Below are 56,059 nucleotides of genomic sequence, written 5' to 3' on the forward strand. Positions count from 1 at the left end.
GGGTCGCTGCGTTCCTGCGTGCGCGGGTCGCCCGGAATCTTGCCGTGGTTGAAGACGATCATCGGGAACGGGCCGGGGCCGTCCGGCTTGTAGATCGTGGTTTCAAGCGTGACCGTGCCGGCGGCGTCGACCGGTACGCGGATGATCCTTTCGTTCAGGTGAGCGGTGGGCAGGTAGACGTCGTCGTCCAGCGCGAGGCGCGGCACGCGGGCGCGCGACAGCGGTCCCTGGATGTCGCTCGACGGCGTCGCGTCGTGTGCGGAAAGGGACGAGTAGGCGAGCGGATCGGCATGCGCGATCGTGACAGCACACGTGGCCGCGGCGCAGATCGCCGCACACTTCGTCAGAACCTTGCTCAACACCATTGACGCACCTGCTTTAAAGACGTGTCCTGAACTCCGTGCTGTCCGGTTGCGCAAAACGCGGCTGACATTCAGCTTTCGTTCGCGATTTCGACACAAACAGACTCACTCGCGAACGTTGCGGGAAGCGCACGCACGCAAATCGAGATCGCACGGGATGAACCCAACGGCCGACGCGACCCCACGCGTCGAGGATGAACGTCACTTGATGCTGTCGGAGTCCGCGCGGCTCGCGTTCGATCAGCGGCCGGTCAGCCTTCCTTTGCATGTTGCGGAGCCGGTATGACCCGCTCTCGCAATGTGACGTCATGAAACTACGGACTCATCCTGGCACGACAATTTTGTTTTGTGCAATCAAGGAGAACCCGTGACGAAAAAATTGCTGCATGTGCGAACGAGGCTTCAAAGCCTTGCCGGGCAAGGGCCGGGGACATGTGGCGGGAAGCGGCGAGCAAAGGTCGTGTCAGTGCTGTGGTGCGAGGCCAACGAAGAAGCCCGCGAGAAAGGAACGAAAAAAGGCCTATGCAAAGGCCCTTATAAAGTTTGTCGAGAGCGGGTGAAAGGCACGAGAAAGCTTCGGCGCGTAATGCAGCGATTACTTAATCGTCGCGTGCTCTTCATTTACTCATTGACGTCGCCATCGACATAACGCCAGCGGCCATCATCGCCGCGCACGAATCGACTCGATTCATGCAACCGATAAGCACGTCCCCCCACTTTGTAGCGGGCGATGAATTCGACGGTCGCGTGATCGGCATCGCTTTCGGCGAAGCCTTTGATCTGCAGTCCGAGCCAACGGGGCGCGTCGGGCGCGGTGGGATCGACGTCGAGATCGGCGGGGCAGGTGCTGGGGTCCCACGTCGCGCGCAGGTAGTCGGGTGCACCGAGCACGTACGCGCTATAGCGCGAGCGCATCAGTTCGAGCGCGCGCGGCGCCGCTTCGCCGCCGTCGATATAGCGGCCGCAGCATTGCACGAAACGCGGGGCTTTGGTCGCGGTGCCCCCGCGTGCGTCGGGCGCGGCGCCGCCGCACGGACAGTCGACAGGTCTTTGCAGTGACAACAATGGCTTGTTCATTGAAATTTCAGTTGAGCGCGCGAGCGATCAGGATCTTCTGGATGTCGCTCGTGCCTTCGTAGATCTGGCACACGCGCACGTCGCGGTAAATCCGCTCGACCGGGAAGTCGCTCAGATAACCGTAGCCGCCGTGAATCTGCAAGGCGGCCGAGCAGATGCGCTCGGCCGCTTCGGAGGCGAACAGTTTTGCCATCGCGGCTTCGGTCAGACACGGCTGGCCCGCGTCCTTCAGCGATGCCGCGTGCCAGATCAATTGACGCGCGGCTTCGAGTTGGGTCGCCATGTCGGCAAGGCGAAACTGCACCGCCTGGTGCGAAAACAGCGGCGCGCCGAAGCTCTCGCGTTCTTTTGCGTAAGTCAGCGCCGCTTCGAACGCGGCGCGTGCCATGCCGACGCTTTGCGCGGCGATACCGATGCGCCCGCCTTCGAGACCCGACAACGCGATCCGGTAGCCTTCGCCTTCCGCGCCGATCAGGTTCGCGGCCGGCACGCGGCACGCCTCGAATACGATTTGCGCGGTATCCGACGAATGCTGGCCGAGCTTGTCTTCGACCCGCGCGACCACGTAGCCCGGCGTGCCGGTGGGCACGATGAACGCACTGATGCCGCGCTTGCCAGCGGCCTTGTCGGTGACGGCCATCACGATCGCGACGTCGCCGTTCTTGCCGCTCGTGATGAACTGTTTGACGCCATTCAGCACGTACGCGTCGCCGTCGCGTGTCGCGGTGGTGCGCAGCGCCGACGCATCCGAGCCCGCTTGCGGCTCGGTCAGGCAGAACGCGCCGAGCATCTCGCCGCGCGCGAGCGGCGTCAACCAGTCGCGCTTCTGCGCGTCGTTGCCATAGGTGAGCAGGATGCTGCACACGGGACAGTTGTTCACCGAGATCGCGGTCGACGTGCCGCCGTCGCCGGCCGCGATTTCTTCGAGGATCAACGCGAGCGCGAGCGCGTCCATGCCCGCGCCGCCATACGCTTCGGGCACCAGCACGCCATAAGCACCGAGCTCGGCGAGCTGCCGGTGCACGTCGCGCGGAAAGGTGCGCTCGCGGTCCCATTGCGCCGCGTACGGCGTGATCTCTTCGCGCACGAAGGTGCGCAGCGCGTCGCGCACCATCAGGTGATCCTGATCAAGCACCATGAGCGTGTCTCCGGTCCCATGCAACGTAGTTGTCTACCAGTCGAGCTGCGTGCCGTCGTGCTGAAAGAAGCGGCCGTGGAACGCGTCGCGCGATGCCGCCGCCTGCGCCAGCACCTCGCGCATGCCAGCGACGCTGCGCTCGGGATCGAGCGCGGCCTGCGCGCCGCCCATGTCGGTGCGCACCCAGCCGGGATGCAGCGACACGCAGGTCGCGCGCTGCGCGTCGAGCGACGCGAGCTTCAGCACGGCGTTCAGCGCCGCCTTGCTCGCGCGATACAGCCAGCCGGTCGTGCCGCTTGCATCGGCGATGCTGCCCATGCGACTCGAAATCACCGCGAGCACGCCGTCCGTTTCCTCGACGAGCGGCAGCAGGATTGGCAGCAGCTGCATCGGCCCGCGCACGTTCGTGTGCATTACGTGATCGAAGTCCTCGGCGGTGATCGTTTCGATGCCTTCGGTGCGCGGACCGTACACGCCCGACACCAGGATCGCGGCATCGAGCCGTTCGCCGTCGAGCTTCCAGCCGAGCGCCGCGATGTCTTCGGGCGCGGTGACGTCGAGCGCGAAGGTTTCGGCGCCGAGTTCGTTGAGCGCGTCGAGCGCGGCGCCGTCGCGCGCGGTCGCGAGCACGCGCCAGCCGCTCTTTCTGTACTGCCGGACGAATTCCTGGCCGATGCCACGCGATGCACCGACGATCAACACTGTTTTCATCGTATTCCTCGAAGATTTTGTGGATGCATCAGATCAGTTCGACACCCATCGCGGTCGCCTCGCCGCCGCCGATACACAGCGTCGCGACACCGCGCTTCAGACCGCGATTCTTCAGCGCGCCGATCAGCGTGACGAGAATGCGCGCGCCCGAGGCGCCAATCGGATGGCCTAACGCGCACGCGCCGCCGTTCACGTTGACCTTGTTGTGCGGTAAATCGTGCTCTTTCATCGCGGCCATCGTGACGACCGCGAACGCTTCGTTGATCTCGTACAGATCGACGTCGCCGGCGCGCCAGCCGTTCTTCCCGAGCAGCTTGCGGATCGCGCCGACCGGCGCGGTGGTGAACTTCGCGGGCGCCTGCGCGAACGTCGAATGACCGACGACGCGCGCGAGCGGCGCCACGCCGAGCCGTTTCGCGGTCGACTCGCGCATCATCACGAGCGCGGCCGCGCCGTCCGAGATCGACGACGAGTTCGCCGCCGTCACGGTGCCGGTCTTGCTGAACGCGGGCTTCAGCGTGGGGATCTTGTCGAGGTTGGCCTTGAACGGCTGCTCGTCGCGCGCGATCGTGACGTCACCCTTTCGGCCCGCTACGGTGACCGGCGCGATTTCCCAGTCGAACGAGCCGTCCTCGTTCGCGCGCTTCGCGCGGTTCAGCGACTCGACCGCGAACGCGTCCTGCGCCTCGCGCGTGAAGTCGAACGACGCCGCGCATTCCTCGGCGAACGCGCCCATCAGACGGCCTTTGTCGTAGGCGTCTTCGAGGCCGTCGTAGAACATGTGGTCGAGCACCTGGCCGTGGCCCATGCGCATGCCGCCGCGCGCTTTCGGCAGCAGATACGGCGCGTTCGTCATGCTCTCCATGCCGCCCGCGACGATCACGTCGAGCGAGCCGGCGGCCAGCATGTCGTGCGCGAACATCGCCGCGCGCATGCCGGAGCCGCACATCTTGTTGACCGTCGTGCAGCCGGTGGCCAGCGGCAGACCCGCGCCGAGCGCGGCCTGGCGCGCGGGCGCCTGGCCGAGGCCGGCGGGCAGCACGCAACCGATCACCGCTTCGTCGATCTGCTCGGGCTTCAGACCCGCTCGTTCTACGGCCGCCTTGATCGCGACCGCGCCGAGTTGCGGCGCGCTCAGCGACGCGAAGTCGCCCTGAAAGCCGGCCATCGGCGTGCGCGCCGCGCTGACGATTACGATTGGATCGGCGTTGATACCACTGTGGTTTGCGTCACTCATGTTCGAGCTCCTTGGTCATAGCTTGGATGGCTACCGCCGCGCGTTGCCTGATGCGAACCCTCGTGGGATTCATCAAGCCACGCGCACATTTGGCTCGTTCGCCTGCGCATCGGCTGCTTCGGCGAACCGCTCCGGATAACGCACGCAGAAGCGCACGCTCGGGTCGTACGGGAAAAAATCGGGCAGATCGCCCTTCAACAGAAAATCCTTGTATCGCTGCCACAGCTCGGGCTCGAAGAGATCCGCGTGATGCCGCATGAACGAGCGCCGCACGCGTGGATCGCCGAGCAGGAACGTGCCGTACGTCTCCGGGAAAATATCGTGCGGGCCTACCGCGTACCACGGCTCGTCCGACATTTCGTCTTCCTCGTTGCGCGGCGCCGGCACCGCACGCACGTTGCAGTCGGTCAGGTATTCGATCTCGTCGTAGTCGTAGAACACGACGCGGCCGTGTCGCGTGACGCCGAAGTTCTTGTACAGCAAGTCGCCCGGGAAGATGTTCGCCTGGATCAGCTCCTTCACCGCGTCGCCGTATTCCTTGATGCCGCGCTCGACGTCGTCGTCGTTACCGTTCTGCAGGAACAGATTGAGCGGCACCATGCGTCGCTCGAGGTACAGATGGCGAATCACGAGGTTGTCGCCGTCGTACTCGAGCAGCGACGGCACTTCCTTTTCGAGTTCGCGCAACAGCGTTTCGTCGAGCCGCGCGAGCGGCAGCGCGACGCTCGAATATTCGAGCGTGTCGGCCATCCGGCCGAGCCGGTCATGACGTTTGACGAGCAGATACTTCTGCTGGATCTGCGCGCGCGTGGTTTCCTTCGGCGGCGGAAAGTTGTCCTTGATCAGCTTGAACACGTAGGGGAACGACGGCAACGTGAACACCAGCATCACGAGCCCCTTGATGCCGGGCGCGACGATGAAGCGGTCGCTCGAATGCTTCAGGTGATGCAGCAGATCGCGATAGAACAGATTCTTGCCCTGCTTCTGCAGACCCACCGATGTATAGATTTCCGCCTTCGGCTTGCCCGGCATGATCGTGCGCAGAAACTCGACATACGCGGACGGCACTTCCATATCGACCAGAAAATACGAGTGCGAGAAGCTGAAGATGATCAGCAACTGCTCGCGCTTGAGCAGCACGGTGTCGAGCGCGAGCACGCCCGGTTTCACGTGACGCAGCGGCACCGCGAACGGCAGCAGCGCCTCGCCGTTGATGATGCGCCCGACGATATATGCAGCCTTGTTGCGATAAAACAGCGACGACAACACGTGAATCTGGAAGTTCGGCGCTTCGTCGAACACGCCGAACGCTTCGCGAATCGACTGCATCACGCAGGCGACGTCGCGCGTCAGATCCTCGAACGGCGGATCGAGCTGGAAGTTCGTGACGACCCGTTCGAGCGTTGCGGCAAGTCCATCAGTACCGGGGTAATACGCGCGGTAGGTCGGCTTCGCGGCCGGTTCGTCGTTCTCGATGTATTCAGTCGAGATCGCCGGGCGCACGAAAATGAAATCGTTGTTGAAGTACGAACGGTGCAGGATCTTGCAGGAAACCGAATTAAAGAAGGTTTCCGCGCATTCCGGCTGACGGTGCGTGGTCAGGAGGCCGATGTAGTGCAGCTTGATCTGCTGCCACACTTCGCTGTCGATGTTCTCCGCGTCGTACTCGTCTTCGAGCAACTGCACGCATTCCTGCACGCGATCGTCGTACGATGTGATGCGGTCGCGCGCGAGCTTTTGCAGGCCGTGCCAGTCGCCGGCTTCGAACAGCGTCTTCGCGTGGATCGCCGCGTCGCGAAAGATCCGGTAGTGACGGTCGAACCCATCGAGCATCGTCTGCGCGACGTCGAAACCGATTTGCGACGATAACAGCTTGGGGAAGTGATTCATCACGCGCGCTCCGCAAACGCCGGTCAGAGTCAGGCCGCTTCAGGCAGGCTTCGCGTCGTGCCTCGCGCCATCGAGCAGCGCGCGCGCCTGCGCTTCATACTGCGCGAGATCTTCGAGCGTCGCGTCGAGATCTTCTCGCTGACGTTCGAGCACTTCGCGATGACGCGCGACCGTCGCGAGGAACGCGTGCAACTGCGGTACGGTATCGGTCGGCGATTCGTAGACGTCGAGCAGGTCACGGATCTCCGACAGCGTGAAGCCAAGCCGTTTGCCGCGCAAGGTGAGCTTCAGACGGGTGCGGTCGCGGCCCGAATAGACGCGCCGCAAGCCGCTCGAACCCTCGCGGCTCGGTGAGAGTAAACCCTGGTCTTCGTAGAAACGGATCGCGCGTGGCGTGACGTCGAATTCGCGCGCCAGCTCGGTAATCGTGTATTGCGTATTCATCGGGACATCTCGTGGCCGCTTGGTCGGCACAAAACCGGATTGGACGATAGAATCGACGTTTACGTTATCGTCAACCTGAGCGGAAAGCAACCACAACCCGGCCGACCGGCATCGCACACCTCGCCATGCCGGAGGGTCGTCGGAGGAAGACAGTCCCCATGAATGCACTCGAACACCAGCTCGAATACCCCTTCAACGACACGATGCCCGACGCGGGCCGCACGATGGAAGTCGCGCCCGGCGTGCTTTGGCTGCGCATGCCGCTGCCATTCGCGCTCGACCATATCAACCTGTGGCTGCTGCGCGATGAGATCGATGGCCAGCAAGGCTGGACCGTGGTCGATTGCGGCATCACGTCGGACACGATCAAGGCGAATTGGGAGAGCGTGTTCGAATCGGTGCTCGACGGCCTGCCGGTGCTGCGCGTGATCGTCACGCATTGCCATCCGGATCACATCGGCCTCGCGCATTGGGTGTGCGGCGGTGGCGATAAAAAGCGTTGGGACGCGCGACTGTGGATGACGCTTGGCGAATACATGCAGGCGCGCGTGATGGCGACCGGCGACGGCTCGAACGCGGGTGGCGAGGCCGCGGCGCGGCACTTCGCGCGGCACGGTCTGACCGACGCCGAATCGCTCGAAAAACTGCGCAATCGCAATAGCTACTACGCGAGCCTCGTGCCGGCGATTCCGGGGCAATACCGCCGTTTGCGCGAAGCCGAGGACGTGAGGATTGGCGGTAGGGCGTGGCGCGTGGTGACGGGCTTCGGCCACTCGCCGGAACACTGCGCGCTGTACTGCGCACAAACCGGCACGCTGATTTCCGGCGATATGGTGCTGCCGCGCATTTCGACCAACGTGTCGGTGTTCGATATAGAGCCTGAGGGTTCGCCGCTCGAACTGTATCTGGAGTCGCTCGGCCGCTACGAGACGATGCCTGAAGACACGCTCGTGCTGCCGTCGCATGGCAAGCCGTTTCGCGGCGTGCGCACGCGCATTCAGCAACTGCACGAGCATCACGACGCGCGGCTCGCCGAAGTGCGCGAAGCATGTGCGGAAAAGCCGCGCAGCGCCGCCGATATCGTGCCGCTGATGTTCAAGCGCCAGCTCGATATCCATCAGATGACATTCGCGATGGGTGAGGCGCTCGCGCATTTGCATCTGCTGTGGCGAGCGGGGGATTTGAAGCGGACGCAGGATGCGGATGGGGTGATTCGGTTTGCGGCGGTGTGATCTCGGCCGTTGGCTGCGGCCGTAGAACCGAGGACGCATAGGCCCGCGCTACGCGGAGGCACTGAGCGGCGCAACGATGCCAGGCGTCCTTTCGTGCGAACTACTTCAACGGCAAGCCGGAGGCAGCGTCGCGTAGTTGCTGGGCTCGCCGGTTGTTGAGTTCGGAAATGCAAGCCAAACGGCCCAATTCGTGCGAATTGCCAGCCCCACCACCACTTAGCGAAGCTGCGAATTCGCATTGAGCCTTGCGGTACTCCGCGAATTTCCTGTTTGATGCGACGAGTTTTGCCCTGGCCTGGTTGACGTACTTGTTGTCTTCATCCCATTCGGAGAGGGTGCCAGCCATCTTCTCCTCGGCTCGTTTGAGGGCCTTCAGACTGGCCTCTGCTTTCTCTGCCAGACAGTCCCGCATTCCCGCTTGCGAGAACGCGCTGCATTCCTCGCGCAGAGCCCGTTCGCTTGCAACGGGAGCAGTTGAGGCCGCAAGGACCATCGTTGGCAGGTAGGCGGTCAAACCGAAACAGATCAGCTTCATCGTGCGCATAGGGCTACCTTTCCTTTGCGCACCATTGACAAAGCGTAATCAAGCTTCCTGGCGTAGTTGGGGTCGCCCCCTCCGTTGTAACGCTCCGCTATCACTGGCGCGGACATGGGACGCCAGCTTGTAACAGCGTTTTGAACTGAAGCTTTCCGGTACTTCAACACTTGTCCGGGGCGCAGAACAGTGGCGGTGGGATTCAGTTTTTTTAACGTGTCGATCGTGGTGCCCTGAGCCCTCGCCATCTTGTCGAGGCTATCTCCTGGCCTCACCGCGATTTCGTAAACCTCAGGGTCAGCACCAAGTACGCTTCTGTACTTAAAATGTGCCATGCGCATTAGCAAATAACCAATACCAGCACGAATGTTATACGCCGGTATCGTTCTGACAGAGGCCATTGTCAGCCGTCCTATCCAGGCTGACGGCACAATCAAATCACCGCCTTCTTTGCGTGAAAGCAGCGATGCTAATCCAGGATCGCCTGCAACCCCGATTTGCATCGGCTTGGCGTTCCACTGAGGATCGTGGGCACCTGTTTCGACCCACAACATCGCCTTGATAAGCTGCCAGTCCAAGGGCACGTACCCGGAAGTGCCGTGAAGATAGCGGTTGTACTCATGGACTGCCATCTGGATCTCGCAGTCCCAGGAATTCCATTTGGCATCGCTTACAGCCTTGCTAACGCCATCCTGCCACCGTTCAAAACCTGTCCGCGTTGGAGCTTGCATTGCCATAACCATTCCTTCTGTCAAAGTGTGGGCGGCTACTTTGCAAGCAATTATCAGCTTCTTGACTGAGGAAAATTGCATTAGGAATCGGTCTGGCGGGCGAAGGCCCGAGATCACGTCGAAAAAAGGTTACGCAGTGTCAGATGCAACCAGCCAATTCGCGCGTTGAATAAAAAAACCCGGTTCAAAAACCGGGCTTTCTTGCAGGGCCGCCTGCGCTAACCGCAGTGCAAAATCACTGCACCACCACCACCCCAAAATTCTGCCGTCCAAACGGACTCACGTGATACCCGCTCACGTTCGTGCGCGTGATCGCGGCAGCGGTCGGATAGCCGAGCGGAATCCACAGCGCTTCGTCGTGGATGATCTGCTGCGCGGCTTCATACGCTTTCGTGCGCTTGGCGATATCGGACGTCGCTCTGCCCTCGGCGATCAGCTTGTCGAGGTCCTGATCGCAGAAGCGCGCGAAGTTGATGCCCGACTTCACCGCGTTGCAACTGAAGAGCGGCGACAGATAATTGTCCGGATCGCCGTTGTCGCCGGCCCAGCCCATGAACAGCGTGTCATGCTGACCCTGCTTCGCCTCCTTGATCAGCTCGCCCCATTCGATCACCTTTACGTCCGCCTTCACGCCGATCTTCGCGAAGTCGGCCTGCAGCAGTTCGGCACCGGCCTTCGGATTGGGATTGAGCACGCTGCCATTCGGACGCACCCAGATCGTCGTTTCAAAACCGTTCGGATAGCCCGCGTCGGCGAGCAGCTTCTTCGCCTTCGCCGGGTCGTACGGCCAGCCCTTGATCGAGTGGTTGTAGCTCCACGTATTCGGCGGAAACGGGTTCACGGCCGGTGTCGCGGTGTTGTCGAACACGGTCTTCAGATATGTCGTGCGGTCGAACGCCATGTTCAGCGCGGCGCGCACCTTCTGGTTTTCAAGTGCCTTCTGCTGCGTGTTCAGCGCGACGAAGGCTGTCATGAACGCGGGCGTCTGCACGATCGCGAGCGACTTGTCGTTCTTCGCGTCGGCGAGATCCTGCGGCTTCGGCGACAGCGCGATCTGGCATTCGCCAGCCTTCACCTTCTGCGCGCGCACGGTCGCGTCCGGCGTGATCGCGTAGATCAGGCGCTCGATCTTCGGCTTCGGTCCCCAGTAGGTCGGGTTCGCGTCATAACGGATCACCGCGTCTTTCGTATAGCTTTTCAGCACGAACGGGCCGGTGCCGATCGGCTTCGCATTCAGATCGACCTGCTTGCCGGCCTTCAGCAACTGGTCCGCGTACTCGGCCGAATAGATCGACGCGAAGCCCATCGTCAGGATCGACAGGAACGTCGCGTTCGGCTCGTTCAGCTCGAACTTGACCGTGTTGTCGTCGACCTTGGTAATCGACTTGATCAGCTTCGGCAGCCCCATCGATTGCGCATGCGGGAAGCCGCTCGCGCCCGCCACCTTGTGCCACGGATTGCTGTCGTTGAGCATACGGTCGAACGTGAAGATCACGTCGTCGGCATTGAGCGCGCGGGTGGGCTTGAAGTAGTCGGTGGTTTGGAACTGCACGTTGGGGCGCAGGTGGAACGTGTACGTCAGGCCGTCGGGGCTCACTTCCCACTTGTCGGCGAGCGCGGGCACGACCTTCTTCGCGGCTTCGTCGAACGACACCAGCGAGTTGAAGATCACGTCGGCCGATGCATTCGTCGTGACGAGCGAATTGAACTGCACGACGTCGAAGCCGTCGGGGCTCGATTCGGTACAGACGGTCAACGGTTTGGCGAGCACGAGCGCGGGCGCAGTGAGCAGGATGGCGGCTGCGAGCAGTTTGAAGCGCATAGGATCTCCGGTAACGAGCGCAGTCAGGCAGTGCGTCTGGTTGTGTTTATGGCGGCGATGCGTGAGCGGGCAGGTCAGCGGTCCCGGCGCGCGCGTCGCCACGATTGTGATACGTTCCCGGCGCCGTCGTACAGGTCGGGCGATCCCGGCCCGAGGCCTGGGGGCCGGCCTTCGAGGCCTGGCCGGCGGCGCGCCTTCGCGAAAGCTTATCGAAGCGCCATTTTGGCGACAACAATTTAATCGACATATCCATATGGGGGCGGCGCGACCATGCCGCCGCCTCAGGCTGCGGCGGCCTGACGCAGCAGGTAGCCGATGCCACTTATTGCGCGCACGCCGTACCACGACGTCATTTCCCCATCGATCAGATCGATGCGCTTGCCGGTGAGACGCGGATCGCGCGCGAGCGCATCGCGATGCGCGGCCGTGAAGCGGTACGGCTCGCTCGACAGCAGCACGCGCTCGACCTGCGCGAGCCACGGCGCGTCATCGAAGTCGAGCGTGGGGTAACGCGCGGCGCCCGCGCTGCCGCCGCGCACGTCGGGCAGCGTATGCCAGTTCACGAGGCGCAGCATCGCGGCGATGTAGGTGTCGCGTGCGACGCTCATCCACGGTTCGCGCCAGATCAGGTACAGCACGTTCTGCGCGGCGAAGGCGTGAGCGCCGGCTTCGCGCAGACGCGCTTCGAGCGAGTTGCTCAAGCGCCGCGCTTCTTCTTTACGCCCGAAGATCGCGCCGAGCAGCGCGAACAGCGCGAGGTTGTCGTGCGGCGTCTGCGGATGGGTGACGACGATGTGCGGCACGAACGCGCGCAGTTGCTCGACGGTGTCGCGTTCGTTCTCGTCGACATTGACGATCAGATGGGTGGGGCGCAGCGCGCGGATCGCGTCCAGTTTGACGGCCTTCGTGCCGCCGACCTTCGGCACCGCCCGGACCTTGTCGTGCGGATGCACGCAAAAGCCGGTGCGCCCGACGATCTGCCGTTCGAGGCCGAGCGCGAACAGCGTTTCGGTGAGGCTCGGCACCAGCGACACGATGCGCGCGTCGGTGCCCGCGGATTCGTGCGCGACGCCGGCTGCATCGACCGCACGGGACTGCATGGCTTACTCGGTGGCGGCGCGCGGCTTGCGCGGCGCGCGTTCGAACACGCGGTCGTAGAGCCAGCGCGGCAGCACATGCAGCAGCATCGCGGCCACGCGCATCTGCCACGGAAACACCCCGAACGACGTCTGCCGTTCGACCGCCCGCGCGACCTTCGCCGCGAAACGGTCCGGGTCCATCAGGAACGGCATGTTGTACGGATTGTGCTCGGTCATCGGCGTGCGGATATAGCCGGGCGCGATCGTGACGACCCCGACGCCGAACGGCCGCATCTCGACGCGCAACGCCTCGAGATACTTCAGGGCCGCCGATTTCGACGCGCTGTACGCGCCCGAACCGGGCAAGCCGCGCACGCCCGCGACGCTCGCAATGCCGACCAGCGTGCCGCGCTTCGATGCGGCCATCGCGGCGGCAAATGGCTCGAACGTCGCGACCATGCCGAAGTAATTGATGTCCATCACCTCGCGGAACGTGCGCAGATCGCCGTGACCCGTCAGCGCGCCGCGGCTGATGCCGGCGTTGGCGATCACGACGTCCGGCAGGCCGTGCGCGGCGATGAAGCGCGCGGCCGCATCGGCGAGCGCTTCCGCGTCGCGCACGTCGACTGCATAGATCGAGACGGTGTGCTGGGGATGGGACCGCTGGAACGCGGCGAGCGCGTCGCCGCGGCGGGCGACGAGGCCGAGAATCGCGCCGCGCCGTGCGTATTCGCCGGCGAGCGCAAGGCCGATGCCGCTCGAAGCGCCGGTAATGAAAACCTTCAGCGGAGAGCTCATACCGGCGCCTCGTGATTACATCTTCTTGGCGCGGACTTGCGAGACGAGGTAGTCGAGCACCTGGATCGTGCCCGGCAGGGTGCCGGTCGCGGCCGGGCCGGTTTCATACTTGCCCTGCACGGCGAGCGTCGGCACGCCATCGATCTTGTAGTCGTCGAGCAGCTTCTTGTCCTTCTGCAGCGCGCTTTGCGTCGAGAACGAGTTGTACGCTTCCATGTACTTCTTCGGATCGACGCCGAGCGTCGCGAGGTATTTGCTCTGGTCTTCCGGCGTCAGCAGATAGTTCTTGTTGACATGGATTTCGTTGAACACCTTCGGCGTCAGTTCGTTCGCGACGCCGAGGGCGTCGAGCGCGTGGTACATCTTCGAGTGCGGGATGAAGTCGTCGCGGAAGGCGACCGGCACGCGGCGGAACACGACGTCCGGGCCCTGCTTCTTGACCCAGGCTTCGAGGAACGGGTCGAATTCATTGCAATGCGGGCAGCCATACCAGAAGAATTCGGTGACTTCGATCTTGCCGGCCGGCACGTCGGTCGGTTGCGGCGAGGCCAGCACGGTGTAGTCCTTGCCGGCAACCGGCGCGGTCGGCGACGCATGCGCGCTGGCCCCGATCAGGCCCAGCGAGAGAAACAGGATGCTCAGCAGCTTTTTCATGTTGTGTAGACCCAGATAAGGCGGTAGCGCGGCGACGCCATGCGAAAGGCCCGTCGCCGCTGGTCGGATTCGGTGTGGCCGCCCGCCACAATACAGGTCGAAGCGGCCATCGTGCTTGTGACCCGCGCGCCGCGCGGATAGTTCGACGCACCGTGCGAGCCGACATTACCGTTTATTTATTGTTTGGTGAAGCGGATCACCGCGGTATCGACACCCGCGTCCGACAGACGCTGACGGCTCGAATTCATGTCCTCGAACTTCGAGAACGGCCCGATGCGCACGCGGTAGTACGTGACGCCGCCGGCATCGCGCTGCGTGACCTTCGATTCGAAGCCCTGGAACGCGAGGCGCGCGCGTTGCTGTTCGGCATCGGCGGCGGTCTTGTACGCGCCGACCTGCAGGAAATAGCCGGTGTTCGCCTCGCCCGGCGCCGGAGCGGCGGCCGAGCCCGGCTTGGCGTTGGCGACCGTGGTCGCGCTCTTAGGCGCGGAGCCTGCCGCCGTGGCGGCCGGCGCGCTCGAGGTCTGCGGCTTCTTCGCCGGCGCCGGCGCGACGATGCCGCCGGTGCCGTTCTCCTGCGCGGGATTCGGCGCGACCGCCGTGCCGTTGTTATTCGCGTTGCCGCCCGACGGCGGCACTTCGACGATCTGCGGTTCTTCGAGCATGCCCGACTGGGTCTGGGCGTTGGTCTGGCCCGGCGCGGTGTTCGGCGGAGCCGGTTGCGCGGCCTGCGGCACCGGCTGGCCCGGCGTCTTGCCTTGCAGCGGACGGTTCGGATCGTATTGCGGCTGGCTCGCACCGTTGTCGGTCGCCGCTGGCGGCGCGACCTTCGACACGAACGGCGTAGGTGCACGGGTGATATACAGCGCCACCACTACCGCGATCGCCAGGCCGACGATCAGGCCCAGCACGATGCCGAGAAAAGTGCCCCCGGTTTGCTTCGATTGCTTTGTTGTGCGGCGTGGTTTTGCCATCGTACGAATCACCTGCAAAAAGAATCCAGGAACGGCCGCCGATTATAACGACGGCCGCGCGCATATTACGCTGGAGGAGTTACATCTTGACGGGAGCGGAGACGCCGATCGTCGCGAGACCGTTGGCCAGCACCTGGCGCGTGGCCGCGAGCAGCGCGACGCGAGCGTTGCGTTCGGCCGCATCGTCGACCAGCACGCGCTCGGCACGGTCATTGTAGAACGAGTGAAATTCGCCGGCGAGTTCGCGCAGGTAGAAGGCGACCGCGTGCGGCGCGAGTTCGTCGGCGGCGTGCTGCAGCATGTCCGGGAATTCGGCGAGCTTGTTGAGCAGCGCCATCGAGCGCTCGCTTGTCAGCGGCGCGAGATCCACGCTTGCGAGCGCGTTCTCGTCCAGGCCGTAGCGCGCGTTGCACTCGGCGATCACCGAGCAGATGCGCGCGTGCGCATACTGCACGTAGTGCACCGGATTCTCGTCGTTCTGCTTCAGCGCGAGGTCGATGTCGAACACGAACTCGGTGTCCGCCTTGCGCGAGATCAGGAAAAAGCGCACCGCGTCGCGGCCGCGGCGAATGGTTTCCTCGTCGATCAGATCGACGGCCGCTTCCGAGCCCGGCTTCGCGCCGCCCGACCATTCGATCAGGTCGCGCACCGTCACGTAGCTGCCCGCGCGCTTCGAGATCTTCACCTCTTCGCCGTTGCGCATGACCGTGACCATCTTGTGCAGGATGTAGTCGGGGTAGCCCTTCGGAATGCCGATGCCGAGACCCTGCAGACCTGCGCGCACACGTGCGATCGTGCCGTGGTGATCCGAGCCCTGCACGTTGATGACCTTGGTGAAGCCGCGCTCCCACTTCGCGACGTGATAGGCGACGTCCGGCACGAAGTACGTGTAGGTGCCGTCGGTCTTGCGCATCACGCGGTCTTTGTCGTCGCCGTCGTCGGTGGTGCGCAGCCACAGCGCACCTTCCTGCTCGTAGGTCTTGCCCGCGGCGATCAGCGCGTCGACCGTTTTCTCGACGCGGCCTTCCGTGTACAGCGACGATTCCAGGTAGTACTGGTCGAACTTCACGCCGAACGCCTGCAGGTCCATGTCCTGCTCGCGACGCAGATACGTGACCGCGAAGCGGCGGATCGCCTCGAGGTCCTCGACGTCGCGCGCGCCGGTGACGGGCTCGCCGTCGCTCGCCTCGACCGTGATGCCGTTCAGATAGTCTTTCGCGATGTCGGCGATGTACTCGCCGTTATAGGCCGACGCGGGCCAGCCTTCGTCGCCGGGGGCGAGGCCGCGTGCGCGTGCCTGGGTCGACAGGGCGAGCGTGTGGATCTGCACGCCGGCGTCGTTGTAGTAGAACTCGCGGTGCACGTCCCAGCCCTGCGACGCGAGCACGTTCGCGAGCGCGTCGCCGAGCGCGGCCTGGCGGCCGTGGCCGACGTGCAGCGGGCCGGTGGGGTTGGCCGACACGAACTCGATCAGCACGTGCTTGCCGGCGTCGCGCCGTGAGCGGCCGTACGCGTCCTTCTCGGCGAACACGGCGGCGATCACGCCTTGCTTGGCGGCGGCCGTGAGCCGCAGGTTGATGAAGCCGGGGCCCGCCACTTCGGCGGTGTCGATCAGGCCTTTGGCCTGCGGATTGACGAGCAGCGCATCGACGATCTGTTGCGCGAGCTGGCGCGGATTGGCGCGCAGCGGCTTGGCGAGCTGCATCGCGACGTTGCACGCGACGTCGCCGTGCGCGGCGACTTTCGGGCGCTCCAGCGCGATGGCGGGCGAGACGAAGGCGGCTTCCGTCGCGCCTTGTGTGGCAGTCGCGACCTGCTTCACCGTCTCGGCGAGCAGTGTTTCGAGTGTGTGTTTGTGTGCGGGCAGCATGCTTGTTGCGAGTCCAGTGAGGCAATCCGGTAAGGCGGAAGAGGCGCCGGCCGAGGCCGGTGTCGCAAGCGTTGAACGCGGCAGCGCTTTGCGGCGCCGATGGCTGCGCCGCCGGCAGAGTGTCCCCCAGGCGATGCGACGAGACGCAAGCAGCGCAACCCGGTGGACTCCGCTCGGCGGCCCGCCGGCACGCAGGCTCGCGCGGCATGCGGATCGCGGCCGATGGTTCGACGCCCCCGCTTGGCCCACGTGCGCGATGCTCGTCGAGCCTTGCCATACGTGGCGCTGGGCGGCGCGCTTTTCCGTTCAGACGGATTTTAGCAGGTGCTAATATGTTCAATGAGTTGCCCACGAGGGGCTGGGGCCGCCGCGCCTTGCCGGCGCCACGTCAGGCGCGCGCTGTTGCCGCCCTTGGGACGCTCATGCATTAACCCGACATAACGAAAAAGGGAACAGTCATGCTGATTACTTTCAAGTGCCACGCCTGCCCGGACGTGATGATGCTGGAGAATCTGGCGCAGTATCTGGTTGGCATTGTCGGCAAACGCCTTGGGCAGCGGGGCGTCATTACTCACGACGAACTGGGCCCGGCCATCGAGAAGCTCGAAGCGGCGATCACCTCCGACAAGCAGGAGCGCGCCGAGCACGAGGGCCATTTCCACGAGGGCGAAGACGGCCGCGATCGTCACGAGATTCCGCCCGGTCTCGCGCAGCGCGCGTATCCGTTCCTCGACATGCTGCGCGCGGCGCAGAAGGAAAACGCGGATATCGTCTGGGGGCTTTGATTTCTGCTGGGTCCCGAGCGCCGCGGCCCGGTCTCGGAAGGCCTTCATAAGCGCTTTTGGGGCGCACTCAAAGAAAGGAGCCCGCTTGACGCGGGCTCTTTGTCATTCAGAGGGCTTGTCGGCCTCGCCGCTCACTGGCTCGCGGGGGCCGCCGAGGCTGCCGCGCCTTTCTTCATCTTTTGCTTCTTCGCCTTTTTGACATGCGCCTCGGTGGGGGGCGAGTAGGAGCTGACCGCGCTCGATCCGCCCGGCGCGGCGGGTTGTGCGAGCGCCACGGAAGCGCCCGCGGCCAGCGAAACAGCGGTCAATAACAGTGTCAGCTTCTTCATACGATTTTTCTCCGTTGACGGTTGCAATCTCGGTGAGCCGGCGCGTTGTGCTCGCGCCTGACGGGATGAAAGCCGACTCAGTCTACAAAGCCGAAATTGCGGTGGCGCCAAATATTCTGTCTTTCGGACTCGATATAGTCGCGCATGCGCGGCTCGGGCCGCACGGCCCGGCCACGTATCGCTTCACGCTCAAAGCAACGGCGCCAACGCGCGCTCGGCGTCCGCTTTCGTGAGCGACATCCGCTGCGCGTAGTCGTCGAGCTGATCCGCGCCGATCTTGCCGACCGAGAAATAGGTGCTGTCCGGATGCGCGAGGTAGAAGCCCGACACGCTCGCCGCCGGCAGCATCGCCAGCGATTCGGTCACGCTCATGTTGATTTCGTTCGCCCGCAGCACGTCGAACATGTCGCGCTTGACGAGGTGGTCGGGGCAGGCCGGATAGCCTGGCGCCGGGCGGATGCCTCGGTATTTTTCGGCGATCAGCTCGTCGCTGGAGAGGTTTTCGCTGTTCGCGTAGCCCCACAGGTCGCGCCGCACGCGCGCGTGCAACGCTTCGGCGAATGCTTCGGCGAGCCGGTCCGCGAGCGCCTTCAGCATGATCGCGCTGTAGTCGTCGAGATCCTTCTCGAACTGCCTCTCCTTCACGTCGACGCCAAGACCCGCCGTCACCGCGAACATGCCGATGTAGTCGGCGACGCCCGAGTCCTTCGGCGCGATGAAGTCGGCCAGCGAGCGGTTCGGTCGCATCACCCCGTCGACCACCGGCCGCACGCTCTGTTGACGCAGATTGCGCCACGTCAGCGCGACTTCGGTGCGCGATTCGTCCGTGTAGATTTCGATGTCGTCGTCGTTCACCGTGTTGGCCGGCAACAGCGTGATCACGCCGTTGGCCTGCAGCCAGCGGCCCTGAATCAGGCGCGCGAGCATCGACTTGCCGTCGGAGAACACGCGCCGCGCCGATTCGCCGACGATCTCGTCATTGAGAATCGCCGGATATGGGCCGGCGAGATCCCACGTCTGGAAGAACGGACCCCAGTCGATATAGTTCGCGAGCTCGTTCAGATCGAAGTTCTTGAACACGCGCCGGCCGATGAACTTCGGCTTGACCGGACGATAGCCTGCCCAGTCGATCTTCGTCTTATTGGCGCGCGCTTGCGCGAGCGTGACCATCGGCTGTGCTTTTTTGTTCGCATGCTGATCGCGGATGCGGTTGTAGTCGGCGTTCAGTTCGTCGATGTACTTCGCGGCGCCCTCGTCGGACAGCAGGCTCGAGGCGACCGATACCGAGCGCGACGCGTCCGGGACGTAGACCACCGGCCCGTCGTAGTGCGGAGAGATCTTCACCGCCGTGTGCACACGCGAGGTCGTCGCGCCGCCGATCAGGAGCGGAATCTTCTTGACGCGGAAGTAGTCGTCGCGCTGCATTTCCGATGCGACGTAGGCCATTTCTTCGAGACTCGGCGTAATCAGGCCCGACAGCCCGATGATGTCCGCGCCCTCGACCTTCGCCTTCGCGAGGATCTCGCTGCACGGGACCATCACGCCCATGTTGACCACTTCGAAGTTGTTGCACTGGAGCACGACCGACACGATGTTCTTGCCGATGTCGTGCACGTCGCCCTTCACGGTCGCGATGACGATCTTGCCCTTGGCGCGCACGTCGCCGCCGGCCGCCGCGAGCTGGCGCTTTTCTTCCTCGATGAACGGGATCAGATGCGCGACCGCCTGCTTCATTACGCGCGCCGACTTCACGACCTGCGGGAGGAACATCTTGCCCTGGCCGAACAGGTCGCCGACGATGTTCATGCCGTCCATCAGCGGACCTTCGATCACGTTGATCGGACGGCCGCCTGCAGCGGCGATCTTCGCGCGCACTTCCTCGGTGTCTTCGACGATGAACGTGGTGATGCCGCTCACGAGCGCATGCGCGAGACGCTTCTCGACCGGCTGCTTGCGCCACTCGAGGTTCTCTTCCTTCTTCGCGGCGCCGCTTTTGAACTTGTCGGCGATTTCGAGCAGGCGGTCGGTGCCGTCTTGACGGCGATTCAGCACGACGTCTTCGACGAGCTCGCGCAGTTCGGGATCGAGTTCGGCATACACGCCGAGCTGGCCCGCGTTGACGATGCCCATGTCCATCCCCGCCTGGATCGCGTGATAGAGGAACACGGTGTGAATCGCCTCGCGCACCGGATCGTTGCCGCGGAACGAGAACGACACGTTCGACACGCCGCCGCTCACCTTCGCGTACGGCAGGTTCTGCTTGATCCAGCGGGTCGCCTCGATGAAGTCGACCGCATAGTTGTTGTGTTCCTCGATGCCGGTCGCGATCGCAAAGATGTTCGGATCGAAGATGATGTCCTCGGGCGGAAAGCCGACTTCGTTGACGAGCACGTCGTACGAGCGCCTGCAAATCCCGGTCTTGCGCTGGAACGTATCGGCCTGGCCCTGTTCGTCGAACGCCATCACGACCGCAGCCGCGCCATAGCGGCGAATCAGCTTCGCATGATGAACGAACGCTTCCTTGCCTTCCTTCAGCGAGATCGAGTTGACGATCGCCTTGCCCTGCACGCACTTGAGACCCGCCTCGATCACGTCCCACTTCGACGAGTCGATCATGATCGGCACGCGCGCGATGTCCGGCTCCGACGCGATCAGATTCATGAAGCGGACCATTGCCGCTTTCGAATCGAGCATCGCCTCGTCCATGTTGATGTCGATTACCTGCGCGCCGTTCTCGACCTGGTGGCGCGCGACGGCCAATGCTTCGTCGAACTGATTGTTCAGGATCATTCGCGCGAACGCTTTCGAGCCGGTCACATTGGTGCGTTCGCCAACGTTGATGAAGAGCGTCCCGGACGTGACGTTGAACGGCTCGAGGCCGGCAAGGCGCATGGTGTGATCGGTCATGGCGTGTGTGCGAGTCGGGTGCGTGCGTTAAAGGACGTGCAGGACGTGCAGGGCGTCGGGGCGAAGTGTTTCAGGCGGGCTCAGGCCGCGTCGCGATACTGGCTCGGCCACTTGCGCGGCTTCAGCTCGGCGAGCGCCTTCGCGATCGCCGCGATGTGCTCGGGCGTCGTGCCGCAGCAGCCGCCGGCGATGTTCACGAGCCCCGCTTCGGCGAATTCCTTCAGCAGGCCAGAGGTATCCGCGGGCAATTCGTCGAAGCCGGTGTCGCTCATCGGGTTCGGCAGGCCGGCGTTCGGATAGCACGACACGTAGGTGTCGCACAGCTTCGCGAGCTCGGCGATGTACGGACGCATCAGCGCCGCGCCGAGCGCGCAGTTCAGGCCGAACGTGAGCGGCTTCGCGTGACGCAACGAGTTCCAGAAGGCCTCGACGGTCTGGCCCGACAGAATGCGGCCCGACGCATCGGTGACGGTGCCCGAGATCATGATCGGCAGACGCTCGCCGGTGTTTTCGAACAGCTCGTCGAGCGCGAACAGTGCGGCCTTCGCATTCAGCGTGTCGAAGATCGTTTCGACGAGGAACAGGTCCGCGCCGCCGTCGAGCAGCGCTTTCGCCTGCTCGTAGTACGCGGCGCGCAGTTCGTCGAAGGTCACGTTGCGCGCGCCCGGATCGTTGACGTCCGGCGAAATGCTGGCGGTTTTCGGCGTCGGGCCGATCGCGCCGGCGACGAAGCGCGGCTTGTCCGGCGTTGTGTATTTGTCGCACGCGGCGCGCGCGAGCTTCGCCGATTCGATGTTCATCTCGACGGCGAGCGATTCCATGCCGTAGTCGGCCTGCGCGACCGTGGTCGCGCCGAACGTGTTGGTCTCGATGATGTCCGAGCCCGCCGCGAGATACTGCTCGTGAATCTCGGCGATGATCTGCGGCTGGGTGATCGACAGCAGTTCGTTGTTGCCCTTGATGTCGCGCGCGTAGTCCTTGAAGCGCTCGCCGCGATAGCTGGCTTCGTCGAGCTTGTAGCGCTGGATCATCGTGCCCATCGCGCCGTCCAGAATCAGGATGCGCGAGTTCAGCAGCGCGGGCAGCGCTGCGCCGCGGGTGTAGGCGGGCTCCGAACGGACTGGCGTGATGGATTGAGCAGGCTGGGTCATGGCGGACGAGGGCTTGCGCCGGCGTTGGCGGAAAACCTGTCATTGTAGCCGCAGCCGGGCGGATACGCCCGCCGCGGAGGAGACTGCGAGGCGCGGCCGGCAAAATCGACCGATACGAACGCGCCGCGCCGGGAATTCAGAAACGCGCTAACAAACGATGCAATAAAAAACGGCCCGGCAAGCCAAAGCCTGCCGGGCCGTTTAGTGCCGCCGACCGCTTGATGGAACCCGCCGGCAAAGCCGCGCGGTGCGGTCGATCGATGTCGCCAGAGCGCCAGCTGAACACCTCCGGTCAATGCAGGACCACCGGTTGATGCATCAGACTGTCGAATTGACCGAGGAATTCATCAACCTCGTCGAGCGTCGGCTCGCCTTCGATCAGCTTTTGCACATGCTCGCGAAAACGCGCCGCCATTGCCCCATCGATGTAGATTTCGCGCTGCATGTTCTTGTCGACAATCTCGTAGCCGCCCGACTTCATGGCAAGCAGACCTTCCTGCGGAGGAAACTCGACGACACAGTAGTTAGGGCTGTTATAGATCATTTGCATGGCGACACTCCTTATTTCCGTTGGGCTCCTGCCCTTTTCTGCACCGTAGGTGGAGCATGTGGGATGGAATTCAAGGGGTGGGTCCGGACGACGCAAGTAAAAACTCCGGACCTGACGGTTAGACTCGCCGCTCCAGAAACGATTCAAGCAAGGCGGCGAAACGCTGTGATTGCTCGATTGGCGCGAGATGCGCGGCGTCCAGCAACTCGAAGCGGGCGCCCTCGATCGCCTCCGCTATTGCCTGCGTAGCAGCAGGGGGCGTGCCAGTGTCGTGACGTCCGGCCACCGTCAGCGTCGGCGAGCGGATTGCGCCGTGCTGGCCGCGAAGGTCGAAATCGCGCAGTGCCTCGCAGGCCATCGCAAAACCTTCCGGCGAGGTGCGCGCAAATGTCTCACGGATCGGCTCGACCGCTTCGGGATGGCCGGCCTGAAAGTCGGGCGTGAGCCAACGCGCGATCGTCGACGGTAACAGCGCCTCCATGCCGTCGCTGCGCGCGGTGTGGGCGCGCTGATTCCACAACTCGCGGTTCTCGGGCGGAGTGCCGCCGGTGCTGTCGGCAATCGTCAGCGTGTCGATGCGCGATGGATGGTCGAGCGCGAACTGCTGCGCAATCATGCCGCCGAGCGACAGGCCGACCAGGTGCGTCGTCCGCGCGCCGAGGGCATCGAGCAGTTTGGCGAGATCGTCGGCCAGATCGCGCATGGCGAACGGCTCGCGCGCAACCGCGCTGTGGCCGTGGCCGCGCACGTCGTAGCGCAGCACCGTGTAATCGTCGCGGAAATAGCCTGCCATCTGATCCCAGATGGAGAGATCGCCGCCCAACTGATGGATGAACGTGAGCCACGGGCCGCCGCCTTCGTTGCTCAGCACGTAGCGTGTGTCGATACCGTTGATGTTCACTTGCATGCGGACTCCTTTGAAGGAAACGCAGTGAAAAAGCGCGGTGGGTCGCCTCGTTCGCGCGAACGGGGCTCCATTGACGTGCGAGTCAGCGTTGCAAAGGAAGTTTCGCCGATCTCGTGCGGATTTGCTCGTGACACTCTGTCACGAAACCTGTCACGGTTTGATGATGGTCGGAGCGGTCGAATCGACCGGTGCAGCTGGGGCGGCCTCGGGTGTTACTGCCGATGCGTCGGCCGGAGCCGGCGCCGGCGTTGCAGGGCCCGTGGCAGCGGGGGCTGCGGCTGCAGCAGGCGTGGCCGGCGCGCCACCATTGCCGCGGTCATCCGGCGACTTGCCATCGACATTCAGCTTGCCGCGCCACACCAGTTCGAACTGGGTACCGTTCGGCTCCGTCTGCAGGATGCGCGCCGGCAGCCAGCCAAGGGACGGGGCGAGCCACACGTCGACGCGGCGCTGGTCGCCATCGTGCCGCGGCAGACGTTTGAAGTGACGCGTCTCCAGATAGCCTTGCGCGGCGCGGATCGTTTCGTCGCCGATCGTCTCGATCGGCCAATTCTCGCCGCTATCGGTATCGACGACGAAAAACTGTCGCGTCACGCCAGGCTTATAGGCGTCAGGATCGCCGCGCACGAGGCTCGCGAGCTGCATCACGACACTGAAGCGATCCTGTGCGCCGTCGGGCAACGGCAACGAGGCGGGCGTGCGCGTAAAGCCAACCTTCTTGTCGTTGCGATTGAAGATCGCGATGTCTTCGGCGCGACGGCCACGCTTTTCGCTGTACTGCGCCGGCGCGAGGCCAAAGGCATCGATGCCGCCGTGGCTCGAAAACACGAACGGACCGACGAACGGCAGCGGCACTGACACGACCATTTCGTAGCCCTGCCCGTCGCTCGCCCAATGGATCGTGCCGGGCGCGTTGCGCACGCCGTTGTAGAACGTGTCGTAGTCGAGTTCGGCCGACGGCGGTACCGAAAACTTCACGCCCTGCGACGCTTGCGGCGCGCTGGCCGCGGCAGGGGCGCTCGCGACGGCGCCACTGGCATTCGCATGGGCCGATGGATTCGCGTTCGCGGTGGCGGGTGGCGCGCTAGCCGCCACCTCCGATGCCGGCGTGGCCGCGGGCTCGTTCGGTTTGGCCGGTTGCAACGCGGTCATCACATGCTGCTCGCGCGGCGGCCTCGCCGCGGGCTTGCGTGCTGGCGCGGGCGGATGCGGTGCCGGCACGGCGGGCGGTGGCGCGGGTTGACGCTCGACCCTTTCGGGCGTCAGCAGCACGACCTGCACCGGCACATGCTCGCGATTCGCCGGATTCAGATCCACGCGATTGCGCTCGAACCATTGCGCCGCGATCCAGTGCACAACCGCGACGGCCGCGAGGACGGCGATCCAGCGCCACGCGCGCGCGCCGCGTCCCGGCCCGCTACCAAAAGCGGGCAGGCGATCATGACGGCGGTTGGCGGAAGCAAAATCCATCGGCGTTTGAATCGGTGAGAGCGTGAAAGGATACGGTGCGTATCAACCGTTGTCGCCACGCGGGGTCGCGCTATAGCCGAGTTCGTACGACAGCTTGCGCGCGCATTCGCGCAGCGCGGTATCGATCTCGCCGCCCCAGCGGATATCGAACGCGCCTTCATGGCCGAGCGCGACGAGACCGAGCGCGAGTTCGCCGGTCGAATCGAACACCGGCAACGAAAACGCGTGGATCGTCGGCAGCAGCATGCCTTCGACGCGCGCAGCCTCGTGCTCGCGCACCTCGGCGAGCACCTTGTCGACCTCTTCGCGGGTGCGTGGCGCGCCGCTATACGACGAGCGCCGCGAGTCGGCCAGCTCGCGCTCGAGCATCGCGGCGGTCTTGCCGGACGGCAGGTAGGCGGCGAACAGCAGACCGGTCGCCGAACTGAGCAAGGGCATCACGTCGCCGAGCTTCAGCGACGCCTTGGCCGGATAGCTCGACTCCATCCAGTGCACCATCGTCGGTCCCTGATTGCCCCACACCGCGATGCCGACGGTCAGGTCGAGCCGGTCGCGCAGTTCGGCGAGCGCGATGCGCGCGAGCTTCACACCGTCGACGCGAGCAAGCCGCGCGAGCCCCAGCTGCAAAGCGAAGCCGCCGAGTTCGTAGCGGCCCGACAGCGGGTCCTGCGCGACCACGCCGAGACGCAGAAAGCTGACCAGATAGCGATGCGCCTTCGCCGGACTCATGCCCGCGCGCTGCGCGAGATCGCGCAGCATCATCGCGCACGGCTCGTGGGTCAGCACGTCGAGCAGCCTGAAACCGACCTCGATCGACTGGATGCCCGAGCGCAGTTTTTCTTCGCCGGGTTCGCCGGGTTCGTCATCGGCGCCGGTGGCGTCGGTTGCATGGGCGGGATCGAGCAGATCGTCGGCGGACGCGGGGTCGGTGCGGGTGCGGATCGTGCCGGAGCGGGCGTTGGCGGACATGTGCAAAAGGCGCGTGCAGCGCGTTCGGTGATCGTAATGGAGACGGCTACGGTGACACGACGACGAACACGCAGATATTGGGCCGCGCCGATTCACCATCGTAGAATACATTCCTTCCATCGTCACTAATACACGGTTCACAGCTCTATGAAACTTGCCTCGCTGAAGGACGGCACGCGCGACGGTCAACTGATCGTCGTGTCCCGCGACCTGCACACTGCGGCCATCGCCGACGCGATCGCGCCCACGCTGCAGCGCGTGCTCGACGACTGGGCCTTTTACGCGCCGCAACTGCATGACCTTTACGATGCGCTGAACCAGGGCCGTGCGCGCAACAGCTTTTCATTCGACGCCAAAGAGTGCATGGCGCCGCTGCCGCGTGCGTTCCAGTGGGCCGACGGCTCGTCGTACGTGAACCACGTCGAGCTCGTGCGGCGCGCGCGCGGCGCGCAAATGCCGCCCGAATTCTGGACCGACCCGCTGATGTACCAGGGCGGTAGCGACGACTTCATCGGCCCGCGCGACGACGTGGCGTGCGCATCGGAAGAGTACGGCATCGACTTCGAGGCCGAAGTCGCGGTCGTCACCGGCGATGTGCGGATGGGCGCGACGCCCGAGCAGGCCCTGCGCGGCGTGCGGCTGGTCATGCTCGTCAACGACGTGTCGCTACGCAACCTGATCCCCGCCGAACTCGCGAAGGGCTTCGGCTTTTTCCAGAGCAAGCCGGCCACCTCATTCGCGCCGGTCGCCGTGACGCCCGACGAGCTCGGCGAACACTGGCGCGAAGGCCGCGTGCATCGGCCGATGATCGTCCACTGGAACGGCAGGAAGGTCGGCCAGCCCGACGCGGGCACCGATATGGTGTTTCACTTCGGTCAGCTGATCGCGCATGCCGCGAAAACGCGCAATCTGCGTGCTGGTGCCATCGTCGGTTCGGGCACGGTGTCGAACAAGGACGCGAAACGCGGCTACTGCTGTATCGCCGAGAAGCGCTGCTTCGAAACGATCGAGCACGGCGCGCCGCAAACGGAGTTCATGAAATACGGCGACACCGTGAGGATCGAAATGTTCGACGATGCGGGCAAGTCGATTTTCGGTGCGATCGATCAGAGCATCGCGCCGCTCGAATGAAGCGCGGCGCTCACGCAGCAATGCTGTGACGCGGGCGGCACGCGCGAAAGGGTTTCGCCCGATGCCGCCACTTGCGCGCGCGGCTACACTGCGGCAAACATCACAACCAAAACCCCGATGTGAGGAGGAGATGGTATGGACGCCTCCCTCCCGCGTCGGATAGGAGAGGCAGTAGGAACGGCGGAGCCCTCGCTATACCCGACGGCATCAGAGTGCCAAAGTGGTGGTGTCAAAACGACCAGGAAGGGTAAGGAGGGCTCGAAATGAAGACTACGACATTTGGCGTGGACCTGGCAAAGCGGGTCTTTCAGGTGCACTGGGTAGACATGGACACAGGCGAGATCAACCGTCGTCAGCTCAAGCGCGAACAGCTCGTGACGTTCTTCGCGAAGCAGGCGCCCGCGCTCATCGCGATGGAAGCGTGCGGCAGCGCCCATTACTGGGCACGCCGCTTCGCGAGCTTCGGTCATCAAGTCCGGCTCATTGCGCCGTCATTCGTCCGACCGTTTGTGAAGCGCAACAAGACCGATGTGGCAGACGCGCAGGCGATCTGGGAAGCTGCACAACGGCCGGAGATGCGTTTCGTCGCTGTGAAGAGCGAAGCGCAGCAAGCGGTGCTGACGCTGCACCGCGTGCGCGCACAACTGCTCAAGATGCGTCGCATGCAGATTAACCAGACGCACGGCTTGCTGTACGAGTTTGGCGCGGCAGTGCATCGCGGCTCGCACAGCATGAACGACGCGGCCCGCATGCTTGGCGAGCTGGCCGACGCTTTGCCCGCCATGGTCATCGACACGCTTCGCGAACAACTGCAGCGTATCGAAGCGCTCACGCGCGACATCCGTGCCATTGAACACCGGCTCGCAGCATGGTTGCGCCAGGACGAAGGGGCCACGCGGCTCGCCGCCATTCCGGGTGTGGGCCTGCTCACGGCGACTGCCGCCATTGCCACCATCGGCGAGGCGAGTACGTTTCGCTCCGGGCGCGAGTTCGCCGCGTTCCTCGGTCTGGTGCCACGGCAAAGCGGCACGGGAGGTCGTGTCAAGCTGCTGGGCATCAGCAAAAGAGGCGACGTGTACTTGCGTACCTTGCTGATTCACGGCGCGCGCGCAGTGCTCTCGCATCCGAAGCGCCTGAGCGACGCGCTGCAACGTTTGCTCGCGCGACGACCGTTCAATGTAGTGGTCGTCGCGCTCGCAAACAAAACGGCACGCACGATCTGGGCGCTGCTTGCCCACGCTCGAACGTACCAATCTGGTTACGTGGCTCACGCTGCGTAGAAGATCAACTAACTATGGAGACGTGGTCGCTAATAGGTTGCGCAGGTTGATATACATGTGATGGCGAAACAGGTCGGACCGCGGGGAAGCAAACCTGAATTCTGTCTTGTCCTTCGAGGACTCGCAGGAGATGAGGACTTCCCCGGCAGATTCCATCAGGGCCAGCGGATCACCATCCGCACCACAGGCCGGATATAAGTCTGCAACCTCATCCTGTCCGTCACACACCGAATATCACCTGGCAAACCGGGAGGCGTCCATATAAGACAGCATGCCGCGATTGGACTTCTCCGCAGCTGAACGTCGGCGCGCTTGCGCGTCGCCCGTTGAAGCGCGCACGAGCGCGCGTGGCTTGCGTCAACGTTTCAATCGCACCGATCCGAGCGTGACAGGCCAGGTGCTGAAGATTCTCGCGACCCACCCCGACGCGGTAGTGGTCGGCGCGGCCGGCACGCCTGCCGCGTTGCCGCCGAAAACGCTGCGCGAGCGAGGCTACAAGGGCGTCATCTATCACAACCACGGCGTCGGCAATAACGACTTCCTGCGCGTGTGCGGCGCCGATTGCAACGGCACGTTCCTGCCCGCGAGCCCGGTGCTGGTCGCCGCGCAATTGCCGGTCGATCATCCGGCGAAGGGTCTCGCCCTCGATTACATCGCGCGCTTCGAGGCGCAGCACGGGGCGGGCAGCGTGTCGGCATTCGGTTCGTACACGTCGGACGCGGGCGCGTTGCTCGAGCATGCGATTCCGCTCGCGCTGAAAGCCGGCGCGCCCGGCACGCCGCCGTTTCGCCGCGCGCTGCGCGACGCGCTCGAAGGAACACGCGGTCTCGCGGACACCAATGGCGTCGTCAACATGAGCGCGGCCGATCATCTCGGGCTCGATCAGCGCGCCCGCGTGATGGTCGAAATCACCAATGGCAAGTGGCTTTATCAGCCGCATTGAACGGGGCGCGCCGTTGCGCGCGCGACTGAACGAATCTCCTCCGGACTGCTCACCATGCCTCAGCCATCGCAACCGAACGACGCGTACTACGCGCACTACCAGTCGCTGCGTTTGCAGCGTCATCCGCATGGCGTGCTCGAAGTCGTGATGAGCGGCGAGGGCGCGAATAAAAGCGGCCTCGCGACCGCGAACGCACGCATGCATTACGAGCTCGCGGAAATCTGGCGCGATATCGATCGCGATCCCGATACGCGCGTCGCGATCATTCGCGGCGAGGGTAAAGGCTTTTCGGCCGGCGGCGATCTGCAACTCGTCGAGGACATGGCGAACGATTTCGAGGTGCGCACGCGTGTGTGGCGCGAAGCGCGCGATCTCGTCTACAACGTGATCAACTGCGGCAAGCCGATCGTGTCGGCGATGCACGGGCCGGCGGTCGGCGCGGGGCTCGTCGCGGGGCTGCTCGCCGATATCTCGATCGCGGCGAAGACGGCCCGCATCATCGACGGACACACGCGCCTCGGCGTCGCCGCGGGCGATCATGCGGCGATCGTCTGGCCGCTCCTGTGCGGCATGGCGAAGGCGAAGTACTACCTGCTGCTGTGCGAGCCGGTGAGCGGCGAGGAGGCGGAGCGCATCGGGCTCGTGTCGCTGGCCGTCGACGAAAGCGATCTGCTGCCGAAGGCGTTCGAAGTCGCGCGCAAGCTGGCCGACGGTTCGCAGACCGCCATCCGTTGGACCAAGTACGCGTTGAACAACTGGCTGCGCACGGCGGGGCCGGCGTTCGATACGTCGCTCGCGCTGGAATTCATGGGCTTCGCCGGGCCCGACGTGCGCGAGGGCCTGAGCTCGTTGCGCGAGCGGCGCGCGCCCGATTTTGGCGCGGGCGGTCCACGTAACGACCAACGATCGTGATGTCATACCCCACACGGTATGATCGAATCGACGCGCGCGGCATCGCGCGCTCCACCTATCATCCAGCACCGAGGCGACAACCATGACCGACACCACTGGCTCCGCGCCGCCCTTTCCCGGCTTCCCCGGTTTTCCGCCCGCTGAAATGCTCGATCGCATGTGGAGCATGATTCGGCTGTCGCCGTTCGGCGCCGCCATGACGGGCGCGCAGCCGGGTGGGGGCACGAGTCCGTCGCTGTCGATGATGTCCGACATGATGGCGCCGCTCACGAGCGTCGAGGAACTCGACAAGCGCATCACCGACATGCGCGCGGTCGAGCAATGGCTGAAGCTGAACCTGAGCATGCTGCAGTCGGCGATCCAGGCGCTCGAAGTGCAACGTGCGACGCTCGCGACGCTGCGGGCGTTCGGCGCGTTCGCGCAATCGTCGATGTCGCAGGCGGCGGCTGCTGCGTCGGGTGCCGCCGCGAGTGACGCGCCGAACACCGCCCCGAGCCCCGCCCGTGCGCCGAGTTGGACGAAGCCGGCCGAGCCCACGCCCGAAAGCGCCACGCAGGCCGACAGCGACGAAGAGGAAGCGCACGCGGCGCCCGGCTTCGATGCGTCCGCGTGGTGGAATCTGCTGCAATCGCAGTTCAACCAGATCGCGCAGTTCGCGATGACGCAGCCGTCCGTCGCGGTCGCCGCGGCGGGCGGGGGCACGCAGGGCAAGCCGGAAGCGTCGAAGGCCGCGGATGCGTCGGGCGCCGATGCGTCGGGCGCCGATGCGTCGGGCGCCGCCGCGCAAAACGCGAAGCCCGCCGTCAAACGGCCGGCGGCGAAGCGCGCCGCGCCGTCGGCCAAACGCGCGGCCGGAACGAGCGCGGCAACGCCGAAAAAGTCGACGTGAGCCGGACGGCGCGCCGGGAATCAGTGGCCGTTGATGAAGGCCACTGATCGGCTGCGTTTTTCCCTATTCCAGCGCCGGCGGTTTCCGCCCGCGCGAATCGCCGACTTTATTGAGAGAAGTCAATACCACCGTGCGCTCGCGCCGCTTCTGTCACGGGTTTCGTGGGAGGCGCGTGCTATCATTGTGTAAGCTTGATCTGGCTTTGGGGCGTGCGCCGAAAACAACCAATCCCGCCGCCCTCGCGTCAGTCGCCGCCGGCGCTACCGGTACGGGGCGGGACGGTGCGGTTGCCAGACCCAGACTGGCTCGACCTCAGGCAAAGGGTATCCCTCCCCACGGTTGGCCACGGCGCCTGATTCACGCTTCAGGCGCCAATACAAAAGCCCGGACTTCTTTGCTGCCCGATGCTTCTGGGCGGCTGATTAACGCGTAAAATTGAATGCTTGGCCGATAAACGGCGCGTCCGTTCGTCGTAGGTAAAAACGGCTACACGTAGCAGCAACAGACACACACAGTATGTGCAGAACAGGGGTGGGACTATGAACACCATGCTTTATCCGGAACTTTACAAATCGCTCGAATCCGTTCGATGGGACATGGAGAAGGACATTCCCTGGGACAAATTCGATGCATCGCTGTTGACCGACGAGCAAGCCGCGACGATCAAGATGAACGCGATCACGGAATGGTCGGCGTTGCCCGCCACGGAAATGTTTCTGCGTGACAACCATCACGACAGCGATTTCTCCGCATTCATGAGCGTGTGGTTCTTCGAGGAGCAGAAGCACTCGCTGGTGCTGATGGAATACCTGCGCCGCTTCAAGCCGGAACTGGTCCCGACCGAAGAGGAACTGCACGCAGTGCGTTTCGAGTTCGATCCCGCACCGCCGCTCGAAACGCTGATGTTGCACTTCTGCGGCGAAATCCGCCTGAATCACTGGTATCGCCGCGCCGCCGAATGGCATACCGAGCCAGTCATCAAGCACATCTACGAAACTATCTCGCGCGACGAAGCGCGCCACGGCGGCGCGTATCTGCGCTATATGAAGAAGGCGATGGCGCAAACCGGCGACATCGCGCGTGCCGCGTTCGCGAAGATAGGCGTGCTGATGGCGTCGGCGCGTCGCACCGAAAAGCCGCTGCACCCCACCAACCTGCACGTGAACCAGGCGCTGTTCCCGCGCGACACGATCCAGTCGCGTCTGCCGGATCCGGAATGGCTCGAGCGCTGGCTCGACGAGCAGATCCGTTTCGACGACGGCTGGGAAAAGAAGGTCATCGAGCGCATTCTGCACAACCTGTCGCTGCTGTTCGAACGCACGTTCAACACCGCGCAGGAACTGAACCGTTATCGCAAGGAAGTGGTCGCGCGTCTGCAAGCCGCTGAACAAAACCCGGCGCAGCAGCAGCCGGCGTAACGACTCAGGCGTTTCAGCACCGTATCAAACGGCGGTCCGGCAAGCGCGAGCTTGCCGGACCGTTTTGCTTCGGGCCGTCCACCGTGTATCGTGACGGCACCTGGCATTCCTGTTCCCGTCACGCCCCAACTCCCTAATTCCCCAACTCTGTGACCGTGCGATGACCGCCATCTTTGAACGCAAGATTCTGACGCGCGATGCCCTGGTGAAGCTTCGTCCTTCGCTGCGCGCGCCCGTCGTGTTTACGAACGGCGTGTTCGATATCCTGCATCGTGGTCACGTGACCTATCTGGCCGACGCAAAGGCGCTGGGCGCGTGCCTGATCGTTGGTGTCAATAGCGACGCGTCGGTGCGGATGCTCGGCAAAGGCGACGACCGGCCGATCAACAACGAGGCCGACCGCGTGGCCTTGCTAGCGGCGCTGGAAAGCGTCGATTACGTGGTGGGCTTCGGCGAGAAGACGCCGGTCGAGCTGATTTCCGCGCTGCGCCCGGACGTGCTCGTGAAGGGCGGCGACTATGACATGGACGCGCTGCCCGAATCGGCGCTCGTGCGCGGTTGGGGCGGCAAGGCGCTCGCGATTGCGTTCGAGCACGATCGCTCGACGAGCGCGCTGTTGAAGAAGGTGCGGACGCAGGGTTGATGCCGCCCGTTACCGCAAAACGCGCGGCGCACTGCTGAACTTCTAACCGACCGCGTCGCTCACCTGATTACTGCGGCAACTCCGATGTCGAAATCGGCGCCTGCGGCGCGGGTCCGCCGACCACCGCCTGGTCGGCCGCATCGGCGGCGCTGACCGGCCGCACCTTCAGCCAGTCCGGATGAATCTGGCGATTCAGATGATTCGGCTCGCGTCCGCTGGCGGTGGGTGTGGGGCCGAAGGCGCCAAGCAGCGCGACGAAAGCCAGCACGTTGACAACAATCAGAATGGCGATCGGCCAGCGAAGCATTGTGGGTGTTTCCAATTCAGAAAGAAGTTGAGCCTGGGGCGTGCGGGAAAGACTCGGGTTCGGAAAATGGGCGGCGAATTGCGCGCAACTCGGGCGCACGTTCTACACGTACATCACGCGCGACCCGGTCGCGAATCAAACGTTAGCCACGGCAGGCAATCAGCCGCTTTGCCGCGCCGTATCCTCGGCTGCGATCAGCGCAAGCCCTGACAGCACCAGCGAATCGTGGCGAGTATGCGGCACTTTCAGGGCGCTCGCCACTTCGTCGGCGGCGCCGCCGCTGACCACGAGACGCACCGGCACCTGCCACTCATCCTGCAGGTCCCGCCACATCCGCTCGATCAGTCCGGCCTGCGCCAGCGTGCAGCCCGCCGACAGCGAGCGCGGCGTATCCGTTGCGAAGAACGGCCCGCGACGGACCGCGCCGGTGGTATCGGCGGCGTCGAGCAGACCGCGCGCGCGCGCGGCGTCGAGCGTCGGCAGTTGCGCGGTGTGCTCACCGAGCGAGCGCATCATCAGCGTCCAGCCCGGCGCAATCAATCCGCCGATAAACGCGCCATCGGCGCGCAAGGCCTCGAGCGTCGTCGCGGTGCCGAAGGTCGCGAGCAGCAGATGCTCGCCGGGAAAGGTCGCGTGCGCGCCGATCATGCCGGCCCAGCGGTCGCTGCCGAGCGAGTCCGGTGTCGTGTAGCAATTGGTCACGCCGCATCGACGAGCACTTGCGCGGATCGTCGCGAGCGGCAGTCGCGGCCAGTGCGCGTCGACGAGCGCCGCGATGTGCGTCGCGACCTCCGCGCCCGCGACGTTGGAGAGCCACGCGCCGCATGGCGCCGGCCAGTCAGTCCAAGCGGGTTGCGCACCTGACCGCGCGCGTGGCCCGGCAAGGTCGTCATGCGCGAGCGCGCCGCTCGCCAACTGCGTCCCATCGGGCTGCACCAGCGCCCACTTGATCCGGCTATTGCCCGCGTCGATCAGCAGATATGGCGCGCGCTGCCTCATGCGACACCGTGGGCGAGGCGCAGCGACACGTCGCCGGTCGCGATGCTCTGGCGGCCCTCAGCCGTATCGAGCAGCAACTGGCCACGCTCGTCAACGCCCGCCGCCACGCCGTGCGCGAGCTCCTGGCCTTGTTCGAGCAGCACGACGTCGCGGCCCGCGTAAGCATGCACCGCGTTCCAGCGCGGCTGGAACGGCGCGAAGCCTTCGGCGCCGAAGCGCTGCAGCATCGGCTCGAGCGCGTTCAATTCGGCTGCCAGCGTATCGGTCAGATTCGCGTTCGGCAGCGCGCGTTGCAACGCGGTCGGCACGGTGCCGAGCGCCTGCGGCGGTACCTCGGCGTTCAGCGCGCCCACCTTCGCCGCGAGTTCGTCGGCGCCTTTCACGTTGGTGCCGATGCCGATCACGACCGCGCTCGCGTCGTCAGTGCTCCACGCGGTTTCGATCAGGATGCCGGCGAGCTTGTCGCCTTCGAGCAGCACGTCGTTCGGCCACTTCAGCGCGATCTGTCCGGGACCCGCGACCGGCAGCGAGCGCAGCCCGTCGACGAGCGCGACGCCCACCGCGAGACTCAAGCCCCCGAGCCCTTCGAGCGGTCGCGGCAAGACGCACGCGACCGAAAACAGCAGCGCGTTGCCGGGCTCCGCGTACCACGGCCGCCCACGGCGACCGCGCCCAGCGGTCTGCAGATACGCGACGCGCACGATCGGCCGCGGCAGCGCGCTCGCGCGGCGCGGCAGGGCTTTCACGTGGGTCATCAAGTCGGCGTTGGTCGAGCCGGTTTCTTCGACGATTTCGATCGGCCAGTCATGCGCATGCGCGCCGAACAGCTTGACCGCGCGTTCGCGATCGATGCGCCAGTCGGTCGAAGCCGACGACGAGGCTGGTGCCGCGCTTGTCGCTGCGGACGGGGAGGCGGGATTCTTGGAGGCATTCATGTCCCATATTGTAGCCACAGCGAACCCGCCCGGGACTCGAATGCGCAGCGGTGAACGGCGACGCCGATCGATGTGCATCAGTGCGGACCGGCGGCCGAGCCTTCGTTACAATGGCCGCTAATCCGATAACCAGATTCACGCGATCCTTGAACAACGACACTCCGCCCGGCCTTGAAGTCGCGGCCGGCAGCCAAGGCAAGATCGTCCGTCTCTCGGGCCAGTGGACGGCGCTCGCGCTCGCGCGCGATCGCGACACCGGGCACGTGATTCCGCAACTGCGTTCGCTGACCGGCGCGCAGGGCATCGGCGAGTGGGACCTGTCGCGCGTCGACAGGATGGACCACGTCGGCGGCCAGGCGCTGTGGCGCGTGTGGGGCCGCAAGATGCCGCCGGGCACCGCGCTCACGGACACGCAGCGCGACATCTTCGAGCGCATCGCGCTGCTCGACACGGTGCGCGAGAGCGCCGAGCCGGTCACGCGCCTCGATCCCTTTACGCGTCTCGGCCTCGGGCTCTTCTCGTTCGTCGAGCACCTGCAGGGCGGCGTCGCGATGCTCGGGCGCTTCGTGCTCGATCTGCTCGCGATCGCGCGCAAGCCGAAACTCACGCCGTGGACCGAAATCTCCGCGAACATCTATAACGCCGGCGCTCGCGCGCTGCCGATCACCGCGCTGGTCGCGTTCCTGATCGGCATCGTGTTGAGCTATCTGTCGGCACAGCAATTGCGCATGTTTGGCGCGAACCAGTTCATCGTCAATATTCTCGGCCTCGCGGTGATTCGCGAACTCGGCCCGGTGCTGTCGGCGATTCTGGTGGCGGGCCGCTCGGGCTCGGCGATCACCGCGCAGATCGGCGTGATGCGCGTGACCGAGGAGCTCGACGCGATGCGCGTAATGGGCATCCCGCACGGCCTGCGGCTGATCCTGCCGCGCGTGATCGCACTGGCCGTCGCGATGCCGCTGCTCGTGATGTGGACCAACGTGATCTCGTTGACGGGCGGCGCGCTCGCCGCGAAGCTCGTGCTCGGCATCGACATGAGCTTCTTCGCGCGCCAGCTGCCGAACGTCGTGCCGATCGCGAACCTGTGGATCGGGCTTGGCAAGGGCGCGGTATTCGGCATGCTGATCGCGATCGCCGGCTGTCATTTCGGCTTCCGTATCAAAGCCAATTCGCAGAGTCTCGGCGAAGGCACGACGACCTCGGTGGTCACGTCGATCACCATCGTGATTCTCGCGGACGCGGTGTTCGCGATCCTCTTTCAAAACGTGGGGCTAGGATGATCGCGCCACTCACCGAAGCCGTACGCGGCCAACCCGTACCGTCGATCGCCGAGCCGGTGATCGAGGTGATCGACATCACCAAGCGCTACGGCCGCAACATCGTGCATCAGCATCTGAGCCTCGACGTGCGGCGCGGCGAGATCGTGTCTGTCGTCGGCGGCTCGGGTTCGGGCAAGACCACGCTGGTGCGGCAGATTCTCGGCCTCGAGCGCCCGTCGAGAGGCACGATCAAGCTGTTCGGCGAAGACCTCGCAACGATCTCGCCCGACACCGCGCTGCTGATGCGCAGCCGCTCTGGCATGCTGTTCCAGCGCGGCGCGCTGTTCTCGTCGCTGTCGGTGTTCGACAACGTCGCGCAACCGGTGCGCGAGCTCGGCAAGGTGCCCGAAGACCTGCTGCGCGACATCGTGATGCTGAAGCTCGAAATGGTCGGGCTGCCGTGCAAGCACGCGTCGAAGATGCCATCGGCGCTGTCGGGCGGCATGATCAAGCGGGTTGGCATCGCGCGCGCGATCGCGCTCGAACCCGAACTGCTGTTCCTCGACGAACCGACCGCCGGCCTCGACCCGGAGGCGTCCGACGAATTCGTCGAGCTGATCTCGGGGCTGCATCGCGCGCTCGGTCTGACGGTCGTGATGATCACGCACGATCTCGATACGATGGTCGCACTGTCGACCCGCGTGGCCGTGCTGGCCGATCGCAAAGTGCTCGTCAACGCGCCGGTCGAGGAGGCCGCGGGCGTCGACCATCCGTTCATCCACGAATATTTCCTCGGCCTGCGCGGGCGACGCGCGCTGCAGGCGCTGCCGCCGGAGCGCCGCGCGAAGCTGCCGCAGGCGGCGCTCGAGCCGGCGTCGTCCGAGTTGCCGCTGTGAGGCCGGCCGCCATGAACCAGGCCGCTATGAACCAGGGAAACTGACAATGGAAAATAAAGCGCATGCGTTCTGGGCCGGGCTCTTCACGGTCGTGCTGACGGCGGCGATCGCGCTGGCGGCGTATCTGTTCAACGTCGACCGCACCGTGCGGGTGCCGTACGACCTGATCGCGCGCACCAGCGTGAACGGCCTCTTTGCTGACGCGGCGGTGCGCTTTCGCGGGCTCGACGTCGGCCGTGTGCAGTCGATCAAGTTCGATCCGACACATCCGGGGCAGATCCTGATCCGCATCATGGTCGACGAGCACGCGCCGATCACGCATTCGACGTTCGGCAGCCTCGGCTTGCAGGGCGTGACCGGCATCGCGTTCATCCAGCTCGACGATACCGGGCGCGATCTGACGCCGCTGCCGTCGTCGGCCCAAAAGGTCGCGCAATTGCCGATGCGCCCGGGTCTGTTCGACCAGTTGCAGCGACGCGGCGAGGTGCTGCTGCGCAAGCTCGAAAAAGTCACCGACAACGTGAACGACATGCTGTCGCCGGAAATGGTCGCGCAACTGCACGACACGGCGGCGAGCATCGCGCAGGCGGCCTCGGGCGTCGCGACGCTGACTCGTGAGATGGCGCCGGTCGCCAGCAAGCTGCCCGGCACGGTCGACCAGCTGAACCGCACGCTCGCGTCGACCAACCAGATGATCACCGGCCTGAACCGTCCGGACGGGCCCCTCGAGCGCAATCTGGACAAGGTCGGCACGGCCGCGCAGCAGGCGGGCGATGCGCTCGCGCAGATGAACATGTCGCTGCAGGACCTGTCCGCCCGGGTCGGCTACGAGACGCTGCCGCGCGTCAATTCGCTGACCGAGGACGTGCGCGCGGCGGCGCAATCGATCGACCGCGCCGCCGACACCTTCAACACCAATCCGCGCAGCGTGCTGTTCGGCGCGCCGCGCCCGGCGCCGGGTCCGGGCGAGGCCGGCTTCGCGTGGCCCGCAACCGCCGCGCCCGCAGCTCACTAAATCCGCAGGCTAGAACAGAGGAAGATGCTCATGTCACGCTCGATTCACCGACTGTTGTCCGCGCGCGCCGCGCTCGCGGCGCTGCTTGCGTTCGGCGTGCTGGCGGCGGGCTGCGCGGGCACGTCCGCGGTGGTGTCGGATGTCCGCTACGACTTCGGACCACCGCCGCAGGCCGCCGCGGCGAGCCGGCTGCCGGCCGTCAAGGTGCTGGAGGTCAGCGCGCCGTCCGTGCTCGAATCCGACCGGCTGACATATCGGCTGAGCTACGCCGACGCGCAGCAGACGGCCGCCTACGCCAACAGCCACTGGACGATGATGCCGTCGCAACTGCTGACGCAGCGCCTGCGCAACACGCTGAGCGAGCGCGGCACCGTGCTGACGGGCGCGGACGGCGTGAGCGCGCCGGTGCTGCGGGTCGATCTGACCGAGTTCGAGCAGGTGTTCGACAGCCAGACGGACAGCCACGGCGCGATCACCGCGCGCGCGACGCTGATGCAGGGCGGCAAGGTGATCGGCCAGCAGACCTTCGTCGCGCACGCGCCCGCGCATTCGGCGGATGCGGCCGGCGGCGCGCGGGCGCTCGCCGCGGCCAGCGACGACCTCGTCGCGCAGATCACCACGTGGCTCGGCTCGCAGGCGCTGGTCGCCGCGCAATGACGGGCGGGCAGCGCACGCAACGGAGCGCTGCATGAGCGAACGTCCCTGGCTGCGCCGCCCGTCGACGCTGGCCCGTCAGGCGCTGCTGCTTTACACGGCGCTGATCGTCTACGGGTCGTGGTATCCGTTCTCGGGCTGGCGCTCGCTCGGCATCACGCCGTTCGCCTATCTGTTCGATCCGATGCCGCAGTACCTGACGGCGTTCGACGTCGTCACCAACGTGCTCGGCTATATGCCGTTCGGCGCGCTGGTGGTGCTCGCGGTGTACCCGCGTTGGCGCGGCACGCTGGCCGTCGCGCTCGCGTTCGTGTTGGGCGGTCTGCTGTCAGGCACGATGGAAGCCGTGCAGACCTATCTGCCGACACGCGTCGCCTCCAATCTCGATCTCGCCGCCAACACGCTGGGCGCGCTCGTCGGCGCGGCGGTGATGTCGCCGTTGACCGGCGCGCTGCTCGACCGCGGCCTGCTCAGGCGTTTGCGGTTGCTGTGGTTCGAGCGCGGCCATGCGACGCTCGCGTGCCTCGTCGCCGCGTGGCCGTTTGCGACGATGTATCCGTCGCCGCGTCTGTTCGGTCTCGGCAACTGGCCGCGCGCGCTGTGGCTGAGCGTCGATCCGGCCACCCAGGACGCGCTGCTCGCGTGGACGCCGTCCGCGTGGCATGTCGGCGCATGGCCGGCGGCGGCCGCCGCGTGGCTGGACGACGACACATGGGAAGCGCTGATCACGGCGCTAAACCTGTTCGCGGCGCTCGCGCTTGCGTCGCTGCCGGCGCGCCGTGATGCGCCACGCGTGCGCCTGCTGTGCGTGTTCATCGTCGCGACCTTGTGCGTGAAGGCCGGCGCGACGTTCCTGCAATCGCAATCGGGCCTCGCGTTCGACTGGGCGACGCCCGGCGCGCTAATCGGACTCGTGTGCGGCACCGTCGCGGCGCTCGTCGCGCTGCCGCTGCGGCGGCGGTTGCGTGCGACGCTCGCCGGGGTCGCGCTGGTCGTCGCACTCGTGTTCGTCAATCTGCTGCCGGTGAACCCGTATTTCGACGCCGTGCTCGCCGACTGGCGGCAGGGACGCTATCTGCATTTCAACGGGCTCGCGCGCTGGCTCGCATGGATATGGCCCTATGCGGCGCTGGTGTGGCTCGCGTTCGCGGTCGAGCGGGCGTGGCTCAAGCGGCGCGCGAGGCGGGCGTGACGTGCTTGCGCGCCGGCCGCCAGGTCCCGACGCCTGCACAGCCCGGTCGCTATAATCGTCCGCACCGCCATTGCACTTCCTTTCAGGCTCGCCTCCCGAACATCATGAATTCCTTCTACAAGCACCACGTTTTCTTCTGTCTGAATCAACGCGACCCCGGCGCCGAGCGTCCGAGCTGCGCGAACTGCAACGCACAGGCGATGCAGGAATACGCGAAACAACGCGTGAAGCAACTCGGCCTCGCCGGGCCCGGCCAGGTGCGCATCAACAAGGCCGGCTGCCTCGATCGCTGCGAACTGGGCCCGACGCTCGTCGTGTATCCCGAGGCGGTCTGGTACACCTACGTCGACGAGAGCGACATCGACGAGATCGTCGAATCGCATCTTGCGAACGGCAAGATCGTCGAGCGTCTGAAGATCGATCAATAACGCGAACCACAAAACGATCCATCCCGATGAACGTCAACACGAAGAAGTATCTGATCGACGGCCCGGTCGGCAAGATCGAGGTCGCGCTGGACCTGCCCGACGGCGTGCGCGAAAAAGGCGCCGCGCCACGCGGCATCGCGCTCGTCGCGCATCCGCATCCGCTGTTTGGCGGCACGATGGACAACAAGGTCGCGCAGACCCTCGCGCGCACGCTCGTGCAGCTGAACTACGTCACTTACCGGTCGAATTTCCGCGGCGTCGGCCAGACCCAGGGCGAGCACGACGCGGGCGTCGGCGAGCGCGACGATCTGCGCGCGGTGCTCGAGCACATGCGCGCAGATCCGGACTACGGCGATCTGCCGCTCGTATTGGCGGGCTTTTCGTTCGGCACCGTGGTGCTGTCGCACGTCGCGGCGAAGCTGCGCGATGAAGGCCGGGAAATCGAGCGCATCGTGTTCGTCGGTACCGCGGCGAGCCGCTGGGACGTCGCACCCGTGCCCGAAAGCACACTCGTGATCCACGGCGAAGTCGACGAGACCGTCCCCGTCCAGTCCGTGTTCGACTGGGCGCGGCCGCAGGAACTGCCGGTCGTCGTGATTCCGGGCGCCGAGCACTTTTTGCATCGCAAGCTTCACATCCTGAAGCGGATCATCGTCGACGCCTGGCGCTGAAAACGCGCGACGCGCATTTTGCGGGGGACAGGTGCGCGCAAACGTGTGCAAATCGACGACACGCGCGCGAAGCTGACCAGGTAGCGCGCGTATAATGGGCGCTCTTTTTTTGGGCACAGCGCCGCCCAGCCGGCAGAATCGCGCGCCGCGGAATCATTTCGCGGGAGGGCGCGGCCGGGTGCGCAGCGCTGCGCTCGCGAACCGATTGCGTCGCCATCAGTCCAACGGGCGCCCGCCGTTTTACGGCCAGATGCCCCGCCGACCGGCTCCCCCAACTCCGCGCGCTGTCGCGCAACGAATTTTTCTGCACGAATCGACCCTATGCGTTTCTCCTCCTCTGGCCGCACGGCATTCCCGTCACTCGCTTCTTTCGTTCCCGCTTCGCTCAATCGCGCCATCGCCGTCGGCCTCGTGCTGCCGGCCACGCTCGTCGCCAGCACCGCGTTCGCGCAGGTGCCGCCGCCGGGCGTCAACGCGCGCTCGTGGGTGCTCGTCGACGCGACCAGCAACCAGGTGCTCGCGTCCGCCAATGCCGACGAGCGCGTCGAGCCGGCGTCGTTGACCAAGCTGATGACCGCGTATCTCGTGTTCGAGGCGCTCGACACGAAGAAGATCACGATGGATCAGAGCATCGAGCCGAGCGAAGCCGTGCGGCGCGTGCGCAACGACGAATCGCGCATGTTCATCGAGGCGCTCAAGCCGGTGACCGTGCACGACCTCGTGTACGGCATGATCGTGCAGTCGGGCAACGATGCGGCAATTGCGCTCGCCGAACTGGTGGGCGGCAGCGAGGCGCAGTTCGTCGACATGATGAACAAGGAGGCGCAAAAGCTCGGCATGACGCACACGCATTTCGCCGACGTGAACGGCATGCCCGACCCGCAGCACTACACCACGGCGGGCGATCTCGCGATCCTGTCGGCCCGCCTGATTCGCGACTATCCCGAGTACTACAACATCTTCTCGGTCAAGGAATTCACGTACAACAAGATCAAGCAGCCGAACCGCAACCGTCTGCTGTGGATCGACCCGACCGTCGACGGTCTGAAGACCGGTCACACGCAAGCGGCCGGCTACTGCCTGATCGCGAGCGCGAAGCGTCCGCTGCCCGGCACGACCGACGCGTCGCGCCGTCTCGTCTCGGTGATGATGGGCGAGACCAAGGAGCACGACCGCGTGCAGGACAGCCTGAAGATGCTGAACTACGGCTACACCGCCTACGACACGACGCGTCTGTACAAGGCGAACCAGGTCGTGGCCACGCCGCGCGTCTACAAGGGTTCGCAGGACAGCGTGCAGGTCGGCGTGAAAAGCGACCAGTACATCACGCTGCCGAAGGGCGCCGCCGACAAGGCGAAGCCGCAGATCGAACTCAACGATCCGCTCGTCGCGCCGATCGCCAACGGCCAGCAGATCGGCACCGCCAAGCTCGTCGCCGACGGCAAGGTGCTCGCGCAATTCCCGGTGGTCGCGCTGCAGCCCGTGCAGCAAGCCGGTGTGGTGGGCCGCGTGTGGGATTCGCTGATGCTGATGTTCAACAAGAAAAAGTAAGGGCTACGTCGCAATGACCGTTGTCTCCGAGGTTTCGCCGGACCCGATCGTTCATCTGAACGGCGAACTGGTGCCGTTGTCCGAAGCGCGCGTGCCGGTGCTCGACCGCGGCTTCATTTTCGGCGACGGCATTTACGAAGTGGCGCCGTTGTACGCGCACGCGAGCGGACGGCGCACCGCGTTTCGTCTGAAGCAGCATCTGGCGCGTCTCGCGCGCTCGGTCGGCAAGATCGGCATCGCCAATCCGCTCGACGACGCTGGCTGGCGCGAGCTGATCGGACGCGTGGCCGAGGCCAACGAAACGGACGGCGGCTTGCGTGCCGATCAGGACGCGATCGCATACATCCAGGTCACGCGTGGCGTGGCGAAGCGCGCTCACGCATTTCCGGCCGGCGTGAAGCCGACCGTGTTCGTGATGGTCACCGCGCTGAACCTGCCCGCCGCCGCGCAGCGCGCAAGCGGTGTCCCGTGCGTGAGCGCCGAGGATCGTCGCTGGCTCAATTGCGACATCAAGTCGGTGTCGCTGCTCGGCAACGTGCTGATGGCGCAATACGCGGCCGAAAACGACGCCTTCGAGACGCTGCAGTTCCGCGATGGTTTGCTGACCGAAGGGTCGTCGTCGAACGTGTGGATCGTGAAGGATGGCGTGCTGGCCGCGCCGCCGCGCAGCAACAGGATTCTCGAAGGGATCCGCTATGGGCTCATCGAGGAGCTGACGGCCGAATGCGGTATCCGCTTCGAAGCGCGCGACATCACCGAAGCTGAAGTGCGCGCGGCCGATGAAATCATCGTCAGCTCGGCGACCAAGGAAGTGCTGCCGGTCACGCGGCTCGATGGCGCGCCGGTCGGCGCGGGCCGCCCGGGCGCGGTGTTTGCGGAGCTGTATGCGGCGTATCAGCGAGCCAAGGCGGCTGAAGCCGCCGCGGCGGAAGAAGGAGTAGAGAATGAATCCCGAGAACGACTCACTGTTTGAATTCCCCTGCGATTTCCCGATCAAGATCATGGGCAAATCGCACCCCGAGTTTGCCGCGACGATCGTCGAAGTGGTGCGCGTGTTCGATAGCGAGGTCGATGCGTCGCGCGTCGAGACGCGGCCGTCGAGCAGCGGCACCTACACGGGGCTGACCGTCCACGTGCGGGCGACGAGCCGCGCGCATCTCGACGACATCTATCGCGCGCTGACCGGCCATCCGATGGTCAAGGTCGTGCTGTAACACCGCGCGGTTTTTCACCTTACGGCGCGACGCGCAACGCGTCCGCCGTCACTCCCTGCGCCGCCAGGCGCGCGCTCGCCGCGGGACCCGCCTCGCAGGCGAGATCGAACAGCAGCCTGAAGCGCGCCACCTCGTCGAACAACCAGTCGCGAAACGCCTTGACCCGCGCGGTCCCCAGCGTCTGCGGCAGGCAGACCAAATAGTATTGCCACGGGCTCGGCCCATCCACATCAAAGAGCCGCACGAGCCGGCCCGCCGCGATTTCGTGCATCGCGAGCGAGCGGCGCGTCAGCGCGACCCCCTGGCCGTCGACGGCCGCCTGCAACAGATTCGACGAATCCTGATACAGCACGCCGCGCTTCGGCTCCGGCCAGTCGGTGAGGCCGGCGGCGTCGAACCATGGGCGCCATAGCTCGTCGTCGGAGCGCAGCAGCGGGACTTTGGCGAGATCGGCCGGGGTTTGCGGCAGCTTGCCGCCGTTGAAGTTGGGCGAGCAGGCGGGGAAGAAAATCTCGTCGAGCAGCAGCTCGGCGTGCAGCCCCGGATATTTGCCGAAGCCGAAACGGATCGCGACGTCGACGTCGTCGCGCGCGAAGTCCGTCAGCGCATTGGTGGTCAGCAACTCGAGATCCCACTGCGGATTTGCCTCGATAAAGCTGCCGATGCGCGGCGTCACCCAGCGGGCCGCGAACGACGACAGCATCGATATCACGAGGCGCCGCTCGCGGTCGCCGGCACGGATCGCGCGAGTCGCGTCGGCGAGCTCCATCAACGCGGTGCGCACCTGGGTGGCGTAGCGACGGCCGGTTTCGGTGAGGCGCACGCGCTTGCCGTCGCGCGCGAACAGCGACACGCCGAGCTCGGCCTCGAGCGCGCGGATCTGGTGGCTGACCGCGCCGTGCGTGACGAACAATTCGTCGGCGGCGCGCGAAAAGCTTTCGTGGCGGGCGGCGGCTTCGAACGCCTTGATCGCGTTCAGGGCGGGGAGTTGACGCAGGTCCATCGCAATATTTCTCACATAGACGTGAAAATTGATCGTTTTGACCAGGTCCTTGCTGCACATAGGATTCTAGTCATGAAACGATTTTTGGCGAGGGCCTCATGCGAGAAATTTCCTCTAGTATTGCATATGAAATCCGCACTGGCGACACGCTGCCGCTGAAGGTTGCGCGCAGCACGAAGTTGCGCGTGCATGGCGGCGCAGTGTGGGTCACGCGCAGCGACGACACAAAGGACTACTGGCTGCAGCCTGGGCAGACGCTGCATCTGCGGCGCGGCGAGCGGCTCTGGCTCAGCGCCGAGGGCGCCACGTTCGCGAAGGTTACGTTCTTGGTGCCGACGCGCTGCGACGAGCGCGCGCTGAACTGGCTCGCTCGCATCGGCGAGCGCTGGATGATGCGTGTGCGCGGCGGCTGGCGCACCGTTTGACGGTGGCGCGGCGCAAAAGCCGTGCATGACGCCGGGGCCGGCAGCGTACCGGCCCCGGCTGTGCAGGTTCCCGGTGGCCGCGGGCGCGGTTTCCGAGATTTCGGTAAACTCCCGGAATCATGTGCGCCACCCCGGTCTCTCCGTCTCCGCTACCTGCCATCGAGCCGCTCATGCTGCGCTGGCTCGGCCGCGAACCCTACGAAGCCAGTTTCGACGCGATGCGCGCCTTCACCGACGCCCGCACCGCCGACACCGCCGACGAAATCTGGCTCGTCGAACATCCACCCGTCTTCACGCTCGGCCAGGCCGGCGATCCGGCGCACCTGCTCGCGGCAGACAGCAACATTCCGCTCGTCAAGGTCGACCGCGGCGGGCAGATCACGTATCACGGGCCCGGCCAGGTGGTCGCCTATCTGCTGCTCGACCTGCGTCGGCGCAAGCTGATGGTGCGCGAGCTGGTCACCCGGATCGAGCAGGCCGTGATCGACACCCTCGCGGCGTATAATCTCGCCGGAGAACGCAAGGCGGGCGCCCCCGGCATCTACGTGGCGCCTGGGCCCGACGCCGGGCTCCATGCCGGCGCCAAGATCGCGGCGCTTGGCCTGAAAATCCGCAACGGCTGCAGCTATCACGGCGTGAGTCTGAACGTGAACATGGACCTGCGGCCGTTTCTCGCGATCAATCCATGCGGCTACGCGGGGCTCGAAACAGTCGACATGGCGACGCTCGGCATCGCCGCCGGCTGGGACGACGTGGCCCGTACCCTCGCAGCAAGTCTCACCGCAAACCTCGACGGCAATCCCGCGGCCGTCGCCCAACCGCAGGCCGGTGCGCTCACCGCCTGACTGGATCGAACGAATGACTGACGTAACCGCGAATTCCGCAGCAGCCACCCCCGCGCCCGAAGGCGTGCCGGCCCCCGCCGCCTACGACGCCACCGCGAAGCAGAAAGCGCAAGCCAAGACCGCGCGCATCCCGATCAAGGTCGTTCCGATCGAAAAGCTGAAGAAGCCGGACTGGATCCGCGTGAAGGCGGCCACCGGCAATTCGCGCTTCTACGAGATCAAGCAGATCCTGCGCGAGCACAATCTTCACACGGTGTGTGAAGAGGCGAGCTGCCCGAACATCGGCGAATGTTTCGGCAAGGGCACCGCGACCTTCATGATCATGGGCGACAAGTGCACGCGTCGCTGCCCGTTCTGCGACGTCGGCCACGGCCGTCCCGATCCGCTCGACGCCGACGAACCGGCCAACCTCGCGCGCACCATCGCTGCGCTGAAGTTGAAGTACGTCGTGATCACCAGCGTCGACCGTGATGATCTGCGCGACGGTGGCGCGGCGCACTTCGTCGAATGTATCCGTCAGACGCGCGAGCTGTCGCCGCAAACGCGTATCGAAATCCTGACGCCGGACTTCCGTGGCCGCCTCGACCGCGCGCTCGGCATCCTGAATGCGGCGCCGCCCGACGTGATGAACCACAACCTCGAAACGGTGCCGCGTCTGTACAAGGAAGCGCGCCCGGGGTCGGATTACGCGCATTCGCTGAAGCTGCTGAAGGACTTCAAGGCGCTGCATCCGCACGTCGCGACCAAGTCCGGCCTGATGGTCGGCCTCGGCGAAACCGAAGAGGAAATCCTGCAAGTGATGCGCGATCTGCGCGAGCACGACGTCGACATGCTGACGATCGGCCAGTACCTGCAGCCGTCGGAGCACCATCTGCCGGTCCGCGCTTACGTGCATCCGGACACCTTCAAGATGTACGAGGAAGAGGCGTACAAGATGGGCTTCACGCACGCCGCGGTGGGCGCGATGGTTCGTTCGAGCTATCACGCCGACGTGCAGGCGCATGGAGCCGGCGTGGTCTGACGCGCTGGCGCCTCGCCGCTGTTGCCTCGCTTCACGCCCGCAGAAACGAAAAGCCCGCCGATGTGCGGGCTTTTTTCATAGACCGCTCTTCTATCAGCAAGGAAACGACACGTGGCAACCCCGATGGATCGCGGGACCTCCGCACAATGGCCTTATTCGCGGCTGATCGCGCACCGCTGTGGCGGTACGCTTGCGCCGGAAAACACCCTGGCCGGTTTCGACGCCTGCGTGCGCTACGGCTATCGCATGGTCGAATTCGACGCGAAGCTGTCCGCCGACAACGCGCTGTTCCTGCTACATGACGACACGCTCGATCGCACGACCAACGGCCACGGGCCGGCGGCCACGCACACATGGCAGCAACTCGCCGCTCTGGATGCCGGCGCGTGGCGCGGCGCGCAGTTCACCGGCACGCGGCTGCCGACGCTGGCCGACGCGGCCGAGCGTTGCGCGCGCGACGGCATCGCGGCGAACATCGAGATCAAGCCGTGTCCGGGCCGCGAAGTCATCACCGGCGCACTGGTCGCCCAGGGCGCGCTCGAGCTTTGGCAAGGGCAGACGCCGCCGCTGGTGTCGTCGTTTTCGTTCGACGCGCTCGCCGCCGCGCGCGATGCCGCGCCGTCGCTGCCGCGCGGCATGCTGTTCGAGCGGGTGCCGGCGGACTGGCTGCGCATCGTGCGCGAACTCGACTGCGTCTCGCTGCACGCGAGTCACCGCTATCTGAGCAAACCGCTGGTCGCGCAGATCCGCGCGGCCGGGCTGCGCGTGCTCGCCTACACGGTGAACGATCCGGCGCGCGCGCAGTTGCTCGAAGAATGGGGCGTCGACATGATCTGCACGGACCGGATCGATCTGTTGACGTGACGTTGCGCTCGCAAGCTCCGCACAAACCCCTGCGGGTTTCCCCGCAAACGCGCGCGCACCGAATTCCGGATTCCCCGACAGCGCTCGTCCGGATTTCCGGAAACCCGGACGGCGCGCGCCGAGCTGTGCCGGAAAACCCATAAAAATCAAGGCTTCCAGTCTGAAATCAAACTGGCATCGACCTTGCGAAAGAAAGCGCGTGGCCGCCACGGCCCGACAAAAAAGCAAGGAGACAAAATGTCCGATTTCCCTTCCCGGTATTTCTGAATTCGTCGTCTTTGCAGCGGTCCGCTAACGTGCGCCCGCGCGACGACGTTTCGTTCGCGTGTCGCGCCTCGCGGCGGGTCATCAGCTCATATCCCTCGCAGGAACCATCGTGAAGAAACCTATCCATAAAGTGCTGTACGTCCAGGTGATCGTGGCGATCATCATCGGCATCGTACTCGGGCATTTCTACCCGAACCTCGCCATCGACATGAAGCCGCTCGGCGATGGCTTCATCAAGCTGATCAAGATGGTGATCGGGCCGATCATCTTCTGCACGGTCGTGACGGGCATCGCCGGCATGGAGGACATGAAGAAGGTTGGACGCGTCGGCGGCAAGGCGCTGTTGTACTTCGAAATCGTCTCGACCTTCGCGCTGGTGCTCGGCCTCGCCGCCACGCACCTGCTGCGACCCGGCGCCGGCTTCAACGTCGATCCGGCCTCGCTCGACGGCCGCGCGGTTGCGTCGTATGCCGCGAAGGCGCACGGCCAGTCGACGGTCGACTTCTTCATGCACATCATTCCGGACACGCTGTTGTCGGCGTTCGCGCAGGGTGAGATCCTGCAGATCCTGCTGATCGCGCTGCTGTTCGGCGCCGTGCTCGCGACGGCCGGTGAGAAGGGCAAGCCGGTGACCAACTTCATCGAAGGGCTCTCGCACATCCTGTTCGGCATGGTGCGCATCATCACGAAGCTCGCGCCGATCGGCGCGTTCGGCGCGATGGCCTTTACGATCGGCAAGTACGGCATCGGCTCGCTGCTGCCGATGCTCAAGCTGGTCGGCACGTTCTATCTGACCTCGATCGTGTTCGTGGTGGTCGTGCTCGGCGCGATCGCGCGGGCGGTGGGCTTCAACATCCTGCGTTTCGTCGCATACATCAAGGAAGAGATGCTGATCGTGCTCGGCACGAGCTCGTCCGAAGCCGCGCTGCCGCAGCTGATGCTGAAACTCGAAAAACTCGGCTGCTCGCGCTCGGTGGTGGGCCTCGTGGTGCCGACCGGCTACTCATTCAACCTCGACGGCACCAACATCTACATGACGATGGCGGTGCTGTTCATCGCTCAGGCGACCAACACCGACCTTACGTGGGGCCAGCAGCTGACGCTGCTCGCGGTGACGATGCTGACCTCGAAGGGTGCGAGCGGCGTGACCGGGGCGGGCTTCATCACGCTCGCGGCGACGCTGGCGGTGGTGCCGACGATTCCGCTGTCGGGCATGGTGCTGATCCTTGGCATCGACCGGTTCATGAGCGAGTGCCGCGCGCTGACGAACATCGTCGGCAACGGTGTCGCGACGGTCGTCGTGTCGGCCTGGGAAAAGGAGCTCGATCGCAGCAAGCTGAACAAGGTGCTGCGCGGCGAGGTGGCGGTCAAAGAGCCGGCCGGCGTTTGAGTCGCGCCTCGCCAACCCTGTCGTGACCAGCGCGGACGCTTGAGCATGAAACCGGCGTCCGCGCGGCCTTTCGAGGCGTCTGGCGGCGACGCCTTGCCGCCCTATGCCACAATGTCCGATGCACATCGATCGGACTTTGCCAACGTGACCCGCCGCCTGCTGATTCTCTTTGCGCTCGCGGCCGGGCTCGCGGCGGCATGCTGGCTCACCTACAGCCTTGCGTGGAAAAGCGGTGTCGACACGCTGCGGCGCAACGCCGCCGTGCGCGCCGAGCGCACCGCGAGCGCGCTCAAGAGCACGCTCGAACGCTACGAATCGCTGCCGTATCTGCTCGCCGAGCATCCGATCGTGCAGGACGTACTGATCGATCCGAATCCCGCCAACGTCAAGCGCGCGAATCTCTATCTCGAAGACCTGAACCGCCACGCGCGCGCGACGGTCACCTACATCATTTCGCTCGACGGGTACTGCATCGCCGCCAGCAACTGGCGCGGGCCGGGCAGCTTCGTCGGCGCGGGCTATCTGTTCCGGCCGTATTTCGTCGATGCAATGAAAGGCGGCGTCGGCCGCTTCTTCGGCATCGGCACGATTTCGCAGGCGCCCGGCTACTACATCTCGCAGCCGGTGCGGCGCGACGGCAAGATCGTCGGTGTGGCGGTCGTCAAGCTCGATCTCGAATGGTTTCAGGGCGTGGACGCGTCCGAGCCGCTCGTCGTCACCGACGATCATGGCGTGATCTTCCTGTCGTCGGTGCCGGCATGGAAGTACCACACGATTCGGCCGCTGCCCGGCCTGATCGCCGATTCGATCTACCTGGCTCGCCAGTACGCGCAGCAGCCGATCGAGCCGCTACCGGTGACGGTCGAGCGCATACTCGAAGGCAATGCGCAGATCCTGCGCATCGGCGGCGGGCGCTCCGCGCCGCGCTTCCTCGCGTCACGTCACGCCATGGGCGAGCCGGACTGGCATCTGATCACGATGTCGCCGGTCGATCCGGTCGATGCCGACGCGCGCAAGGCGACCATCGTCACCGGCTTCGGCTATGTATCGCTGGTGCTGCTCGCGTTCTACTGGCGCATGCGGCGCGCGCGTGTGCGCGAAATGATGCGCAGCCGCGCGCTGCTGCAGAAGGCCTATGCCGAGCTGAACCAGCGCGTCGCCGAGCGCACCGCCGATCTGTCCGAGGCGAACGAGCAGTTGCACAAGGAAGTCGCCGAGCGTACACGCGCCGAGCAGGAACTGCGCGCCGCGCAAGACGAACTGATCCAGGCGAGCAAGCTGGCCGCGCTCGGTCAGATGGCGGCCGGCATCACGCACGAGCTGAACCAGCCGCTCGCCGCGCTGCGCAGTTTTTCCGATAACACGCGCGTGCTGCTCGAACGCGGCGATCAGGCATCGGCGCGCGAGAATCTCGAAGCGATCGCGGCGCTCACCGAGCGCATGGGCAAGATCACGAACCAGCTGAAGCTGTTCGTCGGCCGCGCGCGGCCGCGCAGCGCGCGCGCGTCGATCGTGCGGGCCCTGCGCAACGTCGTCGCGTTGCTGCAAAAGCGCCTGCAGGGCGTCGAACTCGAGTTCGTGCTGATCGATATCGCGGCCGACACCGACACCGACGCCGCCGCTGCGGCAGGCGGCGCGCGCACGCCGCTGAATCTCGCCGACGATCATCCGGAGCTGGTCGCGAATTGCGACGATCTGCGGCTCGAACAGGTGCTGATCAACCTGCTCGGCAACGCGCTCGACGCAACCGCCGGCATGAACCCGCCGCATATCACGGTCGAGGTGGAGGCCGGCGTCGCGACCCTGTCGATCGCGGTCGGCGACAACGGCCCCGGCATTCCCGACGACGTGTTGCCGCACCTGTTCGAACCGTTTTTCACGACGAAGGAAATGGGCCAGGGGCTCGGCCTTGGCCTCGCGATTTCATCGTCGATCGCGCGCGATTGCGGCGGCTCGCTCGTCGCGCGCAACGCGCCGCACGGTGGCGCATCATTCGTGTTGACGCTGCGTCGTGCGCGTGTGCAGACCAGCCCCTCGCACGATCCGCTGACCGCGGGCTCCTGATTTCACCCGAAGCATCACCCGGAACACGCAATGAACGACGGCCTGCAAGTGCTGTATATCGAAGACGACGAACTGGTGCGCCGCGCGAGCGTGCAGAGCCTGCAACTGGCGGGCTTCGACGTGGTCGGCCATGCGTCGGTCGAGGCCGCGGCGAAGCTGATCAGCGCGGACTTCTCCGGCGTGATCGTCAGCGATATCCGGCTGCCCGGCGCGAGCGGTCTCGACCTGCTCGCGCAGTGCCACGAGCGCGCGCCCGACGTGCCGGTGATTCTGGTCACCGGCCACGGCGATATCTCGATGGCCGTGCAGGCGATGCGCGACGGCGCCTACGACTTCATCGAAAAGCCGTTCGCGTCCGAGCGGCTGATCGAAACCGTGCGGCGCGCGCTGGAGCGCCGCAAGCTCGTGCTCGAAAACCTCGCGCTGCGCCGTGAGCTGGCCGGGCAGAACGCGGTCGCGCCGCGCATCATCGGCCGCAGTCCGGCGATCGAGCAGGTGCGGCGGCTGATCGCCAACGTCGCGCCGACCGATGCGTCCGTCCTGATCAACGGTGATACCGGCGCGGGCAAGGAGCTGATCGCGCGCAGCCTGCACGAGCTGTCGCCGCGGCGTGACAAGCCGTTCATCGCGGTGAACTGCGGCGCGCTGCCCGAGCCGATGTTCGAATCGGAGATGTTCGGCTACGAGCCGGGCGCGTTCACCGGCGCGGCCAAACGGCGGATCGGCAAGCTCGAACATGCGTCGGGCGGCACGCTGTTTCTCGACGAGATCGAGAGCATGCCGCTCGCGCTGCAGGTCAAGCTGCTGCGCGTGCTGCAGGACGGCGTGCTGGAACGGCTCGGCTCGAATCAGCCGATTCGCGTCAATTGCCGCGTGGTCGCGGCTGCAAAAGGCGACATGGCCGAGCACGTCGCGGATGGCTCGTTCCGGCGCGATCTGCTGTACCGGCTCAACGTGGTGACGATCGCGCTGCCGCCTTTGAGCGAGCGTCGCGAGGACATCGTGCCGCTGTTCGAGCATTTCCTGCTCGATGCTGCCGTCCGTTATCAGCGGCCGGCGCCGATGCTCACCGATCGCCAACGTGCGAGTCTGATGCAGCGAGACTGGCCGGGCAACGTGCGCGAGCTGCGTAATGCGGCCGACCGCTTCGTGCTCGGCATCGCCGACGAACCGGTGCTGTCGTTCGGCGAAGACGGCGGGGCCACCCATCCGCTGAAGGAGCGTGTCGAGCAGTTCGAGCGCGCGATGATCGCCGAGGCGTTGGAGCAGGCGGGCGGCGTGGTCGCGGTCGCGGCGGACCGGCTGCAGCTCGGCAAGGCGACGCTCTACGAGAAGATCAAGCGATATGGCCTTGCGGCCAAAGGGGAAGGGGAGCGGTGAGGAGGCGGACGCCGGCGGCGGGAGGTTGCGCCGGCGTGTGGGGGATCTGCTTGCGCCGGCTTAAGCCGCGCCAGCCTTCAGCGCTTTCGCGAGCAACTGGTCGAGTTCCGCGAACTGCGGCTCGCCGACATAGCGCTTCAGGATCTTGCCGTCTTTATCGACGACGAAGGTGGTCGGCGTGAGCTGCACGTTGCCGAACCGCTTGGCGGCCGACCCGTCGTCCATCGCGACCTTGAACGGCAGCTGACGCGTTTGCGTGTAATTGGTCACGTACATCGGCGCGTCGTAGTTCATTGCCACCGCGACGAATTCGAGGCCCTGGCCCTTGAAGCGGTTATAGGTCTCGACCATCTGCGGCATTTCCTTCACGCAGGTGTCGCAACTCGTTGCCCAGAAGTTGACCAGATAAACCTTGCCTTTGAGGTCCGCTGTCGTCAGCTTCTGTCCCGATAGCAGCGTGAAGGTCGCATCGGGTACGCGCTGCTGGCCGGCAAACGCGAAGTAACCGGCGACGGCGAGCGCAATGGCCATGGCCACCGCAATCAGATAGCGAAGCGGGTTCGTGCGCCGGACGGCGGTCGGTGAATTGGAACTCATGGACGGAACCTCGTGAGTCGCGCGCGGCGCGGAACAATGGGGCGGTGTGGTGGCCCGCGGGCCGGTACTGAACAACTCTTCTATTCTAGCTCCAATGGGTTCGGCTGCGCCGAAATGGCGGGACGACTGCGCTCCGCGCGTCGGCCCGGCAGTCGATCAGCGGATAATGGCGCTTTACGCTCCGAGAAGCCCGATCTTCCGTCCCATGCTCCGAACCGTTCTTCGCGTCTGCTCTTTAGTTGCCCGCGTTTCTCGCCGTTTTCCGTTGCTCAGCCGATTGTCCGCCCGCCGTGCGGGCGTCTTCCAACCGGCGGGCCTATTTCTCCGCGCATTCACGCGATCCGGTCACGCTCGAACCGTGATCGGCGCGGCGACGGCCGCGTTGGCGCTCGGCGTCGCGCTCAGCGCCTGCTCACCGACCTTCGACTGGCGCACCGTGATGAACAACGACAAGGGCTACACGGTCGACTTCCCAGCCAAGCCGGACAACGATCAGCGCGCGGTGCAGATCGGCGGCACACCGATGCAGATGGCAATGCAGACCGCCGAAGCGGGCGATGCAGTCTTTGCGGTCGGCACCGTGATGCTGCCCGACGACAGCGACGCGACCCAGCGTGCCGCACTCGATTTCCTGCGCGCGGGACTGGCGCGCAATGTCGGCGCGACGCCCGATGCTCACCCAGCGCAAATCCCGCTGGCGGCGGGCGGCAAGATACCGGGGCTGGAAATGATGGTGAGCGGCGCGGCGGGCGCCAAACACGAGACGCGCACGGTGTATGCGCGGCTCGTCGCGCGCGGCCGGCACGTGTACCAGGCGGCGATCATCGCCGATCAACCGCTGCCGCAAGACCAGGTCGACCAGTTTTTTTCGTCGTTCCAGCTGTACTGAATGCGGTATTTTTGGCCGGTCGGGCGCACCTCGGAGTGCCGAATGCAGTGAAAGTTCCTTCGCAGGTTTGTACGCTAATTGCCGGTTTACGTTGAGATTTTTGAGTTACGCGCACAGCCTGTGGATAACTCTGTTGAGAAGTCGGCCTCAATGGCCGCAAAAGCCCATCAGGCGGGCCTTCCGGCAAAATCCACAGGCGTAGGGAATTTAAAAAAATACAGTGAAATCAATGGCTTGGTGAGATGCTCGTCTGCGCGCTTTTGAGTTGTATCAAAATCTAACAGGATCGCGCGTGTGTGAATAAGTCAAGTTCTTGACAGTCGTTTTTTCTCCTCATAACGAGCCAAAAGCGCGGCGGTATTGGATTGCCTCGGCGACCTGCGCGGCGCTCGGCATCGCCGCGCCAGCCAGGTCCGCGACGGTGCGCGCGACCTTCAACACCCGGTAGTACGCCCGCGCCGACCAGCCAAAGCGCTCGCCGGCTTCGCGCAGCAGCGCCTCGCCCGCTGCGTCCGGGCGGCATACATCGTCGACTTCGCGTCCGTCCAGCTCGCGGTTGGTCTTGCCTTGCCGGGCCAGTTGCCGCTCGCGCGCAGCGCTCACGCGCTGTGCGATCGCCACGCTTGCTTCGCCGGTGGTGGCGGCGCGTGCCGCGAGTTCGGTGGCGGTCAGTGCAGGAATTTCGAGCTGGATGTCGATGCGGTCGAGCAGCGGTCCCGACAATTTACGCAAATAGCGCGCCGCAACTTCAGGCGTACAGCGGCAGCGCCCGCCCGGATCGCCGCGCCAGCCGCACGGGCACGGGTTCATTGCGGCGATCAGTTGGCAGGCGGCGGGGAAATCCGCTTGCCAGGCGGCGCGCGAGATCGTGATGCGGCCAGCTTCGAGCGGCTCGCGCAGCGTTTCGAGCACCACGCGATCGAATTCGGGAAGCTCGTCCAGAAAGAGCACGCCCAGATGCGCGAGCGTGATCTCGCCAGGCTGCGGCGGATTGCGTCCGCCGACCAGCGCCGCCGCGCTCGACGAATGGTGCGGCGCGCGAAACGGCCGCTGGCGCCACTGCGACGGCTTGAAGCCGATGCGGCTCGCGGACAGTAGCGCGGCGGAGGCGAGCGCTTCGTCGTCGGTCATGGGCGGCAGCAAGCTGGGCAGGCGTGCCGCGAGCATCGACTTGCCGGCGCCGGGCGGTCCGATCAGCAGCACGTGATGGCCGCCGGCCGCCGCGACTTCGAGGGCGCGCCGAGCGGCGCGCTGGCCAATCACGTCGGCCATGTCCGGCGCCGCGGCAGCGGCGTGCTCGTTGAGCTCGGGCGCGGCGACAGGACGAAGACGCGCGTCCGGCGAGCCTGCGAGAT

53 protein-coding genes and 2 pseudogenes (2 of these 55 running past the window's edge) are annotated in these 56,059 nt (G+C 65.2%); 27 read left to right on the plus strand and 28 right to left on the minus strand.

The window, feature by feature from the left end:
* From OKW26_RS35250 to OKW26_RS35280, 7 genes are all read right to left on the minus strand, one after another.
* Nucleotides 1-365: the start of a dienelactone hydrolase family protein gene (locus tag OKW26_RS35250; protein ID WP_429356509.1), read on the minus strand. The gene continues 943 nt to the left of window position 1, outside the view; 365 of the gene's 1,308 nt are visible here — the first part of the coding sequence; it begins with the start codon at nt 363-365; the stop codon falls past the left edge of the window.
* 618 nt (nt 366-983) lie between these two features.
* The gene (locus tag OKW26_RS35255; RefSeq protein WP_429356510.1) at nt 984-1,439 is read right to left on the minus strand and encodes a YchJ family protein; all 456 of its coding nucleotides are present in this window, start codon (nt 1,437-1,439) and stop codon (nt 984-986) included.
* A 7-nt stretch (nt 1,440-1,446) separates the two neighbouring features.
* Nucleotides 1,447-2,577, minus strand: a complete 1,131-nt coding sequence (locus tag OKW26_RS35260) for an acyl-CoA dehydrogenase family protein (protein ID WP_429356511.1) — start codon at nt 2,575-2,577, stop codon at nt 1,447-1,449.
* Between the two features lie 33 nt (nt 2,578-2,610).
* On the minus strand, nt 2,611-3,288 hold the full coding sequence (locus OKW26_RS35265; RefSeq protein ID WP_429294398.1) for an SDR family oxidoreductase: 678 nt from the start codon (nt 3,286-3,288) through the stop codon (nt 2,611-2,613).
* A 28-nt stretch (nt 3,289-3,316) separates the two neighbouring features.
* Nucleotides 3,317-4,525: an acetyl-CoA C-acetyltransferase gene (locus tag OKW26_RS35270; RefSeq protein ID WP_184051305.1), complete on the minus strand. Its 1,209-nt coding sequence runs from the start codon at nt 4,523-4,525 to the stop codon at nt 3,317-3,319.
* A gap of 72 nt (nt 4,526-4,597) precedes the next feature.
* On the minus strand, nt 4,598-6,415 hold the full coding sequence (aceK, locus tag OKW26_RS35275; protein WP_429356512.1) for a bifunctional isocitrate dehydrogenase kinase/phosphatase: 1,818 nt from the start codon (nt 6,413-6,415) through the stop codon (nt 4,598-4,600).
* Nucleotides 6,416-6,454: 39 nt separating this feature from the next.
* On the minus strand, nt 6,455-6,859 hold the full coding sequence (locus OKW26_RS35280; protein ID WP_090802783.1) for a MerR family transcriptional regulator: 405 nt from the start codon (nt 6,857-6,859) through the stop codon (nt 6,455-6,457).
* A gap of 158 nt (nt 6,860-7,017) precedes the next feature.
* Here OKW26_RS35280 and OKW26_RS35285 point away from each other — a divergent pair, with 158 nt between their 5' ends.
* Nucleotides 7,018-8,091, plus strand: coding sequence for an MBL fold metallo-hydrolase (locus tag OKW26_RS35285; RefSeq protein WP_429356513.1), 1,074 nt, complete (start codon nt 7,018-7,020; stop codon nt 8,089-8,091).
* A 100-nt stretch (nt 8,092-8,191) separates the two neighbouring features.
* Here the strand turns inward: OKW26_RS35285 and OKW26_RS35290 are convergent, their stop codons facing one another.
* The 8 genes from OKW26_RS35290 to argS form a co-directional block, all read right to left on the minus strand.
* On the minus strand, nt 8,192-8,635 hold the full coding sequence (locus OKW26_RS35290) for a lysozyme inhibitor LprI family protein (protein WP_429356514.1): 444 nt from the start codon (nt 8,633-8,635) through the stop codon (nt 8,192-8,194).
* Nucleotides 8,623-9,438 carry a LysM peptidoglycan-binding domain-containing protein gene (locus tag OKW26_RS35295; RefSeq protein ID WP_429356515.1) on the minus strand — a complete coding sequence of 272 codons (816 nt, stop codon included), beginning with the start codon at nt 9,436-9,438 and terminating at the stop codon, nt 8,623-8,625. Before OKW26_RS35295 ends, OKW26_RS35290 begins: the two co-directional genes overlap by 13 nt.
* Nucleotides 9,439-9,592: 154 nt before the next feature.
* Nucleotides 9,593-11,179: an ABC transporter substrate-binding protein gene (locus OKW26_RS35300; RefSeq protein ID WP_429356516.1), complete on the minus strand. Its 1,587-nt coding sequence runs from the start codon at nt 11,177-11,179 to the stop codon at nt 9,593-9,595.
* A 281-nt stretch (nt 11,180-11,460) separates the two neighbouring features.
* The gene (locus tag OKW26_RS35305) at nt 11,461-12,279 is read right to left on the minus strand and encodes a helical backbone metal receptor (protein WP_184062636.1); all 819 of its coding nucleotides are present in this window, start codon (nt 12,277-12,279) and stop codon (nt 11,461-11,463) included.
* A 3-nt stretch (nt 12,280-12,282) separates the two neighbouring features.
* Nucleotides 12,283-13,056: an SDR family oxidoreductase gene (locus tag OKW26_RS35310; RefSeq protein WP_429356517.1), complete on the minus strand. Its 774-nt coding sequence runs from the start codon at nt 13,054-13,056 to the stop codon at nt 12,283-12,285.
* A gap of 15 nt (nt 13,057-13,071) precedes the next feature.
* Nucleotides 13,072-13,710, minus strand: coding sequence for a thiol:disulfide interchange protein DsbA/DsbL (locus OKW26_RS35315; RefSeq protein WP_018419246.1), 639 nt, complete (start codon nt 13,708-13,710; stop codon nt 13,072-13,074).
* A gap of 176 nt (nt 13,711-13,886) precedes the next feature.
* Nucleotides 13,887-14,684 carry an SPOR domain-containing protein gene (locus OKW26_RS35320; RefSeq protein WP_260321301.1) on the minus strand — a complete coding sequence of 266 codons (798 nt, stop codon included), beginning with the start codon at nt 14,682-14,684 and terminating at the stop codon, nt 13,887-13,889.
* 79 nt (nt 14,685-14,763) lie between these two features.
* Nucleotides 14,764-16,554: an arginine--tRNA ligase gene (gene argS / locus OKW26_RS35325; RefSeq protein ID WP_429356518.1), complete on the minus strand. Its 1,791-nt coding sequence runs from the start codon at nt 16,552-16,554 to the stop codon at nt 14,764-14,766.
* A 458-nt stretch (nt 16,555-17,012) separates the two neighbouring features.
* Here argS and OKW26_RS35330 point away from each other — a divergent pair, with 458 nt between their 5' ends.
* Nucleotides 17,013-17,339, plus strand: coding sequence for a DUF1840 domain-containing protein (locus OKW26_RS35330; RefSeq protein ID WP_018419249.1), 327 nt, complete (start codon nt 17,013-17,015; stop codon nt 17,337-17,339).
* A 131-nt stretch (nt 17,340-17,470) separates the two neighbouring features.
* Here the strand turns inward: OKW26_RS35330 and OKW26_RS35335 are convergent, their stop codons facing one another.
* The 7 genes and pseudogenes from OKW26_RS35335 to OKW26_RS35365 all read right to left on the minus strand — a co-directional run bounded on the left by OKW26_RS35335 (nt 17,471) and on the right by OKW26_RS35365 (nt 25,622).
* On the minus strand, nt 17,471-17,668 hold the full coding sequence (locus OKW26_RS35335; protein WP_018419250.1) for a hypothetical protein: 198 nt from the start codon (nt 17,666-17,668) through the stop codon (nt 17,471-17,473).
* A 189-nt stretch (nt 17,669-17,857) separates the two neighbouring features.
* Nucleotides 17,858-20,587: pseudogene (gene metH / locus OKW26_RS35340) on the minus strand (methionine synthase); the annotation flags it as partial.
* 68 nt (nt 20,588-20,655) lie between these two features.
* A complete protein-coding gene (locus OKW26_RS35345) occupies nt 20,656-21,726 on the minus strand; it encodes a homocysteine S-methyltransferase family protein (RefSeq protein ID WP_184062618.1) in 1,071 nt (356 codons plus the stop codon).
* A 292-nt stretch (nt 21,727-22,018) separates the two neighbouring features.
* Nucleotides 22,019-22,276, minus strand: coding sequence for a BTH_I0359 family protein (locus OKW26_RS35350; protein ID WP_062125693.1), 258 nt, complete (start codon nt 22,274-22,276; stop codon nt 22,019-22,021).
* Nucleotides 22,277-22,394: 118 nt separating this feature from the next.
* Complete coding sequence (locus OKW26_RS35355) at nt 22,395-23,183, minus strand: alpha/beta fold hydrolase (RefSeq protein ID WP_184062616.1); 789 nt, start codon at nt 23,181-23,183, stop codon at nt 22,395-22,397.
* Between the two features lie 150 nt (nt 23,184-23,333).
* Complete coding sequence (locus tag OKW26_RS35360; RefSeq protein WP_429356519.1) at nt 23,334-24,653, minus strand: DUF3108 domain-containing protein; 1,320 nt, start codon at nt 24,651-24,653, stop codon at nt 23,334-23,336.
* 42 nt (nt 24,654-24,695) lie between these two features.
* Complete coding sequence (locus OKW26_RS35365) at nt 24,696-25,622, minus strand: IclR family transcriptional regulator (protein ID WP_429356520.1); 927 nt, start codon at nt 25,620-25,622, stop codon at nt 24,696-24,698.
* Nucleotides 25,623-25,769: 147 nt separating this feature from the next.
* Here OKW26_RS35365 and OKW26_RS35370 point away from each other — a divergent pair, with 147 nt between their 5' ends.
* From OKW26_RS35370 to rfaE2, 7 genes and pseudogenes are all read left to right on the plus strand, one after another.
* Entirely contained in the window at nt 25,770-26,753 is a 984-nt protein-coding gene (locus OKW26_RS35370; RefSeq protein ID WP_429356521.1) for a fumarylacetoacetate hydrolase family protein, read from the plus strand.
* 263 nt (nt 26,754-27,016) lie between these two features.
* A complete protein-coding gene (locus OKW26_RS35375; RefSeq protein ID WP_429353833.1) occupies nt 27,017-28,033 on the plus strand; it encodes an IS110 family transposase in 1,017 nt (338 codons plus the stop codon).
* A gap of 358 nt (nt 28,034-28,391) precedes the next feature.
* Nucleotides 28,392-28,976 (plus strand): annotated as a pseudogene (locus OKW26_RS35380) (ABC transporter substrate-binding protein); the annotation flags it as partial.
* 54 nt (nt 28,977-29,030) lie between these two features.
* Entirely contained in the window at nt 29,031-29,888 is an 858-nt protein-coding gene (locus OKW26_RS35385; protein ID WP_090802811.1) for an enoyl-CoA hydratase/isomerase family protein, read from the plus strand.
* Between the two features lie 82 nt (nt 29,889-29,970).
* Nucleotides 29,971-30,777: a PhaM family polyhydroxyalkanoate granule multifunctional regulatory protein gene (locus tag OKW26_RS35390; RefSeq protein ID WP_429356522.1), complete on the plus strand. Its 807-nt coding sequence runs from the start codon at nt 29,971-29,973 to the stop codon at nt 30,775-30,777.
* Nucleotides 30,778-31,316: 539 nt separating this feature from the next.
* Nucleotides 31,317-32,195, plus strand: coding sequence for a ferritin-like domain-containing protein (locus OKW26_RS35395; RefSeq protein ID WP_184026492.1), 879 nt, complete (start codon nt 31,317-31,319; stop codon nt 32,193-32,195).
* Between the two features lie 160 nt (nt 32,196-32,355).
* On the plus strand, nt 32,356-32,838 hold the full coding sequence (gene rfaE2 / locus OKW26_RS35400) for a D-glycero-beta-D-manno-heptose 1-phosphate adenylyltransferase (RefSeq protein WP_429356523.1): 483 nt from the start codon (nt 32,356-32,358) through the stop codon (nt 32,836-32,838).
* 67 nt (nt 32,839-32,905) lie between these two features.
* On the opposite strand, the gene OKW26_RS35405 is transcribed toward rfaE2, so the two are convergent.
* From OKW26_RS35405 to OKW26_RS35415, 3 genes are all read right to left on the minus strand, one after another.
* Entirely contained in the window at nt 32,906-33,145 is a 240-nt protein-coding gene (locus OKW26_RS35405) for a hypothetical protein (RefSeq protein WP_090802818.1), read from the minus strand.
* Nucleotides 33,146-33,304: 159 nt separating this feature from the next.
* Nucleotides 33,305-34,144 carry a type III pantothenate kinase gene (locus OKW26_RS35410; protein ID WP_429356524.1) on the minus strand — a complete coding sequence of 280 codons (840 nt, stop codon included), beginning with the start codon at nt 34,142-34,144 and terminating at the stop codon, nt 33,305-33,307.
* Nucleotides 34,141-35,079, minus strand: a complete 939-nt coding sequence (locus tag OKW26_RS35415; protein WP_429356525.1) for a biotin--[acetyl-CoA-carboxylase] ligase — start codon at nt 35,077-35,079, stop codon at nt 34,141-34,143. Before OKW26_RS35415 ends, OKW26_RS35410 begins: the two co-directional genes overlap by 4 nt.
* A 146-nt stretch (nt 35,080-35,225) precedes the next feature.
* On the opposite strand from OKW26_RS35415, the gene OKW26_RS35420 reads away from it, so the two are divergent.
* The 10 genes from OKW26_RS35420 (at nt 35,226) to OKW26_RS35465 (ending at nt 43,959) form a co-directional block, all read left to right on the plus strand.
* Entirely contained in the window at nt 35,226-36,359 is a 1,134-nt protein-coding gene (locus tag OKW26_RS35420; protein ID WP_184062594.1) for an MlaE family ABC transporter permease, read from the plus strand.
* Nucleotides 36,356-37,234 carry an ABC transporter ATP-binding protein gene (locus OKW26_RS35425; protein WP_429356526.1) on the plus strand — a complete coding sequence of 293 codons (879 nt, stop codon included), beginning with the start codon at nt 36,356-36,358 and terminating at the stop codon, nt 37,232-37,234. The genes OKW26_RS35420 and OKW26_RS35425 overlap by 4 nt, the downstream gene beginning before the upstream one ends.
* Before the next feature lie 46 nt (nt 37,235-37,280).
* The gene (locus OKW26_RS35430) at nt 37,281-38,249 is read left to right on the plus strand and encodes an MlaD family protein (protein WP_429356527.1); all 969 of its coding nucleotides are present in this window, start codon (nt 37,281-37,283) and stop codon (nt 38,247-38,249) included.
* A 30-nt stretch (nt 38,250-38,279) separates the two neighbouring features.
* Entirely contained in the window at nt 38,280-38,906 is a 627-nt protein-coding gene (locus tag OKW26_RS35435; RefSeq protein WP_429356528.1) for an ABC-type transport auxiliary lipoprotein family protein, read from the plus strand.
* A gap of 31 nt (nt 38,907-38,937) precedes the next feature.
* Nucleotides 38,938-40,095 carry a VanZ family protein gene (locus OKW26_RS35440; RefSeq protein ID WP_429356529.1) on the plus strand — a complete coding sequence of 386 codons (1,158 nt, stop codon included), beginning with the start codon at nt 38,938-38,940 and terminating at the stop codon, nt 40,093-40,095.
* A 104-nt stretch (nt 40,096-40,199) separates the two neighbouring features.
* A complete protein-coding gene (locus OKW26_RS35445; protein ID WP_429356530.1) occupies nt 40,200-40,523 on the plus strand; it encodes a (2Fe-2S) ferredoxin domain-containing protein in 324 nt (107 codons plus the stop codon).
* A 26-nt stretch (nt 40,524-40,549) separates the two neighbouring features.
* On the plus strand, nt 40,550-41,194 hold the full coding sequence (locus OKW26_RS35450) for an alpha/beta hydrolase (protein WP_090802833.1): 645 nt from the start codon (nt 40,550-40,552) through the stop codon (nt 41,192-41,194).
* A gap of 321 nt (nt 41,195-41,515) precedes the next feature.
* Nucleotides 41,516-42,745 (plus strand): D-alanyl-D-alanine carboxypeptidase family protein, encoded by a 1,230-nt coding sequence (locus OKW26_RS35455; protein ID WP_429356531.1) that lies wholly within the window; start codon nt 41,516-41,518, stop codon nt 42,743-42,745.
* Nucleotides 42,746-42,758: 13 nt separating this feature from the next.
* On the plus strand, nt 42,759-43,718 hold the full coding sequence (locus OKW26_RS35460; RefSeq protein WP_090802837.1) for a D-amino acid aminotransferase: 960 nt from the start codon (nt 42,759-42,761) through the stop codon (nt 43,716-43,718).
* On the plus strand, nt 43,690-43,959 hold the full coding sequence (locus OKW26_RS35465; RefSeq protein WP_129960330.1) for a DUF493 family protein: 270 nt from the start codon (nt 43,690-43,692) through the stop codon (nt 43,957-43,959). Before OKW26_RS35460 ends, OKW26_RS35465 begins: the two co-directional genes overlap by 29 nt.
* 19 nt (nt 43,960-43,978) lie before the next feature.
* Here OKW26_RS35465 and OKW26_RS35470 read toward each other — a convergent pair whose 3' ends face one another.
* Entirely contained in the window at nt 43,979-44,962 is a 984-nt protein-coding gene (locus OKW26_RS35470) for a transcriptional regulator GcvA (protein ID WP_429356532.1), read from the minus strand.
* 98 nt (nt 44,963-45,060) lie between these two features.
* Between OKW26_RS35470 and OKW26_RS35475 the strand changes: the two genes are divergently transcribed.
* From OKW26_RS35475 to OKW26_RS35505, 7 genes are all read left to right on the plus strand, one after another.
* Entirely contained in the window at nt 45,061-45,387 is a 327-nt protein-coding gene (locus OKW26_RS35475; RefSeq protein ID WP_429356533.1) for a DUF2917 domain-containing protein, read from the plus strand.
* 119 nt (nt 45,388-45,506) lie between these two features.
* Nucleotides 45,507-46,232: a lipoyl(octanoyl) transferase LipB gene (gene lipB, locus OKW26_RS35480; protein WP_429356534.1), complete on the plus strand. Its 726-nt coding sequence runs from the start codon at nt 45,507-45,509 to the stop codon at nt 46,230-46,232.
* 13 nt (nt 46,233-46,245) lie between these two features.
* Nucleotides 46,246-47,253, plus strand: a complete 1,008-nt coding sequence (lipA, locus tag OKW26_RS35485; RefSeq protein WP_018419279.1) for a lipoyl synthase — start codon at nt 46,246-46,248, stop codon at nt 47,251-47,253.
* Nucleotides 47,254-47,364: 111 nt separating this feature from the next.
* Nucleotides 47,365-48,117 carry a glycerophosphodiester phosphodiesterase gene (gene ugpQ / locus OKW26_RS35490; RefSeq protein WP_429356535.1) on the plus strand — a complete coding sequence of 251 codons (753 nt, stop codon included), beginning with the start codon at nt 47,365-47,367 and terminating at the stop codon, nt 48,115-48,117.
* Between the two features lie 376 nt (nt 48,118-48,493).
* Nucleotides 48,494-49,774: a dicarboxylate/amino acid:cation symporter gene (locus tag OKW26_RS35495; protein WP_184068582.1), complete on the plus strand. Its 1,281-nt coding sequence runs from the start codon at nt 48,494-48,496 to the stop codon at nt 49,772-49,774.
* A gap of 45 nt (nt 49,775-49,819) precedes the next feature.
* Nucleotides 49,820-51,838, plus strand: a complete 2,019-nt coding sequence (locus tag OKW26_RS35500; protein WP_429356536.1) for a sensor histidine kinase — start codon at nt 49,820-49,822, stop codon at nt 51,836-51,838.
* Between the two features lie 30 nt (nt 51,839-51,868).
* Entirely contained in the window at nt 51,869-53,218 is a 1,350-nt protein-coding gene (locus OKW26_RS35505; protein WP_018419283.1) for a sigma-54-dependent transcriptional regulator, read from the plus strand.
* Nucleotides 53,219-53,278: 60 nt separating this feature from the next.
* On the opposite strand, the gene OKW26_RS35510 is transcribed toward OKW26_RS35505, so the two are convergent.
* Nucleotides 53,279-53,815 carry a TlpA disulfide reductase family protein gene (locus tag OKW26_RS35510; RefSeq protein ID WP_429356537.1) on the minus strand — a complete coding sequence of 179 codons (537 nt, stop codon included), beginning with the start codon at nt 53,813-53,815 and terminating at the stop codon, nt 53,279-53,281.
* Nucleotides 53,816-54,020: 205 nt separating this feature from the next.
* Here OKW26_RS35510 and OKW26_RS35515 point away from each other — a divergent pair, with 205 nt between their 5' ends.
* Nucleotides 54,021-54,704, plus strand: coding sequence for a hypothetical protein (locus tag OKW26_RS35515; RefSeq protein ID WP_429357157.1), 684 nt, complete (start codon nt 54,021-54,023; stop codon nt 54,702-54,704).
* Between the two features lie 333 nt (nt 54,705-55,037).
* Here OKW26_RS35515 and OKW26_RS35520 read toward each other — a convergent pair whose 3' ends face one another.
* On the minus strand, nt 55,038-56,059 hold the 3' portion of the coding sequence (locus OKW26_RS35520; protein ID WP_429356538.1) for a YifB family Mg chelatase-like AAA ATPase. 589 nt of this gene lie beyond the right edge of the window; only the last 1,022 of its 1,611 coding nucleotides appear in the window; the start codon falls outside the window, past its right edge — the gene reads right to left on this strand; it ends in the stop codon at nt 55,038-55,040.

Source organism: Paraburkholderia sp. 32, from assembly GCF_050435345.1.
GTDB classification, from domain to species: domain Bacteria; phylum Pseudomonadota; class Gammaproteobacteria; order Burkholderiales; family Burkholderiaceae; genus Paraburkholderia; species Paraburkholderia tuberum.

What these genes read in the sequence shown, in the direction of transcription:
- OKW26_RS35255 (WP_429356510.1), bottom strand. Translation starts at nt 1,439, where the DNA reads ATGAACAAGCCATTGTTGTCACTGCAAAGACCTGTCGACTGTCCGTGC.
- OKW26_RS35260 (WP_429356511.1), bottom strand. Translation starts at nt 2,577, where the DNA reads ATGGTGCTTGATCAGGATCACCTGATGGTGCGCGACGCGCTGCGCACC.
- OKW26_RS35265 (WP_429294398.1), bottom strand. Translation starts at nt 3,288, where the DNA reads ATGAAAACAGTGTTGATCGTCGGTGCATCGCGTGGCATCGGCCAGGAA.
- OKW26_RS35270 (WP_184051305.1), bottom strand. Translation starts at nt 4,525, where the DNA reads ATGAGTGACGCAAACCACAGTGGTATCAACGCCGATCCAATCGTAATC.
- aceK (WP_429356512.1), bottom strand. Translation starts at nt 6,415, where the DNA reads ATGAATCACTTCCCCAAGCTGTTATCGTCGCAAATCGGTTTCGACGTC.
- OKW26_RS35280 (WP_090802783.1), bottom strand. Translation starts at nt 6,859, where the DNA reads ATGAATACGCAATACACGATTACCGAGCTGGCGCGCGAATTCGACGTC.
- OKW26_RS35285 (WP_429356513.1), top strand. Translation starts at nt 7,018, where the DNA reads ATGAATGCACTCGAACACCAGCTCGAATACCCCTTCAACGACACGATG.
- OKW26_RS35290 (WP_429356514.1), bottom strand. Translation starts at nt 8,635, where the DNA reads ATGCGCACGATGAAGCTGATCTGTTTCGGTTTGACCGCCTACCTGCCA.
- OKW26_RS35295 (WP_429356515.1), bottom strand. Translation starts at nt 9,438, where the DNA reads ATGCAATTTTCCTCAGTCAAGAAGCTGATAATTGCTTGCAAAGTAGCC.
- OKW26_RS35300 (WP_429356516.1), bottom strand. Translation starts at nt 11,179, where the DNA reads ATGCGCTTCAAACTGCTCGCAGCCGCCATCCTGCTCACTGCGCCCGCG.
- OKW26_RS35305 (WP_184062636.1), bottom strand. Translation starts at nt 12,279, where the DNA reads ATGCAGTCCCGTGCGGTCGATGCAGCCGGCGTCGCGCACGAATCCGCG.
- OKW26_RS35310 (WP_429356517.1), bottom strand. Translation starts at nt 13,056, where the DNA reads ATGAGCTCTCCGCTGAAGGTTTTCATTACCGGCGCTTCGAGCGGCATC.
- OKW26_RS35315 (WP_018419246.1), bottom strand. Translation starts at nt 13,710, where the DNA reads ATGAAAAAGCTGCTGAGCATCCTGTTTCTCTCGCTGGGCCTGATCGGG.
- OKW26_RS35320 (WP_260321301.1), bottom strand. Translation starts at nt 14,684, where the DNA reads ATGGCAAAACCACGCCGCACAACAAAGCAATCGAAGCAAACCGGGGGC.
- argS (WP_429356518.1), bottom strand. Translation starts at nt 16,554, where the DNA reads ATGCTGCCCGCACACAAACACACACTCGAAACACTGCTCGCCGAGACG.
- OKW26_RS35330 (WP_018419249.1), top strand. Translation starts at nt 17,013, where the DNA reads ATGCTGATTACTTTCAAGTGCCACGCCTGCCCGGACGTGATGATGCTG.
- OKW26_RS35335 (WP_018419250.1), bottom strand. Translation starts at nt 17,668, where the DNA reads ATGAAGAAGCTGACACTGTTATTGACCGCTGTTTCGCTGGCCGCGGGC.
- OKW26_RS35345 (WP_184062618.1), bottom strand. Translation starts at nt 21,726, where the DNA reads ATGACCCAGCCTGCTCAATCCATCACGCCAGTCCGTTCGGAGCCCGCC.
- OKW26_RS35350 (WP_062125693.1), bottom strand. Translation starts at nt 22,276, where the DNA reads ATGCAAATGATCTATAACAGCCCTAACTACTGTGTCGTCGAGTTTCCT.
- OKW26_RS35355 (WP_184062616.1), bottom strand. Translation starts at nt 23,183, where the DNA reads ATGCAAGTGAACATCAACGGTATCGACACACGCTACGTGCTGAGCAAC.
- OKW26_RS35360 (WP_429356519.1), bottom strand. Translation starts at nt 24,653, where the DNA reads ATGGATTTTGCTTCCGCCAACCGCCGTCATGATCGCCTGCCCGCTTTT.
- OKW26_RS35365 (WP_429356520.1), bottom strand. Translation starts at nt 25,622, where the DNA reads ATGTCCGCCAACGCCCGCTCCGGCACGATCCGCACCCGCACCGACCCC.
- OKW26_RS35370 (WP_429356521.1), top strand. Translation starts at nt 25,770, where the DNA reads ATGAAACTTGCCTCGCTGAAGGACGGCACGCGCGACGGTCAACTGATC.
- OKW26_RS35375 (WP_429353833.1), top strand. Translation starts at nt 27,017, where the DNA reads ATGAAGACTACGACATTTGGCGTGGACCTGGCAAAGCGGGTCTTTCAG.
- OKW26_RS35385 (WP_090802811.1), top strand. Translation starts at nt 29,031, where the DNA reads ATGCCTCAGCCATCGCAACCGAACGACGCGTACTACGCGCACTACCAG.
- OKW26_RS35390 (WP_429356522.1), top strand. Translation starts at nt 29,971, where the DNA reads ATGACCGACACCACTGGCTCCGCGCCGCCCTTTCCCGGCTTCCCCGGT.
- OKW26_RS35395 (WP_184026492.1), top strand. Translation starts at nt 31,317, where the DNA reads ATGAACACCATGCTTTATCCGGAACTTTACAAATCGCTCGAATCCGTT.
- rfaE2 (WP_429356523.1), top strand. Translation starts at nt 32,356, where the DNA reads ATGACCGCCATCTTTGAACGCAAGATTCTGACGCGCGATGCCCTGGTG.
- OKW26_RS35405 (WP_090802818.1), bottom strand. Translation starts at nt 33,145, where the DNA reads ATGCTTCGCTGGCCGATCGCCATTCTGATTGTTGTCAACGTGCTGGCT.
- OKW26_RS35410 (WP_429356524.1), bottom strand. Translation starts at nt 34,144, where the DNA reads ATGAGGCAGCGCGCGCCATATCTGCTGATCGACGCGGGCAATAGCCGG.
- OKW26_RS35415 (WP_429356525.1), bottom strand. Translation starts at nt 35,079, where the DNA reads ATGAATGCCTCCAAGAATCCCGCCTCCCCGTCCGCAGCGACAAGCGCG.
- OKW26_RS35425 (WP_429356526.1), top strand. Translation starts at nt 36,356, where the DNA reads ATGATCGCGCCACTCACCGAAGCCGTACGCGGCCAACCCGTACCGTCG.
- OKW26_RS35430 (WP_429356527.1), top strand. Translation starts at nt 37,281, where the DNA reads ATGGAAAATAAAGCGCATGCGTTCTGGGCCGGGCTCTTCACGGTCGTG.
- OKW26_RS35435 (WP_429356528.1), top strand. Translation starts at nt 38,280, where the DNA reads ATGTCACGCTCGATTCACCGACTGTTGTCCGCGCGCGCCGCGCTCGCG.
- OKW26_RS35440 (WP_429356529.1), top strand. Translation starts at nt 38,938, where the DNA reads ATGAGCGAACGTCCCTGGCTGCGCCGCCCGTCGACGCTGGCCCGTCAG.
- OKW26_RS35445 (WP_429356530.1), top strand. Translation starts at nt 40,200, where the DNA reads ATGAATTCCTTCTACAAGCACCACGTTTTCTTCTGTCTGAATCAACGC.
- OKW26_RS35450 (WP_090802833.1), top strand. Translation starts at nt 40,550, where the DNA reads ATGAACGTCAACACGAAGAAGTATCTGATCGACGGCCCGGTCGGCAAG.
- OKW26_RS35455 (WP_429356531.1), top strand. Translation starts at nt 41,516, where the DNA reads ATGCGTTTCTCCTCCTCTGGCCGCACGGCATTCCCGTCACTCGCTTCT.
- OKW26_RS35460 (WP_090802837.1), top strand. Translation starts at nt 42,759, where the DNA reads ATGACCGTTGTCTCCGAGGTTTCGCCGGACCCGATCGTTCATCTGAAC.
- OKW26_RS35465 (WP_129960330.1), top strand. Translation starts at nt 43,690, where the DNA reads ATGAATCCCGAGAACGACTCACTGTTTGAATTCCCCTGCGATTTCCCG.
- OKW26_RS35470 (WP_429356532.1), bottom strand. Translation starts at nt 44,962, where the DNA reads ATGGACCTGCGTCAACTCCCCGCCCTGAACGCGATCAAGGCGTTCGAA.
- OKW26_RS35475 (WP_429356533.1), top strand. Translation starts at nt 45,061, where the DNA reads ATGCGAGAAATTTCCTCTAGTATTGCATATGAAATCCGCACTGGCGAC.
- lipB (WP_429356534.1), top strand. Translation starts at nt 45,507, where the DNA reads ATGTGCGCCACCCCGGTCTCTCCGTCTCCGCTACCTGCCATCGAGCCG.
- lipA (WP_018419279.1), top strand. Translation starts at nt 46,246, where the DNA reads ATGACTGACGTAACCGCGAATTCCGCAGCAGCCACCCCCGCGCCCGAA.
- OKW26_RS35500 (WP_429356536.1), top strand. Translation starts at nt 49,820, where the DNA reads ATGAAACCGGCGTCCGCGCGGCCTTTCGAGGCGTCTGGCGGCGACGCC.
- OKW26_RS35505 (WP_018419283.1), top strand. Translation starts at nt 51,869, where the DNA reads ATGAACGACGGCCTGCAAGTGCTGTATATCGAAGACGACGAACTGGTG.
- OKW26_RS35510 (WP_429356537.1), bottom strand. Translation starts at nt 53,815, where the DNA reads ATGAGTTCCAATTCACCGACCGCCGTCCGGCGCACGAACCCGCTTCGC.
- OKW26_RS35515 (WP_429357157.1), top strand. Translation starts at nt 54,021, where the DNA reads ATGCTCCGAACCGTTCTTCGCGTCTGCTCTTTAGTTGCCCGCGTTTCT.